56 protein-coding genes and 1 pseudogene (2 of these 57 running past the window's edge) are annotated in these 57,671 nt (G+C 37.6%); 44 read left to right on the top strand and 13 right to left on the bottom strand.

Annotated elements, in window-relative coordinates; translation table 11 throughout:
- Together ACQV2Q_RS02800 and recU are read right to left on the bottom strand one after the other, a co-directional pair.
- A protein-coding gene (locus ACQV2Q_RS02800) for a transglycosylase domain-containing protein (RefSeq protein ID WP_428881853.1) crosses the window boundary here: on the bottom strand, positions 1-514 show its start. It extends 1,958 nt beyond the left edge of the window; only the first 514 of its 2,472 coding nucleotides appear in the window; it begins with the start codon at positions 512-514; its stop codon lies off the left edge, out of view.
- A 29-nt stretch (positions 515-543) separates the two neighbouring features.
- Positions 544-1,146, bottom strand: coding sequence for a Holliday junction resolvase RecU (recU, locus tag ACQV2Q_RS02795; protein ID WP_428875887.1), 603 nt, complete (start codon positions 1,144-1,146; stop codon positions 544-546).
- A gap of 210 nt (positions 1,147-1,356) precedes the next feature.
- On the opposite strand from recU, the gene tig reads away from it, so the two are divergent.
- The 28 genes and pseudogenes from tig to galU (ACQV2Q_RS02655) all read left to right on the top strand — a co-directional run bounded on the left by tig (position 1,357) and on the right by galU (ACQV2Q_RS02655) (position 35,783).
- Entirely contained in the window at positions 1,357-2,637 is a 1,281-nt protein-coding gene (gene tig, locus ACQV2Q_RS02790) for a trigger factor (protein WP_428881851.1), read from the top strand.
- A 113-nt stretch (positions 2,638-2,750) separates the two neighbouring features.
- Complete coding sequence (gene clpX / locus ACQV2Q_RS02785) at positions 2,751-3,995, top strand: ATP-dependent Clp protease ATP-binding subunit ClpX (RefSeq protein WP_428881850.1); 1,245 nt, start codon at positions 2,751-2,753, stop codon at positions 3,993-3,995.
- 16 nt (positions 3,996-4,011) lie between these two features.
- On the top strand, positions 4,012-4,605 hold the full coding sequence (gene yihA, locus ACQV2Q_RS02780; protein WP_428873631.1) for a ribosome biogenesis GTP-binding protein YihA/YsxC: 594 nt from the start codon (positions 4,012-4,014) through the stop codon (positions 4,603-4,605).
- Between the two features lie 11 nt (positions 4,606-4,616).
- Positions 4,617-5,873: an MFS transporter gene (locus ACQV2Q_RS02775; RefSeq protein WP_428873632.1), complete on the top strand. Its 1,257-nt coding sequence runs from the start codon at positions 4,617-4,619 to the stop codon at positions 5,871-5,873.
- A 34-nt stretch (positions 5,874-5,907) separates the two neighbouring features.
- On the top strand, positions 5,908-7,749 hold the full coding sequence (dnaG, locus tag ACQV2Q_RS02770; protein WP_428874778.1) for a DNA primase: 1,842 nt from the start codon (positions 5,908-5,910) through the stop codon (positions 7,747-7,749).
- 12 nt (positions 7,750-7,761) lie between these two features.
- Positions 7,762-8,904 (top strand): RNA polymerase sigma factor RpoD, encoded by a 1,143-nt coding sequence (gene rpoD, locus ACQV2Q_RS02765; protein WP_428873634.1) that lies wholly within the window; start codon positions 7,762-7,764, stop codon positions 8,902-8,904.
- Positions 8,905-9,028: 124 nt separating this feature from the next.
- Entirely contained in the window at positions 9,029-9,871 is an 843-nt protein-coding gene (locus ACQV2Q_RS02760; protein ID WP_428874777.1) for an aldo/keto reductase, read from the top strand.
- 183 nt (positions 9,872-10,054) lie between these two features.
- Positions 10,055-10,750, top strand: coding sequence for a YjjG family noncanonical pyrimidine nucleotidase (locus ACQV2Q_RS02755; protein WP_428874776.1), 696 nt, complete (start codon positions 10,055-10,057; stop codon positions 10,748-10,750).
- A gap of 62 nt (positions 10,751-10,812) precedes the next feature.
- The gene (locus ACQV2Q_RS02750; RefSeq protein WP_428873637.1) at positions 10,813-11,556 is read left to right on the top strand and encodes a tRNA (adenine(22)-N(1))-methyltransferase; all 744 of its coding nucleotides are present in this window, start codon (positions 10,813-10,815) and stop codon (positions 11,554-11,556) included.
- The gene (locus ACQV2Q_RS02745; protein WP_428873638.1) at positions 11,537-12,340 is read left to right on the top strand and encodes a Nif3-like dinuclear metal center hexameric protein; all 804 of its coding nucleotides are present in this window, start codon (positions 11,537-11,539) and stop codon (positions 12,338-12,340) included. Before ACQV2Q_RS02750 ends, ACQV2Q_RS02745 begins: the two co-directional genes overlap by 20 nt.
- A 14-nt stretch (positions 12,341-12,354) precedes the next feature.
- Positions 12,355-13,581, top strand: a complete 1,227-nt coding sequence (pepT, locus tag ACQV2Q_RS02740; RefSeq protein ID WP_428873639.1) for a peptidase T — start codon at positions 12,355-12,357, stop codon at positions 13,579-13,581.
- A 72-nt stretch (positions 13,582-13,653) separates the two neighbouring features.
- Entirely contained in the window at positions 13,654-17,256 is a 3,603-nt protein-coding gene (locus ACQV2Q_RS02735; protein ID WP_428881849.1) for a PD-(D/E)XK nuclease family protein, read from the top strand.
- On the top strand, positions 17,210-21,166 hold the full coding sequence (gene addA, locus ACQV2Q_RS02730; RefSeq protein ID WP_428881847.1) for a helicase-exonuclease AddAB subunit AddA: 3,957 nt from the start codon (positions 17,210-17,212) through the stop codon (positions 21,164-21,166). Before ACQV2Q_RS02735 ends, addA begins: the two co-directional genes overlap by 47 nt.
- A gap of 276 nt (positions 21,167-21,442) precedes the next feature.
- A complete protein-coding gene (locus ACQV2Q_RS02725; protein ID WP_428873641.1) occupies positions 21,443-22,105 on the top strand; it encodes a SatD family protein in 663 nt (220 codons plus the stop codon).
- 73 nt (positions 22,106-22,178) lie between these two features.
- Positions 22,179-22,478 (top strand): annotated as a pseudogene (locus tag ACQV2Q_RS02720) (DUF3307 domain-containing protein); the annotation flags it as partial.
- A gap of 8 nt (positions 22,479-22,486) precedes the next feature.
- Positions 22,487-22,819, top strand: coding sequence for a hypothetical protein (locus ACQV2Q_RS02715; protein WP_428881846.1), 333 nt, complete (start codon positions 22,487-22,489; stop codon positions 22,817-22,819).
- Between the two features lie 32 nt (positions 22,820-22,851).
- A complete protein-coding gene (locus ACQV2Q_RS02710) occupies positions 22,852-23,433 on the top strand; it encodes a YdcF family protein (protein WP_428874771.1) in 582 nt (193 codons plus the stop codon).
- Between the two features lie 28 nt (positions 23,434-23,461).
- Positions 23,462-24,439 carry an acyltransferase gene (locus ACQV2Q_RS02705; protein ID WP_428881844.1) on the top strand — a complete coding sequence of 326 codons (978 nt, stop codon included), beginning with the start codon at positions 23,462-23,464 and terminating at the stop codon, positions 24,437-24,439.
- A 122-nt stretch (positions 24,440-24,561) separates the two neighbouring features.
- Positions 24,562-25,755: a DegT/DnrJ/EryC1/StrS family aminotransferase gene (locus ACQV2Q_RS02700; RefSeq protein ID WP_428881842.1), complete on the top strand. Its 1,194-nt coding sequence runs from the start codon at positions 24,562-24,564 to the stop codon at positions 25,753-25,755.
- Between the two features lie 2 nt (positions 25,756-25,757).
- Positions 25,758-26,990, top strand: a complete 1,233-nt coding sequence (locus ACQV2Q_RS02695) for an ATP-grasp domain-containing protein (protein ID WP_428881841.1) — start codon at positions 25,758-25,760, stop codon at positions 26,988-26,990.
- A gap of 5 nt (positions 26,991-26,995) precedes the next feature.
- Complete coding sequence (locus ACQV2Q_RS02690) at positions 26,996-27,586, top strand: sugar transferase (protein ID WP_428881839.1); 591 nt, start codon at positions 26,996-26,998, stop codon at positions 27,584-27,586.
- Positions 27,587-27,606: 20 nt separating this feature from the next.
- Positions 27,607-28,848 carry an ATP-grasp domain-containing protein gene (locus ACQV2Q_RS02685; RefSeq protein ID WP_428881838.1) on the top strand — a complete coding sequence of 414 codons (1,242 nt, stop codon included), beginning with the start codon at positions 27,607-27,609 and terminating at the stop codon, positions 28,846-28,848.
- A gap of 14 nt (positions 28,849-28,862) precedes the next feature.
- Entirely contained in the window at positions 28,863-29,870 is a 1,008-nt protein-coding gene (locus ACQV2Q_RS02680; RefSeq protein WP_428881837.1) for an ornithine cyclodeaminase family protein, read from the top strand.
- A 13-nt stretch (positions 29,871-29,883) separates the two neighbouring features.
- Positions 29,884-30,909, top strand: a complete 1,026-nt coding sequence (locus ACQV2Q_RS02675; protein WP_428881836.1) for a sugar-transfer associated ATP-grasp domain-containing protein — start codon at positions 29,884-29,886, stop codon at positions 30,907-30,909.
- A 24-nt stretch (positions 30,910-30,933) separates the two neighbouring features.
- Complete coding sequence (locus tag ACQV2Q_RS02670; RefSeq protein WP_428881835.1) at positions 30,934-31,947, top strand: glycosyltransferase family 2 protein; 1,014 nt, start codon at positions 30,934-30,936, stop codon at positions 31,945-31,947.
- Positions 31,947-33,398 (top strand): O-antigen polysaccharide polymerase Wzy family protein, encoded by a 1,452-nt coding sequence (locus ACQV2Q_RS02665; protein WP_428881833.1) that lies wholly within the window; start codon positions 31,947-31,949, stop codon positions 33,396-33,398. The genes ACQV2Q_RS02670 and ACQV2Q_RS02665 overlap by 1 nt, the downstream gene beginning before the upstream one ends.
- Positions 33,382-34,884: an oligosaccharide flippase family protein gene (locus ACQV2Q_RS02660; protein WP_428881832.1), complete on the top strand. Its 1,503-nt coding sequence runs from the start codon at positions 33,382-33,384 to the stop codon at positions 34,882-34,884. Before ACQV2Q_RS02665 ends, ACQV2Q_RS02660 begins: the two co-directional genes overlap by 17 nt.
- 26 nt (positions 34,885-34,910) lie before the next feature.
- Positions 34,911-35,783, top strand: a complete 873-nt coding sequence (gene galU, locus ACQV2Q_RS02655) for a UTP--glucose-1-phosphate uridylyltransferase GalU (protein ID WP_428881922.1) — start codon at positions 34,911-34,913, stop codon at positions 35,781-35,783.
- Positions 35,784-35,847: 64 nt separating this feature from the next.
- On the opposite strand, the gene ACQV2Q_RS02650 is transcribed toward galU (ACQV2Q_RS02655), so the two are convergent.
- A complete protein-coding gene (locus ACQV2Q_RS02650; protein WP_428881831.1) occupies positions 35,848-36,771 on the bottom strand; it encodes a LysR family transcriptional regulator in 924 nt (307 codons plus the stop codon).
- Between the two features lie 191 nt (positions 36,772-36,962).
- On the opposite strand from ACQV2Q_RS02650, the gene ACQV2Q_RS02645 reads away from it, so the two are divergent.
- The 15 genes from ACQV2Q_RS02645 (at position 36,963) to ACQV2Q_RS02575 (ending at position 48,859) form a co-directional block, all read left to right on the top strand.
- A complete protein-coding gene (locus tag ACQV2Q_RS02645; protein WP_428881830.1) occupies positions 36,963-37,664 on the top strand; it encodes a DUF5058 family protein in 702 nt (233 codons plus the stop codon).
- Between the two features lie 20 nt (positions 37,665-37,684).
- On the top strand, positions 37,685-38,350 hold the full coding sequence (locus tag ACQV2Q_RS02640) for a hypothetical protein (protein WP_428881829.1): 666 nt from the start codon (positions 37,685-37,687) through the stop codon (positions 38,348-38,350).
- Positions 38,351-38,363: 13 nt separating this feature from the next.
- Complete coding sequence (locus ACQV2Q_RS02635) at positions 38,364-39,473, top strand: M20/M25/M40 family metallo-hydrolase (protein WP_428881828.1); 1,110 nt, start codon at positions 38,364-38,366, stop codon at positions 39,471-39,473.
- Between the two features lie 12 nt (positions 39,474-39,485).
- A complete protein-coding gene (locus tag ACQV2Q_RS02630) occupies positions 39,486-40,688 on the top strand; it encodes a M20 metallopeptidase family protein (protein ID WP_428881826.1) in 1,203 nt (400 codons plus the stop codon).
- A 210-nt stretch (positions 40,689-40,898) separates the two neighbouring features.
- Positions 40,899-41,840 (top strand): excalibur calcium-binding domain-containing protein, encoded by a 942-nt coding sequence (locus tag ACQV2Q_RS02625; protein ID WP_428881824.1) that lies wholly within the window; start codon positions 40,899-40,901, stop codon positions 41,838-41,840.
- Positions 41,841-42,354: 514 nt separating this feature from the next.
- Entirely contained in the window at positions 42,355-42,531 is a 177-nt protein-coding gene (locus ACQV2Q_RS02620; protein ID WP_428881823.1) for a hypothetical protein, read from the top strand.
- A gap of 87 nt (positions 42,532-42,618) precedes the next feature.
- A complete protein-coding gene (locus ACQV2Q_RS02615; RefSeq protein ID WP_428881822.1) occupies positions 42,619-43,176 on the top strand; it encodes a sigma-70 family RNA polymerase sigma factor in 558 nt (185 codons plus the stop codon).
- Between the two features lie 66 nt (positions 43,177-43,242).
- Entirely contained in the window at positions 43,243-43,446 is a 204-nt protein-coding gene (locus ACQV2Q_RS02610; protein ID WP_428873671.1) for a hypothetical protein, read from the top strand.
- A gap of 21 nt (positions 43,447-43,467) precedes the next feature.
- Positions 43,468-43,707 carry a DUF2922 domain-containing protein gene (locus tag ACQV2Q_RS02605; RefSeq protein WP_428881821.1) on the top strand — a complete coding sequence of 80 codons (240 nt, stop codon included), beginning with the start codon at positions 43,468-43,470 and terminating at the stop codon, positions 43,705-43,707.
- A gap of 64 nt (positions 43,708-43,771) precedes the next feature.
- Positions 43,772-43,996, top strand: a complete 225-nt coding sequence (locus ACQV2Q_RS02600) for a hypothetical protein (protein ID WP_428873673.1) — start codon at positions 43,772-43,774, stop codon at positions 43,994-43,996.
- 22 nt (positions 43,997-44,018) lie between these two features.
- A complete protein-coding gene (locus tag ACQV2Q_RS02595; RefSeq protein ID WP_428873674.1) occupies positions 44,019-44,249 on the top strand; it encodes a phage holin in 231 nt (76 codons plus the stop codon).
- Entirely contained in the window at positions 44,246-45,286 is a 1,041-nt protein-coding gene (locus tag ACQV2Q_RS02590; RefSeq protein ID WP_428881819.1) for a glucosaminidase domain-containing protein, read from the top strand. The genes ACQV2Q_RS02595 and ACQV2Q_RS02590 overlap by 4 nt, the downstream gene beginning before the upstream one ends.
- A 198-nt stretch (positions 45,287-45,484) precedes the next feature.
- On the top strand, positions 45,485-46,042 hold the full coding sequence (locus ACQV2Q_RS02585) for a DUF4230 domain-containing protein (protein ID WP_428881818.1): 558 nt from the start codon (positions 45,485-45,487) through the stop codon (positions 46,040-46,042).
- A 119-nt stretch (positions 46,043-46,161) separates the two neighbouring features.
- A complete protein-coding gene (locus tag ACQV2Q_RS02580) occupies positions 46,162-47,634 on the top strand; it encodes an FAD/NAD(P)-binding protein (protein WP_428881817.1) in 1,473 nt (490 codons plus the stop codon).
- A 61-nt stretch (positions 47,635-47,695) separates the two neighbouring features.
- A complete protein-coding gene (locus ACQV2Q_RS02575) occupies positions 47,696-48,859 on the top strand; it encodes a nucleotide sugar dehydrogenase (protein ID WP_428881815.1) in 1,164 nt (387 codons plus the stop codon).
- A 46-nt stretch (positions 48,860-48,905) separates the two neighbouring features.
- Here the strand turns inward: ACQV2Q_RS02575 and atpC are convergent, their stop codons facing one another.
- The 10 genes from atpC to galU (ACQV2Q_RS02525) all read right to left on the bottom strand — a co-directional run bounded on the left by atpC (position 48,906) and on the right by galU (ACQV2Q_RS02525) (position 57,324).
- Positions 48,906-49,346 (bottom strand): ATP synthase F1 subunit epsilon, encoded by a 441-nt coding sequence (atpC, locus tag ACQV2Q_RS02570; RefSeq protein ID WP_428873679.1) that lies wholly within the window; start codon positions 49,344-49,346, stop codon positions 48,906-48,908.
- A complete protein-coding gene (gene atpD / locus ACQV2Q_RS02565; protein WP_428873680.1) occupies positions 49,330-50,790 on the bottom strand; it encodes a F0F1 ATP synthase subunit beta in 1,461 nt (486 codons plus the stop codon). The genes atpC and atpD overlap by 17 nt, the downstream gene beginning before the upstream one ends.
- 2 nt (positions 50,791-50,792) lie before the next feature.
- Positions 50,793-51,731, bottom strand: a complete 939-nt coding sequence (gene atpG / locus ACQV2Q_RS02560) for an ATP synthase F1 subunit gamma (RefSeq protein WP_428873681.1) — start codon at positions 51,729-51,731, stop codon at positions 50,793-50,795.
- Positions 51,731-53,266: a F0F1 ATP synthase subunit alpha gene (gene atpA / locus ACQV2Q_RS02555; RefSeq protein WP_428873682.1), complete on the bottom strand. Its 1,536-nt coding sequence runs from the start codon at positions 53,264-53,266 to the stop codon at positions 51,731-51,733. Before atpA ends, atpG begins: the two co-directional genes overlap by 1 nt.
- On the bottom strand, positions 53,263-53,667 hold the full coding sequence (locus ACQV2Q_RS02550; protein ID WP_258435920.1) for a hypothetical protein: 405 nt from the start codon (positions 53,665-53,667) through the stop codon (positions 53,263-53,265). The genes atpA and ACQV2Q_RS02550 overlap by 4 nt, the downstream gene beginning before the upstream one ends.
- A complete protein-coding gene (gene atpF / locus ACQV2Q_RS02545) occupies positions 53,654-54,154 on the bottom strand; it encodes a F0F1 ATP synthase subunit B (protein ID WP_428874747.1) in 501 nt (166 codons plus the stop codon). Before atpF ends, ACQV2Q_RS02550 begins: the two co-directional genes overlap by 14 nt.
- A gap of 27 nt (positions 54,155-54,181) precedes the next feature.
- The gene (atpE, locus tag ACQV2Q_RS02540; protein ID WP_258435918.1) at positions 54,182-54,394 is read right to left on the bottom strand and encodes a F0F1 ATP synthase subunit C; all 213 of its coding nucleotides are present in this window, start codon (positions 54,392-54,394) and stop codon (positions 54,182-54,184) included.
- Between the two features lie 24 nt (positions 54,395-54,418).
- Complete coding sequence (gene atpB, locus ACQV2Q_RS02535) at positions 54,419-55,126, bottom strand: F0F1 ATP synthase subunit A (RefSeq protein WP_428873684.1); 708 nt, start codon at positions 55,124-55,126, stop codon at positions 54,419-54,421.
- A gap of 434 nt (positions 55,127-55,560) precedes the next feature.
- Positions 55,561-56,442, bottom strand: coding sequence for a UTP--glucose-1-phosphate uridylyltransferase (locus tag ACQV2Q_RS02530; protein WP_428881814.1), 882 nt, complete (start codon positions 56,440-56,442; stop codon positions 55,561-55,563).
- Between the two features lie 9 nt (positions 56,443-56,451).
- The gene (galU, locus tag ACQV2Q_RS02525) at positions 56,452-57,324 is read right to left on the bottom strand and encodes a UTP--glucose-1-phosphate uridylyltransferase GalU (RefSeq protein ID WP_428873686.1); all 873 of its coding nucleotides are present in this window, start codon (positions 57,322-57,324) and stop codon (positions 56,452-56,454) included.
- A gap of 193 nt (positions 57,325-57,517) precedes the next feature.
- On the opposite strand from galU (ACQV2Q_RS02525), the gene ACQV2Q_RS02520 reads away from it, so the two are divergent.
- Positions 57,518-57,671: the 5' portion of an LCP family protein gene (locus ACQV2Q_RS02520; RefSeq protein ID WP_428873687.1), read on the top strand. It continues 740 nt past the right edge of the window; the window shows 154 of its 894 coding nt (coding positions 1-154); it begins with the start codon at positions 57,518-57,520; its stop codon lies off the right edge, out of view.

Here is a 57,671-nt window from a genome sequence, read left to right as displayed (position 1 = left end):
AAGCTTCTTGGGCCTTTCTTTCTAAGGTTTGATCTTCAAATTTAGTGGAAAAAACCGATAATTTGACCAACTGTTGAGTAATGGTAGAACCACCTTGGCGAATGTCACCCGCTCTAAGGTTGGCTATGGCCGCCCCTACAATTCGGATAGGGTCAACTCCTTTGTGTTCCATAAAGCGCGCATCTTCAATGGCTAAGACCGCTTGTTTTAAGACTTCAGGGACTTGATCGGCTGTCATTAGATCGCGGTTCTTACCACCCAGGGTCTTGACCAAATTACCTCTATTATCAAAGACTTTAGAAGAGACTTGACCAGTTAAATCGTCTTGGTCAATCTCAGGGGCTGACATGGCATAATAAGTAAAGAGACCAGCACCAGCTATTAAAGTAAGTAGACCTAAAGACAGGCCTATTATGACAATGCGCTTGAACCAGGTCATGAAATTTGTTTTTGATCTCTTAGGGGGATGTTGTTGATGATATTTTTTTCTTTCTACGCGACTTCCTGTCACCATATTTATTCCTCGTTTCTATTAGAGACTTTTTATTTGGCTTCTTCTAAGTAGGCATCCAAGGCACTTAAATAATCGACTGAAATAGGAAATTTGCCTTGGGGACAAGCATAAGCATGGGCTTGAATAAAACTATAAGGGATGCTTTGCTTTTGGTTTTTTTGCAAGAAATTTTCAAGCAGGGGATAGGGAATCAGATAGATTGCATCGTGTACCCTAAAGTAGATCAACAAAAAGACGATGCCTCCTTGCTGGAAGCAAAGCTTCATATGTTCGATTTGATGGTCATGTAAATTGGATAAAGGGAAAGAGGTCTTGTTACGCGTTTCCTTAGTCTCAAAGTCAATATACCTGCCCAGATAGACACCGTTATAGTCAGTGGTAGAGGCCTGACGAAAATAGGCTTCAGTAATACGGGCGGCTGATCGTTTGGGGTAATCGACTTTGACAATCTGCACTGGTGTTGGCTTTTTATGAATGACCGCCAGTTGCCGGTTTAAATAATAAGCATTACTCTGATTGATCATTTCTTCAAAGGACATCCCTCGACTACCGTATTGTGTTTTTTGTTTTGATGTTATTTCTTTCCTTTTAAATTTAAAACGCGGACCTTGTCCTGCAGGATAATTAAACATGGACTCACTCCTCAATAAGTCTTATTATAGCGAATTTTTAGTCAGATACCTAGTTTAAATTCAGACTTATTCTAAGACCTAGTCTAACAACAAAAAATGAATTTTATTAGACTTTATTGGTAATATTGATTTGGTGTTTACAAAAGCAGGGAATTTCGTTAAAATGTATGGGTATGTAAATTATATACTAGTCTTGGAGGAAGAATAATTATGACAACTAAATTTGAAAAAAGCTCTATCAATGAAGGAGTTTTAACATTTGAAATTCCAGTAGAAGATATCAACAAAGGCTTAGATAAAGCTTACAATAAAGTACGTAAAAATATCTCTGTACCTGGATTTCGTAAAGGGAAAGTACCACGTCAAATCTTCAACAATGTTTATGGTGAAGCTTCATTATATGAAGAAGTATTAAACCAATTAATCCCAGGCGCCTATCAACAAGCTGTGGAAGAAGCAGAGATTGAAGCGGTTACTCAACCTGAAATTGATATTGAATCAATGGAAAAAGGGAAGCCATGGGTTATAACTGCCAAAGTTACCTTAAAACCAGAAGTTAAATTAGGTGAATACAAGGGCTTAACAGTAGAAAAACAAGACCGCCAGGTAAGCGATGAAGATGTAGAAAAGCGCTTAGAAGAAAAGCGTCAACAATTAGCAGAATTAGTTGTTAAAGAAGATGCAGCGGTTGAAGGCGATACTGTCGTAATCGACTATGAAGGTTTCCGCGACGGGGAACCATTCGAAGGGGGTAAAGGTGAAAACCACTCCTTAGAATTAGGTTCCAATTCATTCATTCCTGGCTTTGAAGATCAACTAGTAGGTGCTAAACCTGGTGATGATGTAGAAGTTAAAGTTACTTTTCCTGAAGAATACCATGCGGAGGAACTGGCTGGTCAAGACGCTATGTTCAAAGTGCGTGTTCACGAAGTAAAAGCAAAAGAATTACCAGAATTCGATGATGAATTTGCTAAAGATGCAGATGACGAAGTAGAAAGCTTGGACGAATTGCGTAATAAAGTACGTGTTCAATTAGAAGAAGAAAAAGAAAAGCAAGCTAAAGAGGTCATTGAAGATTTAGCATTACGTCAAGCGGTTGAAAATGCTGAAATCGTCGAAATGCCTGAAGCAATGGTTCACGAAGAAATCCACCGTCAAATGGATCACTTCTTAAACAACTTGAAGCGTCAAGGAATTAACGAAGATCTCTATTACCAAATTTCTGGTAGCTCTCGTGAAGATCTCCATGAACAGTTTGCAGAAGAAGCAGACCTAAGAACTAAAACGAACTTAGTCTTAGAAGCAATCGTTGCAAAAGAAAAGATTGATGTCAATGAAGAAGAAGTTAATAAGGAAATTGAATTATTAGCCAGTCAATACGGAATGCCAACTGATCAAGTGAAACAATATGTGACTGAAGATATGTTGAAGTCTGATATTCGCTTGAAGAAAGCCATGAGCTTAATTGTTGACTCTGTTGAAGAAAAATAGGATACTAAAATAGAAGAAATAACAAAAGAGGGATCGCAACAGTCTGATTTTAAAGTGACTTTTGCGTCCCTTTTTAGTCTTATTTAAGTAAGTAAGACCAAAAAGGAGGAAACATGGGAAAGACTACAAATATCAATGATTATTACTGCTCGTTTTGTGGTAAATCACAAGATGAAGTCGATAAGATTATTGCTGGACCAGATGTTTTCATCTGTAACGAATGTGTTGATTTATGCCAATCAATCATTCAAGAAGAGATGCGCTTTGAAAAAGAGCAAGAACCAGTTAAAGTGTTAAAACCGCAAGAGATTGTTGATCAACTAAACCAATATGTGATTGGCCAAGATCAAGCTAAGAAATCTTTAGCCGTGGCAGTTTATAATCATTATAAGCGCATCAACTTTAAAGCCCTTGATGACGATGATGTCGAATTGCAAAAGTCTAATATCTGTATTATCGGTCCGACCGGTTCGGGTAAAACCTACTTAGTCCAGAGCTTGGCTCGCATTATAAATGTTCCTTTTGCCATAGCGGACGCTACCACCCTAACCGAAGCAGGCTATGTGGGGGAAGACGTTGAAAATATCTTACTGAAATTAGTACAAGCTGCTGATTATGATATTGAACGTGCTCAAAAAGGGATTATTTATGTGGATGAAATCGATAAGATTGCACGAAAATCTGAAAACACCTCGATTACCCGTGATGTTTCAGGTGAAGGTGTCCAACAAGCTCTACTTAAAATTTTAGAAGGAACGGTAGCCAATATCCCACCTAAAGGAGGGCGTAAGCACCCTAACCAAGATTATATTCAAATCGACACCTCGCAAATTCTCTTTATTGTAGGTGGAGCCTTTGCTGGCATTGAAACTACGATTAAAGAACGTTTAGGCTCTAAAGTAATTGGTTTTGGTACGGATACTCACCGACAACATAGTGATGAGAATATCATGCAATTAGCCAGTTCAGAAGACTTGCTTAAATTCGGCTTAATTCCCGAATTCATTGGACGATTGCCCATCTTAACGGTCTTGGATCAATTATCACAAGAAGATTTAGTCAGTATCTTAACCCAACCTAAGAACGCTTTGGTTAAACAATACCAACGTCTTTTAGAAATGGAAGATGTCAAACTAGAGTTTGAAGAAGCGGCCTTGGAAGAAATTGCTCACCAGGCTATTATTCGCGACACTGGAGCGCGTGGTTTAAGGTCAATCTTAGAAAACACTATGTTAGATATTATGTTTGAAGTACCACAAAGAGAAGATATTTCACGCATCAAGGTCACAAAAGACACGGTATTGGGCAAAAGTCGCGCCACTTATTATAATAAGAGTAATCGCAAGATAAGCAAATAAAAAATGGGGTAGACGAATGCACATTAAAGAAGCAAAATTTGTAATTTCAGCTGTTCAAGAGTCCCAAGCGCCACAAGATGAAGTGCCTGAGATTGCCCTTGCCGGGCGGTCAAATGTTGGCAAATCCAGTTTTATTAACAAGGTCCTCCAACGTAATAAGTTGGCCCGGACCTCTGGACAGCCTGGTAAGACCCAAACTTTAAACTTTTATTCGGTAAACGACGCTGCTTTTCGTGTCGTGGATGTGCCAGGTTATGGATACGCTCGGGTCTCCAAGCTAAATCGTAAAAATTGGGCCAAGATGAATTTGAATTTTCTACGGCAAAGAAGAAATCTTCGTTTATTAATCCTCTTGATGGATATTCGTCACGAGCCCACTCAATTAGACAAAGCAATGTATCAATTTGCCGAAGAATTAGACATTCCTTTTGCCATTTGTTTGACCAAGGCGGATAAAATCAAAAAAAGCCAATGGAATAAACATTTATCCCTCTATAAGAAAAGTTTAAATTTACCAACAACCGATGCGCTTTTCACTTTTTCATCGGTAACCGGAGAAGGTCGCGAAGATATTTTAGACTTGTTTGAAAGTTTATTAATGGATGAATAGGAGTCAATAAAGTGAAAAAGCTATGTTCTACTTATACCAAGAAGGAATTTTCATGGATTCTACAAGACTGGGCCAATTCTGCCTATTCTTTAATGATCACCACCGCTTTATTCCCTATATTTTATAAGAGTATTGCCACCAATGCGGGGGTCTCTGATGCTAATTCAACAGCTTATCTTGGTTATACCAATGCTATCGGGACGATCGCTGTCGCTATGATGGCTCCTTTTTTAGGGACTTTAGCAGATTTTCCTGGTTACCGTAAAAAATTATTTACCACTGCTACGCTCTTAGGTGTTTTCTCAGTGCTATCGATGATTTTGATTGGTCAAGTTTCTTGGCAGTGGCTATTGGTACTTTATGGCTTTTCAGCTGTCGGTTTTTCGACTGCTAATATTTTTTATGATGCTTCCTTGATGGATGTCACCAGTCGCGACCGTTTGGACTTAGTGTCCTCAGCCGGTTTTGGTTTTGGTTATATCGGAAGTGTGATTCCTTTCTTAATTTTTATGCTTTTACAATTTTCAGGTGGGTTAAAAGAGGGTGTAGTGGTTAATATCGGTTTTCTTTTAACGGCTGTTTGGTGGTTTGTTTTTACCATTCCTTATTGGAAAAATGTCGACCAGGTCTATATGGACCAACCAAAGCAGCCCCATATTATCGCTTCAACTTTAGCTTCTCTCAAAGAAACTCTAACGGAACTAACCAAAGACAAGGTGATTGTTTATTTCTTAATCGGCTATTTCTTCTACATAGACGGGGTAGGAACGATTATCAAAATGGCTACCTCCATCGGAAGTGACCAGGGCTTAACAGCTACTCAGTTAATATTGATGTTGTTAGTGGTTCAAATCGTTGCCTTTCCGTGCTCGATTATTTATGGCATCTTAGCCAAACGCTGGGGAAGGCGCACTATGCTTTTTACAGGTATTGGGACCTACATTCTAATTTGTTTAATGGCCCTATCCTTATCCTCTTTTGTGGATTTTATGATCATCGCTATCTTAGTAGGTTCAGCTCAAGGTGGGATTCAATCTCTTAGTCGTTCTTATTTTGGTTCTATTATTCCACTGGAGAAAAATAACCAGCTTTTTGGTATTTATAATATTTTCGGTAAATTTTCATCAGTTTTAGGTACCACCATTCTGGGAATTATTACCCAACTAACGGGCGATTCGCTCAAAGGCTTGTTTGTAATTGTGATTCAATTTATGATGGGTGCCTTCCTACTGTGGAAAGCTAAAAAGCCAATTACTAAAGCTGTTTAAAACAAGCTTGAAATTTTATTAGAGGAGGCAGGCCATGGCCTATATACCGAATGAGGTGATTGATGCTATCAGGCAGTCGGTTAAAATCGAAGACGTTGTCAGTCAATATGTGCAACTGACTAAAAGGGGTCCAGGCTACTCTGCCTCTTGCCCTTTTCATGAAGACAATAACCCATCCTTTTCCATTCATACCGAAAAGCAAATCTTCAAATGCTTCTCTTGTGGTAGAGCGGGCAATGTCTTTGGTTTTATCCAGGAAATTGAATCGCTACCCTTTAAACAAGCGGTTATTAAGGTGGCAGAGTTTGCAGACTACCCTTTGGATTCAAGTTTATTAGCTGAAGATGATTATAGTCCAATTCCTCATCAAGATAAACAATTGTATGCGATCTATGAAAAAGCTAGTCAATTCTATCATTACTTTTTAACTGCTACAGAAAATGGTAATCAAGCTTATGCTTATTTAAGCGATCGTGGCTTAAAGAAGGAAACGATTGACGCCTTTGCTTTAGGGTTAGCGCCTGATAATTCTGAGCTCTTATGGACTTATTTAAAGGATCAGTCTTTCACTGAAGAAGAATTACTGACTTCGGGTATTTTTTACCAAGCTGAAAATAGTCTAGCCATTATCGACCGCTTTCGTGGACGGATTATCTTCCCTTTGAGATCGAATCAAGGAAAGGTTTTAGCCTTTTCTGGACGCCTCTATCAAGCAGGGGACTCTCGCAAGAGTAAGTATGTTAACTCGCCTGAAACCACTATTTTTCATAAGAGTCAGCTGGTTTATAATCTTGATTTGGCACGACCAGCCATTCGCAAGTTAAAACAAATTATAGTTTGTGAAGGTTTTATGGATGTGATTGCACTTTACGAAGCAGGATTCGAACAGGCGGTAGCTACCATGGGGACTAGCTTGACCCATGATCACTTGTCTTATTTGACCAAATTAGCCAATGAAATTCTCTTTGTATTTGATGGCGATGAAGCAGGGCAAAAAGCTACAGCTAAAGCCTTTGAATTGGGAAAAGATTTTCCCAAAGCCCAATTTAAATCAATCCTTTTACCTAGAGGGATGGACCCTGATGAGTGGTTGAAAGCCAGGGGAAAAGAATCCTTCCAAACACTTTTAAACCAAGCACAAACTTCCTTTAATTTTTTCAAAAATTATCACAAGCAATTCTTTCAAATGGATGATAAAGCTGCTGTGGCGGAATATATCGACCGTTTATTAGTTGATTTAAACAAAATCCAATCACCCGTCGAGAAACAATTGTATCTGGTGGAACTTGCTGAAGAATTTCAAATAGCAGAAAGCTTCTTGCAAGAGCGAATGTTGCGCTTGAGTGGAGGTCAAAGAAAGACTGGTAAAAAGCAACCAGCTATCAACCATCATCAACCACCTCCGCAATTACAAAGTGATCAGCAGGCCTTAAAAGTAGATTCTTTTAAAGCCTTTCAAAGTGAAAAATTATGGTTAGGCTTTTTAATGTACTATCAAGAGGCTTGGAATTATTTAGAAAAATTAAATGAGCTGCCATTTCTCTACCATGACTTTTCACAAAAGGCCTTTCTAGCCTTGACGGATTACTATTATCAAGGCAACAAATTGCCTTTAACAGGAATAGTTGGTAATATTGAAGAGGTTCAAGTCAATAGTCTTTTAACGAATGTAATGTGGGATTTTGAACCGATTGGTTATCAAGATCAAGCGATGACCGACTGTTTAAATACTATCCAAATCGCCTTTTTAGAACAAGAAATAGAAGAATTAAAGACCCAATTTAAACAATATCACCAACAGCAAGAAGCCAATAAGGCAACTGAGGTGATTAATCGCTTAATGGTGTTGCAAAGAAAATTAAAGACAAAAGAATAGGGGGCTTACTTTATGGCAAAAGAAAAGAAAGACAATAAAGCAAGTAAAAATGAATTAAAGCTGACTTTAGACCAGGCCACTGAAAAGCTGATAAAAGAAAAGAAAATTCTCGGTCAAGTTCACTATGATGACTTGAGCAATCAATTAGCCATTCCATATAAATTAGATGCCAATGGTATTGATAAGCTCATTCAAAAGGTGGAAGACCAAGGGATTGCGGTAGTAGGTGATGATGGTGGACCAACCAAGCAACAAATGGTTAGAGCAGAAGACGTTAAACCAGAAGAAGTCCTAACAGCCGCCCAAAAAGCAGCCGCTTCAAAAATAAAGGTAGCAGATCCTGTTCGTATGTATTTAAAAGAAATTGGTCGTGTCGATCTATTAAATGCAGATGAAGAGGTCGAATTGGCCAAGCGTATCTTAGAAGGCGATGAATTAGCTAAGCAAGAATTGGCTGAAGCCAACCTTCGTTTAGTAGTATCGATTGCTAAGCGTTATGTGGGTCGTGGTATGTCCTTCTTAGACCTCATTCAAGAAGGGAATATGGGCTTGATGAAGGCGGTTGAAAAGTTTGACCATACTAAAGGGTTCAAATTCTCAACTTACGCTACTTGGTGGATTCGTCAAGCCATCACACGAGCCATTGCCGACCAGGCGCGAACCATTCGTATCCCGGTTCATATGGTGGAAACCATCAACAAATTAGTAAGAGTCCAAAGACAATTGTTACAAGACCTGGGTAGAGAACCGACGCCTGAAGAAATCGGAGCAGAAATGGATTTACCGACTGAAAAAGTACGTGATATCTTAAAAATTGCTCAAGAACCGGTCTCCTTGGAAACCCCCATTGGTGAAGAGGACGATTCGCACTTAGGTGATTTTATTGAAGACGAAGGCGCCTTAAGTCCAGAAGATCATACGGCTTCAGCCCTCTTAAGGGAACAGTTAGAGGATGTGTTGGATACCTTAACTGACCGTGAAGAAAATGTTCTACGCTTACGCTTCGGCTTGGATGATGGCAATATTCGCACCCTTGAACAAGTCGGTAAGGTTTTTGGTGTAACGCGTGAGCGTATTCGTCAAATCGAAGCTAAAGCTTTGAGAAAATTACGCCATCCTAGTCGGTCTAAACAATTAAAAGACTTTATCGAATAGAATAAGACAAGAAAAACTCCTTCATACGCTTAAATGAGCGGAAGGAGTTTTTCGTGTTTAAGCCTTTACTTGCGAAAGCGCTTTAATCGTTTTATACTTAAGGTAGGCAAAAGGGGGAAGATTAATGGAAAGTTATTTATTAAAGAACGGTGTCAAGATTCCTAAAATTGGTTTTGGTACTTGGAAGTTAAAAGAAGGTGAAGAAGCCTATCAAAGTGTCCTTCATGCCTTAAAGGTAGGCTATCGTCACATTGATACTGCTCAAGTCTATGGCAATGAAGCCAGTGTCGGTCGAGCCATTAAAGATTCAGGTATTCCACGTGAAGAGATCTTTCTAACTACTAAAATTTGGAATGACAAGCATTCCTACAGTCTAGCCAAGCAAGCGGTGGAAGAATCCATGCAAAAGTTGCAAGTAGATTATTTAGACCTTTTGTTAATTCACTGGCCTAATCCCGTTCACTTACGCAAGGACAAGGCATGGATGCAAGCTAATCAAGAAGTTTGGCAGTTGATGGAAGAATTATATCAAGATGGAAAACTAAAAGCCATTGGGGTGTCCAATTTCATGGTTCATCACTTAGCTGCTTTACTAGCCTCTGTCAAGATAAAGCCCATGGTTAACCAAGTCTTACTCGCTCCGGGAACTACGCAAGAGAATTTAGTTAATTTTTGCCAACAACATGATATGGTTCTAGAAGCCTATAGTCCGCTAGGAAGTGGTAGTCTTTTTGAGCAAGTGCCAGTCGAAGAAATAGCAAAAAAACATAAGAAAAGTGTTGCGCAAGTTGCCCTAAGATGGTCGCTTGATAAAGGCTTTCTGCCCTTACCCAAATCAAAAACACCGGCTAATATTGAATCGAACCTAGACATTTTTGATTTTGAGCTAGAAGCAGAAGACCGCAAAAAGTTGGATCAATTAGAGGGGGTGAAAACACAAAGCGACCCTGATCAAGTTGACTTTTAAAAAAGGAACTTTAAACAGATGACCCGGAAGCTTTAATAGCTTTCCGGCTTTTTTTATGATTGAGTGCGTCTAGCTGAATAATAAAAATTTATTAAATATTTACTTAAGTAAGCTATATATTATCGACAAATTGGTTTATAATAAGCGCATAATAGTGACTTTAAGAATGGAAGGAAGGATCAATTGACTTATCAATTATTATTATTTGATTTAGATAACACCTTATTTAATTTTAATCAAGCCCAAGACCAAGCCTTACTTGAATTCTTAAGCCAAGAAGGGGTTCCCCAGCACGATATTCCTCGTTTTATTGACTACTATGTTTTGCTCAATCATTCTTTATGGGACAAGTTAGAGTTAGGGTTAATTGATCGGCAAACATTAATTTCTAGTCGTTTTGCCTTATTATTTGATCACTTTGGTCATCAGCGGGATGGGGTAGAATTGGCTCAAGCCTATCAAAAGTGTATAGGCAGACAAGCCCAGCTAATTGAAGGTGCAAGAAGCTTCCTCGAAGCTTGTCTTAAGGAGGGGAAGCGTCTGTTTGCCATTTCCAACGGTATTTCTGCTATTCAAAGGGCGCGCTTAGAACATGCAAAGTTGAATCCTTATTTTGAAGCAATTTTTATTTCAGAAGAGATTGGTCATGTGAAGCCTTCTAAAGGCTTTTTCGATTATGTCGCTGAAAATATAAGAGAATTCAATTCTAAAAGGACACTCGTTATTGGCGACTCCTTGAGTGCTGATATTCAAGGCGCCTTAAACGCAGGGCTTGATTGTGTTTGGTTTAATCATTTGAATGAAAACAAACAGTCCCACTTACCGGCCAATTATGTGGTCGATAACTATAATGATTTAGCCAAAATCATCTACAGATAAAAAATAGGTAGTCTCAAAAATGCTTTTCTAGTATATAATAGACTTATGAAAGGGAGTATCGGATGAATATCGAAAGACTATCTCAACGACTGGAAAAAGTTGCGCAATATATCGTTCAATATGGTCAAGCGCCGATTCGGTTGGCAGATATCGGTAGTGATCACGCTTATTTACCATGTAATTTACTTAAAAACAAACAGATAGAATTTGCAGTGGCAGGTGAGGTAGTGGAAGGACCTTATTTATCGGCTGTGAAACAAGTCAATGAAAGTCAATTGCAAGATAAAATCATCGTCCGTCTTGGCGATGGCTTTGCGGCAGTTGAAGCCAGTGATGCCATTAATACAGCAGCTATCTGTGGTATGGGAGGTGGTTTGATTGTCTCCATCTTAGAAGCAGGTTATCATGCGGGAAAATTACCAAAACTCTTAGTCTTACAAGCTAACACAGCAGTTGCCAAAGTCAGAGCCTGGTTACAAGATCATTATTACCATATTCTTAACGAATGCTTTATTGATGAAAAGGGGCAATTTTATGAAGTAATGGTTGCTCAAAAGCAAGCAGAAAAAGCAATTTACACTGATAAAGAAATCATGTTTGGTCCCATACATTTGACTCAAAGGGGGCCAATCTTTGAAGATTACTGGCATAATGAATTAAACCACCACCATTTTATTCTTAATCAGTTGTTTCATGGAGTAGAATATGAGCAAATGGCCCAAGACCGCAAAAATAAGGTAGACATTATTCAAGCCGAAATAGATAAAATAGAGGAGGTGGTAGACTATGACAAAGCTCTTTTTTAAAGAGTTAATGGCTTATCTCGATCAAAAATATCCTGCGGCTTATGCTGAAGAGTGGGATAAGGTCGGCTTACACTTTGGCCATCCTGAACAAGCGATTAAAAAGGTGATGGTCGCTTTGGATATGCGACCACAAGTGGTTGAAGAGGCTATTGAAGAAGATGTAGATAGCTTGATTTTACACCATCCGCCCCTCTTCAAAGCAATCGAGCGTTTCGACCAGTCTAAGCCCCAGATAAAAATGTATCAAAGAGCCATTCAAGCAGGTATCAATGTCTTTGCCATGCACACCAATTATGACGCCGCCCCTGGTGGCATGAATGATATTTTGGCTCAAGCTATGAAGTTAACTGATATTAAACCCTTAATCGATCTAGAAGAAGGACAGGTAGCGATTGGCCGGATAGGCAACTTGCCTCGAGCTCTAACGCGCCATGAACTCTTTGCCTATGTCAAGCAAGTCTTCAAACGACCTGCTTTAACAGTGATTGAAAAAGTCCCGCAAGCCACTTATCAACGAGTTGCTATTGTAGGCGGAGCCGGAGCCAGCTTTATGGACCAGGTCGAAAAGGTCCAAGCCGATGTCTTTATTACCGGAGATATCAGCTTCCACACAGGGCATGATCTATATGAAAAGCCCTTTATGACTATTGATGCCAGTCATTATATTGAGCATTTATTTATTGAGGTCGAAGTGGCCAGAATAAAAGAAGCTATCGAACAAAAGGGTTGGGATCTTGAAGTGATTGCTTCCACAGTTTCCACTGATCCCTTTACTTATGAATAAAAAGGAGAATGATTATGGACTTATTTGAAAAAACTAAAGAACGTTTAATTCGTTACGCTAAGATTAATACTCGCTCGGATGAGAATTCAACCACCATTCCATCGACTGACATTCAATTTGACCTCTTAAATCTTTTGGTCGATGAATTAAAAGCAATCGGTATGGAAGAAGTGGTGTTAAATCCTGAAAATGCCTTTGTCACAGCTACTTTACCGGCTAATACTGATAAAGAAGTAGCCAGCATTGGTTTTATTGCTCACGTAGATACAGCCGACTTTAATTCTGAAAATGTGCAGCCACAAGTCTTTGAAAACTACGACGGTAAAGATCTGCACTTGAGTGAAGATTGGGTAATGAGGGTCAGTGAATTTCCTAACCTACCACCTTATAAAGGTCAAACCCTCATTACCACTGATGGAACTACTCTGTTAGGGGCTGATGATAAGTCCGGTATTGCTGAGATTGTGACCGCTATGGAGTACTTAATCCAACATCCAGAAATCAAACACGGTAAAATCCGTGTAGCCTTTGGTCCGGATGAAGAAATTGGACGTGGAGCAGATCACTTTGATGCAGAAGGTTTTGCGACAGACTTTGCTTATACCATGGATGGCGGACCGGTTGGCGAGTTAGAATATGAATCCTTTAACGCGGCTCAAGCAGTATTGAAAATTCGTGGTAAAAATATACACCCAGGAACTGCTAAAGGCAAAATGATTAATGCCACAACCATTATGAATCTCTTCATGTCTGATCTTCCACAAGCAGAAGTACCAGAGCAAACTTCTGGCCGCGAAGGTTTCTATCATGTCTTAAGTGTAGAAGGGACGGTCGATGAAGCAGAATTAGTGCTAATTATTCGTGACTTCAACCGTGATCTTTTTGAAAAGCGTAAAGCCAAGGTGGAAGAAATCGTTGCTAACATCAACAAAGAATATGCTGAACCACCTATCACATTGGAAATGAAAGACCAATATTACAACATGGCTGAAATCATTGAAAAGGATATGACACCGGTTGACCTAGCCCAAGCAGCCATGGAAGCTTTAGATATTCCTGTTAACATTGTGCCTATCCGTGGTGGAACCGACGGTTCGAAGATTTCCTTCATGGGGATTCCAACCCCAAATATCTTTGCCGGTGGCGAAAACATGCACGGACGCTTTGAATTCGTGGCAGTTGAATCCATGGTTAAGGCGACAGAAGTAATTATCAAAATTGCGGAATTAAATGCCCAATAAGCAAAAGTTAAATAATAATTACAGGCTGGAGCAGGGATCCAGCCTGTTCTTCTACCTAAAGGAGGAGATAGCGTGACGATTCAATTTGTTACCGGCGACTTGAGTCAAAATAAAAAAAGCCTTCTTATTCAAGCCATCATGGACCAATTGAAAGAAACACCTGACTTAAAAGTCTATTATATCGTGCCAGAACACTTGAAATTTGAAATGGAAAAGTTTGTCTTAGAAGAAATCCGTGACCATCAAGTGGACCAAGCCAGCTCTATTTTTAATTTGCAGGTGGCTTCTTTTTCACGCTTAAACTGGTTCTTGATGAAAGATCAAAAGCCCAGTCATGAGATTAGTGACTTAGGTCTGTCGATGATTGTACGGCAAGTCTTAAGCCAATACCGGAAAAACTTAGTGGTTTACCAAAAGCAGGCTCACTATCAAGGTTTTATCGAAGACTTAGTCGTTCTTTTTAAAGAATTTATCGAAGGCAATATTCAAGTGGAAGATTTACAAGTTGAGCCAGCGCAAGATTTTACTTGGATGGATTTGGAAATAGAAAAGCAAAAAGAATTACAAATGCTTTATCAAGCCTTTCTAAAGGCACTGAGTGATTTTCGGATTGATAATTTTGCCAAGCAGGAAGACTTGATGGACTATATCAACCATCAAAATTTAAATAAGTATCTCTTTGTAATGGACCACTACTATTACTTTAATAGCCAGGAAATGCAATTACTTTTAAGTTTGGCTAAGCATGCTTGTAAAGTTAAGATTGTCTTGCCCATCAAGAGCGCTGAATTAAGGGCTAATCAAGCCTTGATGACTACCGCCTTACCTTATGCAACCTACTACCGCATTCGCAGTTTAGCTCAGCAGATGGGACTAGCGATTGAACCCGATTGGGAAATTAAAGACCAGGCTTTTAACTACCAAGATTCGATTTTGAGCTTAGCGCAAGCCTTTAAAGCCCAACAAGACTTACTGCCATCAGCTACCCACCAAAGAGCTGATAGGGACTTTAACAGCCACCGCTTTTTACAATTTGATTCCATCCAGAGTGAATTACGGTATGTCTCCAACCGCATTCATTATCTGGTTACAAAAAAAGGCTACCGTTATAAAGACATTCAAGTCTACACCCGAGATTTAGAAGCCTATCAATCCATGATTGCTCCGATTCTAGCGGCCAATCAAATTCCTTATTTCTTTGACCATGCTAAGGCTATGACTGACCATCCACTTTTTACCCTTATCCAACACCTCATTCGCCTGGACCGCTATAACTGGCGACTGATTGATATTCTAGAAGTATTAAAATCTCCTTTGGTAAGGCTGGGGCAGTTTCATTCGGCTTTTGCTGAATTAGCTGACCAAGACTTAGAGCGCTTGGTCTATTCCTTTGAGAATTATTTAATAGCCTATCAGTATGAGGGTTATCGCTTTGCTAACCTATCCTATGACTGGCTCTTTATGACGGAAGATGTTTTTTTTCATTCAGCTGAAGGACAGGTCTATGATTTTACACTGGCTGAGGCCTTTAGCTGGATTAGGACCTATCTGGTTGAACACTTTGGATTTAATAAAAAAGCCCTAAAAAGCAGCAAAGGCCAGAATGGATTAGCCGCTAGCTTCTATCAAAAATTAGAAGCAATCGGCATCAGGCAAGCTCTTATGGATTTAAGGGACCGAGCACTTCAAAAGGGTCAGATTGAACAATCGCGCCAAGATGAACAAGTTTGGCAGGTATTGGTCAATAGTCTCGATGAATACCACCAAATCTATGGGCAAGCAGATTTAGACCTAGCCACCTTCTTTGAAATCCTAGAAGCTGGTCTTTCAGCAGCGACCTATCATATCATTCCACCTACTTTGGACCAAGTGATGATTTCAAATATTGTGTCCCCTCAAGTTCAACCTTGTAAAATTGCCTTTGTGATTGGTATGGATCAAAAAGCCTTGCCAGCTAAACAGGCTAGGGATAGTTTGTTGACCCCCAGTCATCGCCAAGCTATCAATCAAGAACTTTTAGCCCATCAATATTTATCCGATCAGGAACATCAAGGGTATCAAATGGAATACTTATTAGCTTATCAAGTCTTACTGTTAGCGACGGATCAATTGATTATTTCCTATGCCATTCATCAAGGCGACCAAGTCCGTAACTTTTCACCATGGTTGCAACAAGCGGCAGACATCGCCAATCTTAAACTGATTCACCAAGCTGACTATAGTAGGGATCTAACTTTAGAAACGCCTTTAAGACTAGCCGATTTTGGACGGTATGCCAGTAACAAGGCCCCTATTTTATATCAAATTCATCAAGACTTTGTGCAGGGTAAAAGCCCTCAGCCCGCTTTCTTAGAATTATTGAAGTTGATGGTAGATTATGAAAGGCAAAACAAAGCAAGCCTTAAAGCAAGTGGCATCGTCGACTTAATTATTCAAACCTTTTATTTTAATGACCTACCGGATAAGATTGATAGCGATTTAGCCTTAGCACTCTTCGGTCGCAACTTATCACTATCGGTGTCTCGGATTGAACAATTTTTTGCTGACCCTTATTCCCACTTTTTACGCTATGGATTACGATTGAAGGAAAGAGAACGTTTTGAACTGGATGCTGCGCTTTCAGGTGACTACTTCCACCAGGCCTTAGACCAGTTCAATCAATTGGTACAAGCCCAAGGGAAATCTTTAGCTGACTTGTCAGAAGAAGAAGTTAAGGACTTATTAGGTGGAGTGATTGACGCTTTAAACCAAGATCCTAATTACCAAGTGCTCAGCAAACATCCGCGGATGCAGGCGATTCATCATCTATTAAATCAACGCCTGCTTTATTTTGTTCAATTAATGCAAGAACAAAACAATTTGACTCATTACCAACCCTTAGCCTCAGAATTAGTCTTTGGCACAGGGGGCAATAGTCAAGTGGCTGGCTTTGAATACCCATTGGCTGCGGGAGGATTGCTAAGCATAAGAGGGAAGATCGACCGTTTAGATCGTATTCAAAAAGGTCAGCAGAAACTGTTACAAGTGGTCGATTATAAGTCAGGTAAAAAAGACTTTGACTTAGTGGATGCTTATTATGGCTTAGACTTACAATTATTAACTTATTTAGCAGTAGCTTTGAAAAATTATCCTGATTACCAGCCTCTGGGTGCTTTTTACCAGCATCTTTTACCAAGTTTTTATAAAGCGGACAAACATTATGCCCAAGGAGAAGTTGATCAACAGACTAAGACGCTTTTAAGTCAACGAACATTGAGAGGGTTTGTAACCATTGAGGCGGATGACTTACAAATAGTTGAATCCTTTGATCACCAAGCTAGTAAAAGTCGCATTTATCCGGTGACTTATACCAAGACGGGCTATCATGCTAGAAGTCCTTTCTTTACTAAAGAAGAAGTCGATTTACTCTTAGATTATACGCATTATCAATTCCAACAAGCAGCTGAGGCTATTCAAAGTGGTGATATTGCCTTAGCTCCTTTTTACGAAAATCCTTATACCCTCTCCTTAAATGCTCAATACCGAGTGATTACAGGCTTTGATGGAACACAATCCTTCCACCGTTACCGCCATAAACAAGTCAATAAAAAAGAAGTTTTGGCTCATATGAAGGAAAAATTACTTAACAATGCAGCAAGCGAAGGAGGCGATCATCATAGAAACCCTACCGATTAAACCGGATAATAGTAAATTTAACAACGAACAATGGCAGGCTATTCATCAAAGGGGAAATAATATCTTAGTCGCTGCGTCAGCGGGTTCAGGTAAGACCACGGTCTTAATCGAACGGATTATGAATCATCTACTGACACGTTATGCCGAATTGAAAGAAGTCTTAGTCGTGACCTTTACTGAGTCTGCGGCCAATGAGATGAAAGAACGAATGGAGAAACGGTTAAAATCAGCGGTGAACCAATCGCTAGACGGGGAAGAAAAGCGATACTTGCTTAGTCAAATTAATCAGCTGCCTAGTGCCCACATCCAAACACTTCATTCATTTTGTTTATTTGTGATTCAAAACTTCTTCTATCTGGAAGCTATTAATCCAGCCTTCAACCTCTTAAGTGATGAAAGTCAAAAGCAAGTCATGGTGGAAGAAGTCTGGGACAAGCTTATTGATCAAATTAGTCAAGCCGATTCTCAACTGGCAGTCACACAAGCCGATTATCAAGACCTATTAATTCGTTTAACCAGTGGTCGTGATGATCAAGCCTTGCGTTCAATTGTTTTAGATATTTATGAGTTTGCCCGCGCCAATCCGGAACCCTTAATCTGGTTGGACCAAATGGTGGCTGAGACCGATGGTTTGGAAAGCTTTTGGAAGAGTGAACTCTATCAAGAAAGTCTAAAAATCCAACTTCAAGCACAGTTAAAGCTTGCTGATCGTTCTTATCAAGATGGCTTGAGTCTCTTAGCTTCTTGTTCAAGGCCGACGCTAGATAAGTTTGAACCAGTATTATCTGCAGAAGGGCAGCGCGTGGTCGAACTAACAGAAGCTTTCTTACAAAACGATATGGCCCACTTTAGTCAACTTTTAGATAACCTAAGCTTTAGCCGCTGGCCGAGTTCAAGAGGAAAAGCCCATGAAGAAGACTTAGAAACACTGCAAATAATTAAGCAATACCGTCAGGCTAGTAAGGATACTTTAGTTAAGATTCAGTCTTACTTTCCTTATCCTTACCAAACTATGCAGGAAGTCGAAGCGGCGATTCAACCCTACTTAAGAAAATTAAGCGATCTAAGTAAATTATTTTACCAAGCCATGCAAGACTATAAATTTCAAGAAGGGTGGATTGATTATTCAGATCTTGAGCACTTAACCTTGCAGATTTTAGCGCCTTATAATGCTCAATTAGGAAAACGTAAGCCATCGGCGGCAGCTGAATATTTCCAAGCCCTCTTTGAAGAAGTCTTAGTGGATGAGTATCAAGACATTAACGAAATCCAAGCAGCCATCTTATCCTACTTATCACGTGAAAGGGTGGAAGCGACCAAAGGCAATCTCTTTATGGTAGGAGATGTCAAACAGTCTATCTATGGCTTTCGGATGGCAGAACCATCCCTATTCCTCCAAAAATACCGTACTTACCAAACCAGTGACCAAGGTCACTTGATTATCTTGGATAAGAATTACCGCTCAAGGGACCAAGTCCTTAACTTTACCAATTATCTGTTTGAACGCTTGATGGATGAATCCTTTGGAGAAATGAGCTATGGTAAAAATGAGCGTTTGATGACCGGCAACCAGGACTTCACAGTTGCAAAGGAAATAGACCACTATGCCATTGAATTGCTCTTACATAGCAAGGAACGCTCAGACGAAGAAGATCAAATGCAAGCAGATCGTCCTGATTTATTAATAGACAAGGGAATTGATTACCAAGCCCATCTAATTGCTCAAGATATCCAAGCCAAGTTGCGCGCAGGCTATCAAATCTATGATAAAGAATTGGGTAAGGATCGTTTGATGACCTTTAAGGATATTGTGGTGCTAAGTTCTACCAAATCCAGCTTTGCCAATTTGCAGGCAGCCTTCAGCCATTACCAGCTACCTTTTACTTCACAAGCCATTGAGACCTATTTCCAGCGACAAGAGATTCAGTTAATTTTAGCCCTCTTAAAATTAATCGATAATCCCATGCAGGATATTCCTCTGGTCGCTATTCTCAAGTCTTTCTTTGTAGGCTTGAGTGACAATGACTTAGCCTTGATTCGGGTTAATCATCCACAAGCTTCCTTCTATCAAGCGGTAGAAGGCTTATTGAGTCAAGCATTTGAAAAGGATCAGCCATTATTAGCCATACAAAAGAAAGTGCAAAACTTTTTTACCCAACTTGCAAAATGGCGTGACTTTGCTGGCCACCAGGCTATTGATGAAGTCATCTGGCAAATCTATCTAGACACTTCCTTCTTAGACTATGTGGTGGGCTTAGAGATGGGGCGCCAACGTCAGCTTAATCTTCATGCCTTTTATCAAAAAGCTCAAACCATTAATCAAGGTTTAGGAGGCAGTTTAGCAAGTTTTATCCACTATATTGAGACTCTTTTAGAACAAGACAAAGACTTGGCAGAACCCCTACAATTAGACAAGGATCAAAATATGGTGCGGGCTATGACCATTCATGCTTCTAAGGGGAGTGAGTTCCCGATTGTCTATTTAATTAACAGTAATCACCGCTTTAATTTAATGGATAGCCAAAAAGCTATTGTGGCGACCAAGCATTATGGAGTGGGTATGAACCACTACCAAACGGATGACTTTGTCTATTATCAATCCATCAGTAAAACCTCGCGACAAATGCTTCTAGATCAAGCAGCAAAAGCCGAAGAATTAAGGGTACTCTATGTAGCTTTGACGCGAACCGAGCAGAAATTAATGATAGTGGGTTCGATTGAGAGTAGGGAAAAATGGCAAGAAAAGGGCGACCATTATCAAATGATGACTGACCCTGACAGCTTGCAAGTGGCCCTAGAACTCAGATCACAAGCTAATAGTTTCTTGGATTGGATTCATCAGGCGACTTCCCTCGCTCAAAGAAACCATCAATCACTCGCCACAATTACTGCTCAAGACTTTATCACACGTATCTATACTGAAGACCAAATTCAAGCCAATGTACCTAGCGTGACGGCTAGCCATCCAATAGCCAGCCCGCCGGCCTGGTTGAAGGCGCTACAAAAGGGCGAAGCTTTCGATCAACCCAAGCACAAGCATGAGAGGATCAACCAGCTTGAAGAATTGCTAACTGCCCAATACCCTTATCAATTAGCCAGTCAGACAGCTGCCTATCAATCTGTTTCAGAATTAAAACGTTTGTTCGAAGAACCACCGCATCCAGCTCTTTCTTTTTATGCAGACCGGCGGAAGGAATCTATGCATGAGCTAGATGCATCCATTGATACAGATCAAGGGAATCAAGGGATTCAAGGGATTCGCTATACGCAAGATACCTTTGAAGCCCCAAGCTTTATGCAGTCCAAAACGCTTGATGCGGCTCGGATAGGAACTTTGAACCACTATCTGATGGAGCAGGTGGACTTTGGTCCCTTTAAATTAGCTGACCCAGCCGATTATAACCAGATCTTACAAGACCAGATCCAATCGATGATCGAGCGAGGTTTGATGGAAGCAGAAGATCGGCCACATCTGTATCTTGAAACAATTCTTAACTTCCTCCGAAGTCCGATCGGCCAACAAATGATAGAAAACAGCGATCAACTTAAACGGGAACAAGCTTTTTCTTACCTGGTACCGGCTAAGGACTTGTTCGCCAATCTGACTGAGAGCAAGCAAAGTATGCAGATGGAGCAAGATTCGATTCTGGTTCACGGGGTAATTGATAGCTATTATGTGATACCTAATCAAGGTTTTGTCTTGATTGACTTCAAGACGGACCGCTACCGTCCGCATCTGAATCAATCCAAACAAGAACAATTGGAAGGGTTAAAAGACAAGTATCGCTACCAGTTGAATCTTTACAAGGACGCCTTAGCTAGCCACCTTAAACTACCTAATATCGGTACTTATATCGTGGCCTTAGGCTTCGACCAGGTGGTTGCGATGGATGAACAGATGAATCAGTAATCGTTTTATTAAGCATTCGCAAAAGAAGCATGGGTCTTTTGACTTAAGCCTAAAGCGGATGCTTTTTTTCAGATGAATGCTCGCAAGGGATCGCTTGCTTTTAAAGGTTGTTTAGGGTAAACTTTCCCTAAACAAGGCAAGTTTATTAAATTTCCTTGAATGAGGAAAGAAATATCAATTACTTTCCTCAAGGAAAGGGGAAGCTAACCAGTTATGATCGTAAGTTTCTTCTAACAATGGAAAAAATGAAGTAAGTAGGCAGGAAGGGGGAGTTCGATGGCTAGTGATGTGGTTATTATCGGGGATTTTATTAAGTCTAAGCAAATCAAAGAACGCAAGGTATTCCAAAAGCAAGTGCAAGATATATTCAAGCGCCTTAATCAGAAGTATCAAAAGCAGTTGCTTTCTCAATTGACCTTAACAGTTGGCGATGAGTTTCAAGTGATTATGAAGTTGGATTCAAACTGGCTGAACTTTTTAGATGACTTATATGTCACATTGCCCCATCCTTTTCGGCTGGGAATCGGTATCGGTGAGATCACGACGGCCATCGATCCTGAACGAAGTATTGGAGCCGATGGTCCAGCCTTTTGGCGAGCGCGCGAGGCGATTGAAGCTGTCCACCGTAATCATTATGGTAACAAGTGTCATCTGGCGCTCAGGACCCAAGACGATTCGATTAATCAGATGGTCAATAGCCTGTTTCTCTTGAGTGAAACCTTGAAAAGTCAATGGACCGACCTGCAACGGGAGACTTTCAAGTTGATGCTTGAAGAGGGGATCTACCAAGCGGAATTTGATCAGGCCCATTTTGCCCAAACGATTCAAATCAGTCAGAGCAGTTTGAGCAAGCGCTTATCACTGGGTAATATTAAGATCTACTTGAGGGGTCGAGAAACGATTGCAGAATTTTTGGAGGGGAATCATGAGTCCCTTTAATCAATGGACAATCATGATTTTAATCCTGCACTTTTCAGGTGATTTTCAATTATAAAGTCCTCAATTAGCTGTAGACAAGCAGCCTAACAGGCAGGCCTTGGCAACTCATTTAGCGATTCATGGCCTCTTTTTCTTCTATCCCTTAATCCGGAGCTTATACTATCAAGTCTTTTGGCCGGCCTTTTATGCTTATCTGATGCTTTGGATTAGTTACAGTCTGATCGACTGTATAAAGAGTGGCTTTGACAAGCTTCAGCCTTCTTATCGCTTATATACTTTCTTAATTGATCAAATCCTACATATTGTCCTCATCATTCTGTTAGGCCAAGTGTTTTTTACTAACTCCTTAGAGTCTGTTTTCCCTGCGTTTTGAACCGTCAAATGCTGACGGGGTTATTAGCGATCCTTTTGGTCGGCAAGCCGGCTAATGTTTTATTTAAACTAGCCTTCAGTCCTTATCCTCAAAGTCAGGCCATTCAGCAAGAAGGTCTACAAGGGATGGGCGCTTTAATCGGCCATTTGGAGCGGGTTTTTTCCTTGATCTATTTAGACATGGGCCAGGTGAATGCGATTGGTTTAATTTATACGGCCAAATCCATTGCGTGTTTCAAACGTTTAGAAGAAGACAAGGAGGTTGCGGAGTTTTATTTGATTGGAAGCTTATACAGTATTCTGTATGCCCTGTGTGTCTATTTCTTAGTCTTAGCTAGTTAGCAGCTATTAAATGAAAAAAGGAGGCCCCAAACATGAAAGTAAAGATTCTATTTATCCTTCTTGTAGCGCTAGTGACCTATCTAGTCTGGTTGGCTAGTCATTTAGACATTGGTCAAGAAGCGGTTGAAGCTGAGGTGGTGATTGTACCAGGTGGGGAAATAGTTCGTCCCTTGAAGGCAGCTGAATTAATCCAAGAAGGCTATGTCACATCACACTCAATGATTGTTTCTCCCTTAAATGAGTTTATCGGCACCAAACCCTTAATTGACTTTATAATTGACACCGGTTTATCGGAAGACCAAGTGATTGGAGAATTAGAAGCAACTTCTACTTGGACCAATGCGACCAATTCTATCGCCATCATGGAAGAAAGGGGATGGCAAACGGCCTTAGTAGTTACGACCGACTATCATAGCCGGCGCACTCGATTGGCTTTTGAGCGTGCGAGTCGGGGAAAGGATATGCACTTTTATTATGTCAGTGCTTATTTAAAGAATGCTCAGGGTGAGGAAGTCCTTTATCAAGACAGTCGCCAGGCCTTAAGGATAATGGCTTCTGAAGTCTATAAATACATCGGCTATTATCTAGAACTCTATTATTGGATTGACCAATAAATAATTGAATTAGAAAAGGTAGACAAAAATGACAAAACGTTTTATTCCATTTGATTTATTACGAGGGCTTGCAACGATAGCGGTCCTCTTGATTCATCTTACAGCCCCTTTATTAGGAGAAAATAAATTATGGATCCTAGCCCTTAATCAAGCGACACGCTTTGCGGTAGCTGTCTTTTTAATGCTTTCAGGTTGGGGTTTGGATCGGACCGATGCTTTGGATTCACAACTTGATTACCCCGCCTTCTTAAAAGACCGCCTCATAAAAATTATCCCGGCCTATTTGTGCTGGTCTTTAATCTATGCTTGGGCTAATTTCTGGTTGGTAGGTGAAGAATTGAGTCTTTTGACCTTCTTGCAGTTTCTCTTGCTAGGGAAGACTTCCTATCACTTGTATTTTGTTCCATTAATTGTGGGACTTTATATCTTTTACCCACTTTTATCTAAAATTGCCAATAACAAGTACTTAGCCATAGCCTTCGTGGGTCTTTTCATCTTCCAAGATGTCAGTGATCACCTACTAGGCTATATTCCTTATGATAAGGTTCAAGACTATTATAGCTATGCTTTTTGCTTCTTCTTTGGCATTTGGTTAAGCCGAGACTTTCAAGCTAAGCTTAAAAGCTTTCAAGTTTATCGTTATGGTATCTTGATTTATACGGTAATAATGCTAGGCTTGTTGATTGAAGAATCTTATCTAAGTGGGGGAGCAGTGATTGCCAATACAAGACCTTTGGTTACTTTCTATTCGATCGGTTTGGTCTTGACTTTCATGTTATATAGGTTGCCTTTTGAGAAGCTTTTCCTATGGTTTAGCCGGTATTCTTTCTTAATTTATCTTTCTCATGTTCTTTTCTTGAAATTACTTGAAGGGACGGTTGAAAAAATGGCTTTATCGATGCCCCCTCTTATCTATGTTAGTGTGGTTGGAAGTGGGTTATTAATATGCCTTTATCTCTTAATAAAAGTTGTCGACCGTGAGCCTTTTAAACGCTGGCTTAGCTAGGTTATGTAATAAATGTAATCTTTGAAAGAAAAACGAAGAATGCCTTCAAAATGAGATTTCTTGTGTTATACTTTTAACGGTGAATATAAAGCATCATATACTTATAGAAAGAGAGCGATATTATGAAAATCCCATTTTCTCCTCCGGATATTACAGAACTTGAAATTAAAGAAGTTATTGATACATTACGATCTGGATGGATAACAACAGGCCCTAAAACAAAATTATTAGAATCTCAATTAGCAGAATACTGTAATACTGATCGAGCGGTTGTTATGAATTCGGCAACAGCGTGCATGGAAATGACTTTAAGGTTGTTAGGTGTGGGACCAGGCGATGAAGTTATAACTTCAGCATATACTTATACAGCATCAGCAAGTGTAATTGATCATGTTGGTGCTAAAATAGTGCTAGTAGATACTGCTCCAGACTCATTTGAAATGGATTATGATCAATTAGAAGCTGCTATTACCGAGAAAACGAAAGTTATCATTCCGGTAGATTTAGGTGGAGTAATGTGTGATTATGATCGGATTTATGAAATTGTTGAAAATCAAAAACATAAATTTAGTCCTTCTAAAGGAACTAAGCAAGAGGTTTTTGATCGTGTGGTTATACTAGCAGATTCAGCACATGCACTTGGATCAACCTATAAAGGAAAGAATGCTGGAGAAGTTGCTGACTTTACTTCCTTTTCTTTCCACGCTGTTAAGAATTTCACAACTGGTGAAGGCGGAGCGCTTACTTGGAGAAAGGATATCCCAATAAATCAAAACGAAATTTATAAAGAATTTATGTTATTAATTCTTCACGGACAAAATAAAGATGCTTTGGCTAAAACTAAATTAGGTTCATGGGAATACGATATAGTAGCGCCTTATTTTAAATGTAATATGACAGATATTAGTGCTTCTCTTGGGCTAGCTCAATTAAAAAGATATCCTGAACTTCTAAACCGTCGTAAGAAAATCGTTGAAATATATGATAAGGGTTTAGCCAATTTACCAGTTAAAATTCTGTCACACGAAAATAGAGAAAGTGAATCATGTCGCCATTTGTATTTAGTTAGAGTAAATGGATATAAAGAATCAGAGCGAAATAATTTAATTGTAAAAATGGCAGAAGCAGGAATTGCTACTAACGTTCATTATAAGCCGCTAGCTATGATGACTGCCTATAAAAATTTAGGATTTAAAATTGATGATTATCCTAATGCATTTAGACAATATCAGAATCAAATAACCTTGCCACTTCATACTTTATTAAAGAATCGTGAAGTCAAATATATCATTGATACATTTAAGGAATATTTATAATTATGACATTTAGTATAATAAAAAAGAAAAAAGTTATGATTTTAGGTGCTAGTATTTTACAGTTACCTGCTATTTTAAAAGCAATGAAAATGGGTTTAGATGTTGTTGTCGTTGATATGAACCCAAATGCAGTAGGTTTTAAAATTAAGGGTATAACAAAGGAATTTATAAGTACAATCGATAAAGAGCTTGTTTATGAAGCAGCTATTAGAAACAATATCGATGGAATTATGACACTAGCGAGTGATATGCCCATGAGAACAGTATCTTATGTAGCTAAGAAACTGAATTTGAACGGAATTAGCGAAGATACTGCATTAAAAACTACAAGTAAAAAACATATGAGAACTACCTTGAAGGATCATCATGTGGCTATACCATTTTTTGCTATTGCTAATTCAGCCAAAGAATCCATCAAAATTGTACATCAAAATACTAATTTAATTGAAAATTTTATATTTAAACCGGTAGATAGTTCGGGTAGTAGGGGTGTATTCTTATTAGAAGACACCTCAGATGAAAATTGTCGAAAAGCATTTGAATATAGTTCATCTTTTTCAAGGACTGGAGAAGTAATTATTGAAGAATTTATGGTGGGTAAAGAAGTTAGTGTAGAAACTTTTTCTATTGATGGAGACTGTCATATTATTCAAATTACTGATAAAATAACAACTGGAGCACCCAACTTTGTTGAAATGGGTCATTCTCAGCCTTCAGAATTGCCGATAAATACAAAAGAAAAGATTATTACTTTAGCAAAAGAAGCCAATAAAGCTTTAGGGATTAAATTTGGTCCCTCACATACAGAAATTATGGTGACAAATCAAGGGCCTAAAATAGTTGAGATTGGAGCTCGATTGGGTGGGGATAATATTGGTACTCATTTAGTTCCTTTATCTACAGGTGTAGATATGGTTGAAGCCACTATTAGACTTGCAATTGGGGAGCAAGTAGATATTAATGTAAGCTTTAAAAAAGCTTCTGCCATTAAGTATATAGAGGTACCGAGTGGTATTGTTAAAAATATAAGTGGTTTAGAACTTGCAAAAAACATAAAAGGTGTTATACAGATTAATATTCTAAGGGGTATTGGTGAAGAAGTAAAAAAAGTTTCTAACAGCGTTGACAGAATTGGTTTTGTAATAGCTCAAGCTCAGACTAGTCAAGAAGCAAATGATATTTGTGATAAAGCTTTGAACTATCTAAAAATAGATATTGATAAACAAAGGAAATGATATAAATGTATAAAAAATATTTTAAAAATATTTTAGACTTTTTGTTGGCATTTTTGTTATTACCCCTTGTCTTTATTTTAATTATTATTATTGGGACAATTATTTACTTGGATGATCCGGGTCCGATCTTTTACAACGCTTTTAGAAGGGGAAAGAACGGCAAAGTGTTTTCTATGTACAAATTTCGATCAATGTATGTTGACTCTCCTGATATTAGAAATCCAGATGGGTCTACTTTTAATAGTTCTAATGATAATCGATTGACTAAATTTGGAAAACTGCTAAGAAAAAGTTCTATTGATGAAATTCCACAAATTCTTAATGTTTTGAAGGGGGATATGAGTTTTATAGGGCCTAGACCATCTATAGTCTCAAAAGATTATAGAGAAATGGATGAAATTAGAAAAAAAAGATTAAAAGTTAGACCAGGAATTACAGGGTATAGTCAAGCTTTTTATAGAAACTCGATATCTCAAGAAGAGAAATATTTATTAGATGGTAAATATGTTGAGGAATTAAGCCTTATGCTTGACTTAAAAATTTTTATACAAACAATAAAGAGCGTTTTTAAAAAATCGAATATTTTTGTGGATTAGAAAAAGATAGGATGTTTTAAATGGCAAAAAACAAATTAATGATTCTTGGTGCATCGCCTTTCTTCAAAGATGCATATGAGTATGCAAACTTTAACAATATTTATACAGTAGCAATTGATCAAAAGAATAAAGACTATGCAATATGCAAAAATATAGCAAATAAATCCTTTGAAATTAGTACACAAGACTATAAAGCTTTAAGTGAAATTATATTGAATGAGAGTATTAACGGTATATATGTTGGAGCGAGTGAAACTAATATGCCAATAGCTATACAACTAAGTGAAGAATTTAATATTCCTTTTTATTGCAGTGAAAGACTTTGGAATATTGCTACAAATAAACGAGTATTTAAAGAAATGTGTATGAAATATGAAATAAATGTTACTCCTTTTTTTAATATTAATATAGAAAACTATCTCAGCGAAGCTGATACAATACCTTATCCAGTTGTGACTAAACCAGTAGATAATAATGGATCGACTGGAATAACTATTTGTAATAACTCATTAGAATTTATTTCGGGTTTTATGAAGGCTTATAATAATTCTATTTCGAATGATGTGCTTGTTGAAAAATATATAAATATGGATAGTACTATTATCCACTATACCATGATTAATGGTAAGGCATATTTTAGTGGAATGTCTGATAAAATTTCAAGAAAAATCAGTTCTGAGGGAGCCCCAGTTATGGCACTCCAATATTTCCCATCCAACAATCAAAAATTATTCTTTAATGAATATGAAAAGAAAGTTTCATATATGTTGGAATCTGAAGGCTTTAAAAATGGACCGATATGGATAGAAGCTTTTTCAGATGGAAAAGATTTAATTTTTAATGAGATGGGTTATCGGTTTGGAGGTTCAATGACCTACCATCCAGTAGAATATTTTACTGGTTTAAATCAAATAAGTTTACTAATAAATCATACACTTAATAATTCAGAAAAATCTTTTCAATATGATTTGAAAAATACGAATAAGATTTATTGTATAGCTCCCATTCATATATATCCCGGTACAATTATGAAGGTAAGTGGACTAGATGATTTAAATCAAATAGATGGCTTTCACGCACTTGCCCAATGTCATGTCGAGGGAGACTTGATTGAATCTTCAGGAAATGTCCACCAAGTTTTTTGTTATTTACATTTGTTAGCTGATAGTAAAGGTGAAATTAATGCAATTATTGATGATATTCTCAATCATATTAGTGTAAAAAATACAGAAAATGACGATATGTTATTTAGAATTATCTAAATAGGAGATAATATATGAAAAAGAAAGATACAATTTTAATAACAAATAATCAAGTTACTAAGGTATTAAATGATATAGAGATTTTAATTTCGTTAGTTGAAAAATCTTTTTTGAGATATACTGAAGGAAAGACCATTCTTCCAGAAAAGAATTCACAAATTTTCGATGAGATGATCCAAAACAGAATTAATTGTATGCCTGCTACACTTATTGAAGAGAAGGTCGCTGGTGTCAAATGGGTTTCTGTATTTCCTAATAATCCTATGTATGGATTAGACAATGTTAATGGATTAATGATTTTATCCGAGATTGAATCTGGACAACCAATCGCAGTTATGGATTGTGCAGCTTTAACCAGTATAAGAACAGCATCAGTTGGAGCTTGCGCTTTGAAATATTTATCAAAGAAAAACCCTGACTCCATTGGCTTTATAGGGTCAGGCGCTGAAGCAAGAGCACATTTTAAAATTATTAAAGATTTATTTCCAACTATTGCTAGCTGTTTTGTATCCTCAAATTCTTTCGAATCAAATGAAAACTTTATTAAAGATGTTAGAAAGCGATATTCAAATGTAAATTATATTAATTGCGAAGATAATTTCGAAAAAGCAGTTTTTGATTCTGATATTATTGTCACTGCTACAAGCGCTCAAAAACCGTTACTTAAAGAGAGTTGGATAAAATCAGGCGCTACCTATGTTCATGTAGGTGGTTACGAAGATGAATATAATGTTGCGTTATCGGCATCAAAAATTGTGTGCGATAAATGGGAAAATGTGAAGCACAGAGGAAGTCAGACAATAAGCAAAATGTACAAGAGTGGCTTGCTTACTGATGAAAATATATACGCTGATTTATCAGAAATTATAGCTGGTAAAAAAATTGGAAGAGAGAATGAAGATGAGTTTATCTATTTCAATTCTGTTGGTTTAGCATACATAGATGTTATGATAGCCAACTATGTTTACGAGTGCTATAGGGATAAAAAAGATGCATTTAAATTCCAATTTAAAGATAGCTAGGGAGGGAGAGTAGTTGAGTAACGAAGATCATATTAGAATTACAGGATATAATGATGATAAAGGCATCTCATATTTAAGAAGTCGTTTTAAAAAATATAATTTATTGATTGATCGATTTATAGATAGTGAAATGAGCTTTTTAAAGAGACTGCATATTTCAGTTGATTTTATTTTTTCTGTAATTTTCCTAGGCGCTGGGATAAATGATTATTTTCAATATAATTTCTATTATCGAAAATATAATGATCGTAAACGTTTTATTGTTGGAAGGAAATGGCTTTATATGGTGAAGAAGTTTAACGGAAGTCTGACCAATGAATTAATAGATGATAAAAGTCATTTTAATTCATTATACGATAATTTTCTTGGACGTGATTGGTTAGATACTAGTATTGCAAGTGAAGAAGAATTTTTAGATTTTGTAAAAAAACATCCTACTTTTATTTATAAGATCAAAGTAGGAAGTGGTGGCAACGGTATAGGTATATATAAAAGTCAAGAGAGTAAAAGTCTAATTAATGATTTTTTGGATTTCAAAAAAAATAATTTAATAATTGAGGAAATCATCCATCAACATTCCGAAATGAAAAAATTCAATCCTTCATCAGTTAACACAATAAGACTCGTTACGGTGGTTAATAACGAAGAAGTGGAAATAGTACATGCTGTGTTTAGGGCTGGATCTGGTAAAGGCTTTACAGATAATTTTCATCATCTAGGAATAGCAGCTTTAATAGATATCGAGCTTGGTATTGTTTATACTCAAGGTATTAATAAATTGAATGAAAAATTTATTGTACATCCCTATTCACATAAAGAAATTATAGGATTTCATATACCTTATTGGACGAAAGTAAAAGCTACTGTAAAAAATGCAGCCTTAATTAATCCTGAGATTAGATATATAGGTTGGGATGTCTCTATTAAAGAGGATGGAACAATTTGTATCATTGAGGGGAACTGTGCTTCTGATCCTGATATCACTCAAATGCCGGATCAGATTGGAAAGTGGGAAGACTATAAAAAATATATTAATTAAAAGATTTAGTTAGGAGCAGTTTTAATGAATAGTCCTTTAATTAGCATCATAATACCAATGTATAATAGCGAAAAATATATTCAGGAAACTGTCTATAGTATTACGAAACAAAATTTCTCAAATTATGAAATAATTTTGATCGATAATAATTCTGTGGATAATACTTTAATAATTGCTGAAGAATTAGCTAATAATAACGATAGAATTGAAGTTTATAAATGTAAAAAGCAAGGACCTAGTGCAGCAAGAAATATGGGAATTAAATATTCAAAAGGAGAATATATATATTTTATAGATTCGGATGATTATTTACTGGACTATTCTTTGAAGACTTTAGAGGAAATTATCTATGATTATTTGCCTGAAATGATAATTTTCGGGTTTAGTATAGATGGAAAAAACAATAAAATTAATACGACTTTTAAAATAAAAGAGGGGCACTATAATTCTAAAGACTCAAGAAAGTTCTTGGAAAAAATGGTTAGATCCAATACTAAATTTAATGTACCATCTTATCTTTTCATTCGATTGATTAAAAGAAGTATCATCATAGATAATGATTTGTTTTTTGATGAGAATGTTTATAGATCAGAGGACTTTCAGTTTTTAGTTAAAGTTCATTACTATATCAATGATATGTATGTTATGTATAGTAAAAAGTTTTCTGTTTACAGACAAGTTCATTCCTCGATTACACATACATATACAGAGAATTATTGGGATGTCGTTAAAGAAATCTTTAAAGATTTGATAAGATTTTCAGTAGATAAGAAAGATATATTACTTAAAGAAGATTTGTCTTATAAATTTTATGTTTATGCATATTTAGCATGTGAAAACATCATATTCAGTGTCAAAGAATTTAAACAAAAAAAGAAATTATTAAAAAATATTATAGTAGATTCTTTTATGAAAGAAATGAATGAGCTAACTAATATTTCAAAAGGTTTTAGAACTATAGGTATATCTTATCTGATACTGAGAAGTAATTTTTATTTGATTATATATTTGTATATTAAGTTGAAGGAGAAGTTATAATGAACTTCGATAGAAAAAATTTATATTTTAATATTTTATGCACTAGTGTCTTTCTCGCTGGAATATCATCCTATCTTTTAAGAAATTCTTTATATGTTTTTCTTTTTTCTTTTGTAATGTGGTTAATGGTCTCTTATTATTCAATTTTTATAAAAAATATAAAACCTAGCTTATTATGTTATCAAATAACTTCGTTTGTATTTTTATATGGAGGGAGCATACTTAGTTACATTATTAAAAAAGAACCTTTATACAATTTTAATGAAGATATTCTATTACACACTTATATACTACTACTCATTTCGCAATTTACTGTTTATTTAAGTTATGCTATTTTCAACTTTCAAAGAAAGAATAATGCTCCAAATAAAAATATCAACTCTTTAAATCTCATTCGATTAATATCTATTATTTTCTTTACAATTGGTTTAATACCTATGATCTTACTAATAAGAGAAAATGTAGAATTTGTTTCTCAAAACTCATATGAGTCGCTTTACTTGAGAGGTGGAAGTTCGTTTAACAGTATATTGGTTAGATTATCTCAATTTTTTATAATGAGTTTCTATTTATATCTATCAACATTTCCTAAAAAGAAAAATGTATTGATTATTTCAACTGTCTTCCTATTAGTAAGAAGTGTATCTTTATTATCTGGAAGGAGAACAGATTTTATGTTATCTGTTATGATAGTGTTCTTCTATATATTAATAAGAAATATTATAGATGACAATCAAAAATGGATTACTAAAAAGTTTGTTATAACAGCTGTTTTATCTTTTCCTTTACTTATATTGCTTTTATATAATATAAGTAACTTTAGAAATGGAGAGCCACTTTCTTTTGATCTGAGTGAATCGTTCTTGTCTTTCTTTAAAGATCAGGGGGTTAGCATTACTGTTATTCAATATGGGAAATACTTTCAAGATGTTTTACCTGATCAACCTTATTTATTCGGACCGATAATTGATTTTTTAAAATACAATGAAATAACCAAGATGTTTTTTGACTTTACTTATTATAAACCTCAAACAATTGAATCAGCTTTTTGGGGAAATTCATTTGGAGACTCTATATCATATTTAGTATTACCTTATACTTACAAATTAGGACGAGGTTTAGGTTCTAATTATATTGCAGAGGCCTATCACACATTAGGATTATTTGGGGTATATTTTATAAATATTATTTATGGTCTAGTACTAAGATATAATGATATGAACTTTGGTCGTAATATTGTTTTGTCATATTTCTCTTTTTTCATGTTATCTAGAATTTTTTATGCACCAAGATCTACCGCCTTATCCTTTATATCAAGTACATTTAGCTTTACCAATGTGATATACATATTGTTCATATATTTGTTTGTAAAATATTTAGGGCAAATATTAAGTAAGAATAATTACAGATCAATAATTTTAAAAGGAAATTCCTATGAAAGAAAGAATTAAAGGGGTTACATTGTCATATATATATATGGCAACTCATATATTTGTTAGCTTTATTAGTGTGCCTATAATTTTAAAATTTGTTGGTGAAGAAGAATACGGTGTCTATCAAATTGTAGGAGCTTTAATTTCATACGTTGCTATTTTTGAAACAAGTATTTCAGGAGGAACACTGAAATATTTTTCGCAAGCTGTAGCCAAAAAAAGTCAACAAGATATGAAGATTGTTTTATCAATTTCGCGAAAAATAAATAGATATTTATCTTTTGCTTTAGTGCTAATTTGTGTTCTTTTTTTAACGTTATTTAAATTCTTTTATGAGGAATCATTATTACATAGTCAAATGAATGAAAGTTTAATAATGATAATACTCCTTTTTTTAAACTTAATATTCTCTTTATCAAATTCAATTTATTTAGCTGCTATTACCTCTTATGAAAAGTTTACCTTTCTGAGATTAATTTTAATCGTCTCAAAACTTATTCAACCTCTGATGTATTCATTTTTTTTAAAAATCTTTCCATATGCAGTTACAATAGTGGTTATTCAGTTATGCATAAATTTAATTTTATGTCTTTTTAGATATTTATATTTCAAAAAACATATAAGGATTACTATTCCTAGAAAGATCTCTAATCCTACTTTATTAAGGAGTATGTTGTTTTTTTCAACTAGCATATTGTTATCTAGTATAGCTGATCAGATTTTTTGGAAAACTGATCAGTTAATATTAGGTAGTATGTTTTCACCTACTATCGTCGCTGTATATTCAATTGGTTCTCAAATTTACTATAATTACATGCTAATAGGGATACAAGCATCTACAGTTTTTTACCCTGAACTATCAAGATTGAATCAGAAGAGTGATGGAATACAATTAATGTCTAATCTTTTTATAAAAGTTGGAAGGATTTCTTATTATTTATTGTTTTCGATTGTTATTGGGTTTATGTTATTTGGAAAAGAATTTATTCATATTTGGGTTGGATCTAATTTTGAAGAATCTTACTATATTGCACTCATAGTTATGATTCCTTTTACTATAGATATTGTTCAACATATAGGTTTAAATATTTTACAAGTAATTAATAAGTATAGTTTTCGAGCTAAAATATATTTGTTCTCAGCAATTCTTAATATATTATCCACTTTAGTTTTATCTAAATATATGGGAGCGCTCGGTGCTGCGCTTTCAACGGGAATTACAATGCTAATAACAAGTGGATTTATTTTAAATTGGTATTATTATTCCATTGTTAAATTAGATATTATCTGTTTTTGGAAGGAAATTATATTTATTACGATACGTTTAATACCTTCGGTGCTTGTTGGGTTTTTGATAAATTTAATAATTGATGAATTTTCTTTATTTAATTTTATTCTAAAGCTTGTATTATTTCTTTCGTTTTATTTAATCAATTGTTATTTAACTATGAATGATTATGAGAAAAAGCTAATTATAAATCTTGTTGGCTTCGTAAAAAGATAAATAAATATTTTGGATGATTATTATGAATAATAGTTCGTAAAGCCATTATTCCAGCAGCTGGTTATGGAACGCGTTTTCTACCAGCTACTAAAGCCATGCCGAAAGAAATGTTACCGATTATTGATAAACCGACCATTCAGTATATCGTAGAGGAAGCAGTAGCAGCAGGTATTGAGGTTATTATTATCATTACAGGGAAGTCTAAACGAGCCATTGAAGACCATTTTGACAAGAATACCGAGTTAGAATTAGACCTGATGAACAAGGGGAAGATTGCTATGTTAGAGTCGGTTCAAAAGGCCTCCAACCTAGCGAACGTCTACTTTATCCGCCAAAAAGAAATGAAAGGTTTGGGCGATGCCATTTATACCGCCAGAAGCTTTATTGGTAATGAGCCCTTTGCCGTTCTTCTGGGTGATGATATTGTGGTATCAGAAGAGGGTGATCAACCAGCCATTCAACAATTAATGGACGAATACGATTTAACCGGCTCCTCCGTTATCGGTGTCCAGACGGTCTCTCAAGACCAAACCCATCGCTATGGTATTATTGATCCCTTGGAACAAGATGGGCGCTTATACAAGGTCAAAACCTTTGTTGAAAAGCCTAAGCAAGGAACAGCCCCTTCCAATCAAGCCATTATGGGAAGATACGTTTTAACGCCTAAGATCTTTGATTTTCTAGCCAAGAAACAAGTCGGCGCCGGCGGAGAGATCCAACTGACTGATGCCATTCAAATGTTAAACCAAGTCGAACCGGTCTATGCCTATGACTTCAAAGGCATTCGTTATGACGTCGGGGAGAAAATCGGTTTTATTAAGACCACCATTGACTTCGCCCTCCACCGCGAATTCGCTGAGGAAATCCGTCAGTATATGCGAGAGAAGTTGGAAGAATAAGATGAATAGATTAACCCCCTAGAGTTGAAGTTAGCTCTAGGGATTTTTATTTTCGCCCTACTTATTAATTAAATAATTGGATCGTTTCATCGATTTTCTCTTCGACTAGTTTAAGGATGACTGATTTTTCAAGCTTCGCCTTATAAATAATATAATCTAAACATTCCGAATGACTCGGTAAGACGCTTTTTTCAATTAGCTTGTATTTATCCAGAATGGTAGGGTAGGTAGCTGTGGTCCAAGTGTAACTGCCTTGAATGGTGGCGATAAAGTCAAGCAGTGAACCTCGCTCATAAACTTGGATTAATTTCTTTGAGGAATTAATTTTTTTCTGCCATAAATAGGCCTCAGTATAATCATCCCATTCAAAATCACCGTGGATAATTTCTGTAAAGGGTTCTAAGTCTTTAAGTGCTAAATGCTCTTTTTTAGCCAGTGGGTGCTGCTGAGAAATCAGAACGACTCGAGGAAAGGAGGAAAGCTGCTTCCACTCAATATAACGCGCTTTTAATTGATTTTCAAAATGCTCCTTGTTCTCCGTATAAAAACGAATAATACCAATATCTGCATTGCCACTATTAACATCCTCGATGACTTGTAAGTTGGTTGTTTCAGAAAATTTGATCGATAAGTTATGATGTTCCTCTTGCAGGCGGTTGATCATTTTGGCGATTGCAAAAGCAATATAAGAAGACCTCCTGGCAGAAATAGAAAGCGAAGAGAAGTAATTAGTCGGTGTTAGATATTTGGTTTCAATTGACTGATAAAGGGCATCGAGTTTTTCCAAATCATTAAGAACTTGCTGGCCATCATTCGTTAGTTGAACCCCTTTGTGAGTACGATCGAAAATAGTAAAACCAATCGATTCTTCAAACCTTTTTAATATTGAACTCAAATAGGGTTGTGAAACGAAAAGATTTTGAGAAGCTTTGCTGATTGAACCCGTCTTAGCGATTTCCAAAATGTATTGAATATGATGAATGTCCATGGTCTAGGCTCCTAATAGTTTGATTATAAGTAAATGAGGATAGGTGGTATTGTTATCATCTATTTTTAATTGCTAGAGGATGATGGTAAAATTTAATTAAAGATGTAAGCGCTATCTTTAAAAGAGAACGGTTCTCAATAAGTTTATCATAGTTGAAGTCTTTTTTTAAAATTTAATAGGGAGGAATCTGTATGTCAGACCATCTAAAATTTGCCAACCATCCTTTGATGTATCTGGTTAGTGGAATTGGTATTGCTTTAGTGTTGATTCAAGGGACCTACATCCTAAAGAAAGCGATGAAGGCAACCAAAGAATTAAATATGGATCAACAGCGCGTTAAAAAAGGCCTACGAGTCGCAGCCATGGCCAGTATTGGACCGGCTTTAGGGATTGTAGGGAGTATTTTATCCTTGATTGTCTCATTAGGTGCGCCAGTTTCAGCCTTGCGGATGTCAATTATTGGAGGTACCAACTATGAAACCATGGCCGCCACCTTTGGTGCGCAAGCAGCAGGCGGAGAACTCTCTCCAATGATGGATCCAACGGTGTATGCCAATGCCTTATGGACGCCGGCTTTAGGGGTTATCCCTTGGCTAATTGTGACCTTCTTCTTTGGCCATCGCATGAACATGATCAATGATTTTATGACCGGTGGTAAAAAAGCCTTACTACCAGCAGTCAGTGTCGGTGCCATGTTAGGGTCTTTTGCCTACTTTGTCATGAATAATGTCGTAAAAATTAATGTCAATCCATCCTACGCCGTCGCTTCTTTATCGGCTTTAGTGATTATGATTATCTGCCAAAAACTAAGCGACCAATACGAATGGTTAAAGTCTTGGTCACTAACGATTGCCATGTTTGCCGGTGCCTTATGTGGCATGTTCTTTGTTTAGATCTATAAGGAGGAAAAAGAATGGGAGCCTATGAAAAATTCACCAAAAGTATAACTAATTTTGGTCGCTTAACCATGGTCTTGGGAGTGATTGCCGTATTACTACCCCCTCTAACCATGACCTTTGTCTTTGGTTATAATCCAGGTTTTGCCGCCATCATCGCCGGAGCTATTTCACAAATGTCTGTTTCTGGAGCTTTCTATCTGAGTGAACCTTTAACTTACTTCCCAATTGTTGGTACATCAGGCTTATATTTAACCATGTTATCAGGTAATGGGGTCAATATGAAGATTCCTGCCGCAGCCATTTCATCGGAAGCCTCAGGCTACAAGCAAGGGACAGATGAAGGGGCTTTGATGGGGACAATCGGTTTAGCTGTATCCATCTATGTGGCTGTTTTCTTTGTGATTTTTGCGACCATTTTAGGACAAACGGTGATTACTACCTTACCTGCCGACTTAGCGAAGTATTTTGAGCTAATCATTCCAGGCATTTATGGGGCAATCTTTGGCCAATTTATGGTCAAGTCATACAAGACCGGTCTTTTTGCACTGTTGATTTCAACCGTTATGATCTACATTGTTCAGTTCATTCCAGGAAATCCATCTTTTGTTATTACTTTAACATCTATCTTTACTACTATTTTATTTGCGCGTAAACAATTAGAAAAAGGTCTATTAAAATAATAGGAGGTATCTTATGATTAGCCAACGTAATTTAGAAATTTTTGAAGAAATGTTGATGATTCATTCGCCCTCTAAAGAGGAAAAAGAAATGGCAGATTATGTCATTAAATTTCTTGAAAATCTTGGAGCCGAGATTCATCTTGACGAAAGCCAGCATACCTACGGTGGCAATTCGCCAGTTATCTTTGCGAAAATTAAAGGAGACATAGAAGGCGAGGGCGTGTCACTAAATGCTCATACCGATGTGATTCAGCCCAATAAAAACTTAAAAATCGTTAAAAAAGATAATATTTGGTCCTCAGATGGGACGACGACCTTAGGTGGGGACGATAAGGCCGGTCTGGCCGCTATTTTAACCGCTGTGGAATACATTGTTAAGCATCAGATTAGTCACCAAGATATTTATGTAATCGTCACTCCCGGTGAAGAGCAGGGGATGTTAGGCGCGCGGAATATTAATTGGGAAAGTGTCTACCAGCATATCAATCCTGCTAAAAACTTAATTGTAGCTGACAATGCCGGCAAGGCCAATAAGGTCGCCTACCAAGCACCGACTTGTTACCGCTTTGAGATCACCATTGGAGGACGTAAGGCCCATGCGGGGATCGAACCAGAAAAGGGCATCAATGCCATCCAAGTAGCGAGCAAAGTCATTAGCCAAATGCCGCTCTTAAGGATTGATGACGAAACAACCGCCAATGTGTCGCAAATTACTTCTGATTTCCCTAATAATGTGGTGCCAGATTCTTGTATCTTTACCGGTGAAATCCGCTCGCATCAAGAAGAAAAGGTCGACCAATTATTACAAGCCTACGAAGGCATTATCCAGCAGTATACAAACGACTATACCATCGAAACGCGTCGTGACTACCCAGCCCTTGCCAGTCAAGATGACCTCAAATTCGTCAAAGAAATTGTCGCAGCCTACGAAACAGTCGGTGTCAAAGCAGAGCCTCAAATTATCGGTGGAGGATCGGATGCCAACTTTTTTGCCGAAGAAGGTTTTAACTCAGCCATTGTCGGTGTGGGGATGGAGCTGGTTCATACGACGGAAGAATACCTAGATACGGATGAAATGATCCTAACGACTAAAGCGTTGATCAATTATTTAAGTAAAGATTAAGTAGGTGGTTTAATGCCAAGCAAAGAACTATTTGAAAGAAATGATCAATACGAAAAAAAAATCATTCAATGGAGACGTGATTTGCATCAGATTCCTGAGTTAGGCTTAGATTTGCCGAAGACAGTGGATTATGTTCGCAGTCAACTCATAGGAATGGGTCTTTCGGTTGAAGACCATTATGTCAACGGAAATGGCTTGGCTGTCGTCATAGAAGGAAGCAAAGAAGGGAGTCCAAATGATCGAGTAATGGGACTTCGAGCCGATATGGATGGGTTACCCATCCAAGAGGAAACGGGCTTGTCTTTTGCTTCGAGAAACGGTAATATGCATGCTTGTGGCCATGATGGACATACGGCTACGCTTCTAGCCGTCGCTGACTTTTTATCCCATCACCGTCATTTATTTGGAGGTAAGGTTAAACTAATCTTCCAACCCGGTGAAGAATACCCCGGAGGGGCAGAGCCAATGATTCAAGAAGGTGTCCTTAAAAATCCGGATGTAACACGGGTATTAGGTTTTCATATCGGTCATTTAGATAAAGCAATTGCTCCGGGTCATATTTCTTATCGTGTTGGTCCTATGATGGCCTCGATGGATCGTTTTCAGATTATAATCAAAGGCTTTGGCTTTCATGCCGGTTATCCAGAATCTTCCAAAGATCCGATTACAGTGGCTGCCGAATTGATAATGGCCTTTCAAACCATTAAGAGTCGGAATATTAAAGCCAGTGATCCAGTAGTCGTTTCTGTGACCCATATTGAAGGGGGCTTTAATCAAAATATTATCCCTGATCAAGTCTTCATTGAAGGCACCGTAAGGACTTTAAATGATGATTTGAGAGCATTTGTTCATCAGCGAATGAATAAGATTACCAAAGGTTTGGAAGTCGCTTATGATGTAAAAATTGACCTGTCTTATGAGTATAAATACCCCGTCTTAGTAAACGATCAAGCCTCTACTTTAGATACTGTTAAAGCTTTACAAGCAGGACTAGGCGATGATTACCTTATTCCATCAGCAGAGGCCTTAATGGGGGCTGAGGACTTTGCCTATTATGGTAAAGAGCTTCCAGCAACTTTCTTATTTTTAGCCAACCCAAGAGAGATTGAAGGCCAGTTCCATGGTCACCATTCTTCTAAATTCGATATCGATGAAAGCAAGCTCATCTTAGCCTTTAAGGCCTTTATTTTAGCAACCCTTGATTATTTACAATAGAATGATTAAAAGAGGACCTCCAATGTTCTTGGGATTTAGTTGTCGTAACTTAATCTTACAAGACATGGTCCTCTTTTTCTATACAAGGAGCATTTTTGAGTTTACACAAGATGTTTTACACCATGATTCTTCGCTTTTGATATAGAAAATAGCTCTTTTTTTATGTTATAATTATTAACATTAACTATCAATTATAAGGGAGAGCATACAATGAAAAAATGGTTACTAGCAGCCACTGTCGGCTTATTGACTTCAGGTCTTTTCTTTAATACGTGGGTAAGTGCAGAAGTCAATGAGGAAGAGTTAGGCTATGTGGTCTTTGCTGAAAGAGAAGACCAATCAAACTTTGAAGAAGTGGACAAATATAAGGTTCTTTCGGCCAATACCATGAAAGCCAGCTTAAAGAGTGATAAGGATAAGCTTATGACGTTTAACTTACTGCATATCCTCTCACCAGAAGAAGAAAAAGATGAAGCCTATGCCCAAGAAGCTAAAGAGCGCTTGGAAGAATTGATGAAAGATGCTGACAAGGTCGAATTAGAATTATTTGAAGTTGAAAAAGAAAATCACTCAGACGAATCTGTTAAACAAGAAGACTATGCGGCAAACCTATGGTTAGATGGCATATTAGTGCAAGAAATTCTCTTAACGGAAGGCTACTCAGTGATCCAACTCGACCAAACAAAAGAAGCAGAAAAGGCTAATGAATACTTAGATGTTCTTGTTCAATCCCAAGACTATGCTGCCAAAAATCGTTATTATGTTTGGGAGGATAACTCCAATCAGTTTCTAGCCAATGCCGAATTCCCTGAAGTGATTAAAAATACACAAACGGGTCAAGTCGTTGTTTCTCAAGCCGATAATACTCAAAAAGCAAATGCTTTATTTGAATTACCGAGCAAAAATAACCCATCCCATCCAACGCAAGAATCTAATAATTCATACATTAATCAAACGGAAGAAGTTTCAGCGCCAGTAGTGTCAAAAGAACCTGTTGACACTAATACAGAACCAGAACCAGCCCCAGAGCAAAATGTTTATTATGCGAACTGTACCATTGCCCGTCAAGCAGGAGCCGCTCCCGTCTATCGTGGACAACCTGGATATGGTCCACACTTAGATCGAGATAATGATGGTATTGGTTGCGAGTAAAGCTGAACGCTAAATCTTGACTCTTGCCCCTCAGAGCTGATAGCGATCCGAGCTATTGGCTCTTTTATTTTCTAGTCAGCAACTTTTTATAATTTTTTAAAATTTTGTCAACTTTCAACCGATTGTCAAAGCTACTATCTTTTCTTCACACTTCTGCTTATATCATCTTAAATATATGTTTTTATTTTAATAAGAGTATGATATCGGCTTAGAGTGAGGAAAAGAGGCCCTTTTTTAAATAAAAATTTCAATTATTAAAAATTTTAAACTTAAGAGTATTGCAAAGGCTTTAAAAATATGTATAATTCAAATTGTTGATCAACATTTAACAATAAATCTGAGGAAGGGGGAGCCTGCTACCTATAGCTATAAGAAAAAGAATCGCTTAGTTGTCTTTTAATTTGCTATTTTGTTTTGTTATAAGCCATTTATCATATAAGTTGTGTTTTGAATAAAGTGATGAGAAACTATGAGTCATCACATGGACTCAATTGAATATAGTAGGAGGATTCGGATGCTCGAAATAAGGAATTCGAGGAACAAGAAAGTCTGTGAGCTCGATTTGAAACAGAAAACGGTTGTTATTGTTAGCAAAGGAATTGAAACCAAGATTCAGTTTCTTCCATCCGATAGTGTAACCATTCAAGAAGCGCAGGTAACTCAGAAAAATAAAAATAAAAATAAGAATTAAGCAGAACCGCTAGACGGGCTAGATTGTAAGGATATTCCTTAGCTTTCGGCCCGTTTTTTTCATGTCAAAATTCAAGGAGGAAGACTAATGAAAAAATCATCTGAAGAATTAACTAATGTCATTATTATGTTTGACCCCCTCATCCATCACTGGCTCCATCATTACCAATTGTCTACCCACCATAACGATTATCAAGACCATCTTCAGGAGATGCGGTTAGAGTTGATAAGGCTTTATCAAAAGTTTGAAGGCGATCCCTTAAATTGTATCGATCATCGCTATCAATTTATCGCTTATGCGGGTAAGGGTTTAAAATGGTTTCTACTCAATCGTTTGCGCCAATCCACTTATCAAGTGACCCCGACAGATCCTGTTATTTTATCAGATCTTATCGAAGAGCTGAGAGAAGAATGCTCAAAAGAATCAATCTTTTTATTGGAACAAACTGTTAAAGACTATCTAAAAGAACGAGAGCGTAAGATTTTCAATTTAATTTTACAAGGAAAATGGCGTAATCGTGAAATCTGCCAGCTCTGCAACATCTCTGAGCGCACCCTTCGCAATGATAAAAAGCGTATTGCAGCTAAGCTCGGTCCTCTCTTTAAAGAAAAATCTAAAAACTTGTCTTTTTCTTGCCGTTTTTGATGATCTGATTGTGTGTATAAGGTGTAAGATCGTACGGCTTACATAAATACCTAGGAGGAATGAAAAATGGAAAGTAAAGAATACAAATCAGGGCGTTTAGCGCTTAAAGGTATGAATCCGACAACAGAGAAGACTTTTAATGTCTCTATTCAAGGCTTGATTGAGGGGGTTACTCCCAATCAAGTGCAGTTGGTTAAAGATCAAATCGATCAATTAACCATTAATCCAACCGATACCGCTCAAGCTGTTTATGCTTATAATTTTATTTAATGATGGAAAGGGGAAAGCAAGATGAAAGATAGTATGGTATTAGAATTGATTTTCTTAGATGCGGCGGGTAAAACGCGTAAGATTACGATTAATCAACCAGCTGATTCAGTTAATAAAGAAACTGCCGAAGCTGTGATGCAGGCTCTAGTTGACTGTGATTTATTCAAAGATGATCAGGGCTTAGATATGTATGTGACTCCGGTTGCCGCTCGCTATGTTGAGCGTAACGTTACCGATGTTTATGCCTATGAAGAAGCTTAGTTAAGCATGATTTTAGAGGGGCTGAGTGTTTGCTCAGCTCCTTATTACTAAAAGGAGGTTGTGCATGCATTTGATTGATTTGGGTTCTTATGCTGGAGCGATTATTGCAGTGATTACCTTGATTTCTAAGTTAATTGGCCTGATTACTGCCTTGCATGATCTAATTGAACGCATTGATTGGATGCAGGCCAAACTAGAAGCGTTTAACCAAGAGCTACAAACGATTAAACAAAAGGTCGATCAAAACGATTATTTTATGTGGCCGGCAGAAAGTCGTCAATGGATATAAAAATAATAGAAAGGGTGATAGAATGTTATCTAATCGTTTTTATGATTTAGGCAAATGGCTCGTATTAATTTTTCTACCAGCCTTGGCTGTTTTTGTACAAGGAATGGCCGACTTGTACCACTTGAATCAAGGAGGTCAATGGGTAGGGCTGATTAATTTGTTAACTATCTTTTTAGGATCTATCTTACAAATATCCTCTTATCACTATCATCATAATGATAACTCGCCTAAGGGTTGGGGGGCCTTAATATGATAAGAGAGGCTTGGATGAGTCAAAGAATGGCTAGCTTAGCACCACTTTTTCAGAAATATCAAAGTCCGATATCGGTTGCGACCCGGATGGCGCAATTTGTTTTAGAATCCAATGGGGGACGGTCACCGCTATATCTTAAATCCAATAATGGTTTTGGTATTAAAGCATCTGCTCCCTGGCAGGGTAAGGTAGTCGACCATCCTTCACTAGAAGCAAATGGCCAGATGGTCGTTTCACAGTTTCGTGCTTATAAGAGTCTGGAAGAAGGCATTGAAGACCATGCTAATTTCTTCACTTCAACCAACTACCGTAAGCAGGTTGCCTATAAGGCCGCTATTGCAGCAGCGGATTCCTTTGAAGAAGCCAAGGCTTTAACAGGCATTTATGCCAGTGACCCCTATTATGGTGAAAAGTTAATTGAAATTATCAACTGCTATGATCTTACGAGCTATAACCTAGCTGTTAATAGCCTCAAGCAATTGGATGAGCCTCTTATTATTGACCGGCGGTCAAAAGCCCTAGGAGGGCAAGCTCACGATCGCTCCTTAGATGCTATCACAACCATTGTCTGGCACTATACAGGTGTGAAACGGTCTTTAAATCGTCACATTTCAGACCACGAGGTCTTTTGGCATAAGCAACGTGGATGGGATCGTGGAGGCTATCACTTTTATATCGATAGTCAAGGACAAATTTACCAAAATTATGACCTAGAACGCATGACTTGGGGGGTAGCCAATTGTAATCATTTCTGTGTCCATCTATCAGTAGAAGCTAATGCCAAAGAAGACTATTCGCCTCAACAAATCAAAGCTAGAGACTGGCTCACGCGTAAACTCATGAAAGATTTAAACATACCCGCTTCTGCTGTTAAAGGACATTGGGAAGTTAATAACAATACCCTGTGTCCCGGTTATAATCGAGCAGAAATGGAGCAATTTCGTCAGCAATTAGCGATACCACTTAAAAAAGAAAAGCAAAAATTACAAGCCACTTTTGAATTAGCCGGCAAGCGCTATCAAATCACCGAAATCTGATAAGCGAAAGTTAAGTTTATCAGTAAATATCCTAATAAATTCAATTAAAATACCTATTGAAAGGCTGAATTTACTGGGCTATAATTTAAGCATAAAAAAGAAAGAGGGCTTGATTTCTCTAAATTAAAAAAGATTAATTTTAAAAAGAGAGACCTAAAGTTTGTTATTGGAGCCCTTGTAGCAGTTGTTTTAGTAGGAGTGGCTGGTAGCTTAGGATTTGGCCCCTTTTCTAGTATTTTTCCGCAGGATGTAACCAGTAAAGACATGGAGTTACTCAAAACGCGCTTAGAAGAGTCACAAGAATTAACGACTATGAAATACCACTATACTAATATGGCGCATTTTGAAAAACAAAAAGCCATTGAAAACTGGAAGATACCTTTTACCGAATCCGAATTTATCTATTCCTATACCGGTGTCATTCATGCCGGTATAGATCTAAAAGAGATTAAGTTAGATTCTAAAGACAAGCAAGTCATTGTTACTATTCCTAAAGCTAAAATATTAGCCCACCAAGTCAATGATGACTCCTTAAAAATCATCGATGAAGACCGTTCCTTTATTAACCCATTCAAACTAAGTGACATCACAGATTTCCAGGCAGAATTAAATGCTCAAATGGAAGCGGATGCCTTGGGTAATGGCTTGTTAACTGAAGCCCAAGAATACTCTAAAGTTCAAGTTAAAAACCTCTTCTTTGATATGATTCGTTCAATCAATCCAGATATTGAACTAAAAATTGAAGTTGCTAAATAATTCATTCACTGAAAGTTCTTACCGCTTGGTAAGGGCTTTTTATTTGTTATGATTCTATACTGTAAAGCGAATTCAAATTCGTTATAATGGAAGTTGAGAAAAAGATAATGGAGGTCATTATGAAAGTAGCAATTATTGGAGCAGGGGTTGCTGGAGCGGCTGCCGTTAAAACAATCCTTGAAGAAAATCACCAAGGTCTGATAAATCATGTGGATGTTTTCGAAGACCGTAAACAATTGGGAGTAGGCTCCCCTTATGAGCCTGATTCTAACCAATTATTAATGAACTCCTATGTCGGTGATTTAGGCTTTGAATGGCAAGACGCTGACCACTATCTAAGGTGGTTACAAGATCATTATCCAGAATATGCTCGCAGGGATATTTTTTCACCCAGACCTATTTTTGGTGAGTATATCCAAGATTATTTTAGTCCATACTTTGAAGAAGATATCATTCATGTGGTGAATCAGCGTATTCATCAACTGAAAATTAAATCCCCCAAGTCTTATTATCTATATGACGCGCAAGGTAAGCAATACGGACCTTATGATTCTGTCTTAATGACAGTAGGTCATCCACCTTATGCCGATTATTATAATCTTTTGGGACAAGAAGGCTATATTCACCATCCTTATCCAGTTGAACAGCTTCTAAGTGATTTGGACTATCAAAAAGGAATTGGAATCATTGGATCCGGATTAACTGGGATTGATATTATGCGTTATTTACAAGATCACTATCCAATTACCATTGATCATCCGGTGACTTTTTATATTTTAGACCAGCCCTTTTCGACACCGAAGTTTGAACGCTATGCCGAAGACTTGGTTTTTAACTTAAATGCAGATTGGATTGATAAGCAGTTGGCCCAATCTGATGGTCAAACAATCCCTTTAGAAGCTATATTTCATCAATTTGAAGAGGATATGGAAGCCAATGGGGTAGATTGGAAATCTTTAGTCGAAAGATACAGTCAAGGATCCATTGGAGAAGGTTTAATGGCTATCCACCAACAAAACCGTCGATTAAGTATCTTACAATTATATGGTCGCAAGTTGACTGCCTTTCTACCAGCCTTGAATATGGCCTTATCATCCCAAGATCGCATACGCTTCTTTAAAGATTTTATGGGACTTTTCGAACATTTTAGAAGTCAAACACCGGCTGAAAGTATTGCGTTTATTTTACAAGGTTTGAAAGATGGACGTATTCGGATTGTTTCTGGTATGAAAGCTGTGGAAGTGAATGCCCAAGGATTTACCGTTATCACTCAAAAAGGCTTACGCTATCAAAGCGGCTATTTAATCAATGCAACCGGCTTTGATCAAAACTTAGAGACAGCCGCTCAACATGATCCTTTAATTAATCAAATGTATCAAGAAGGAATTATCCAAGCAAATCCATTGGGTGGTATTCTTGTTGATTGGCCGCATACTCAAGTTCTTAGTCAAAGATTTGGCCGATTGGAGCATTTATATCTAACAGGTCATTGGATTTTCTCTACTCAATTTGGTAACAATAATACCAAGCTGACCTATAAGCAAGCAGAAGCTTGTGTGAAACACTTGCTTGAATCTGCACGGGATATTTAGTTTTAACTTAGAGTGAACTTTTGTATAATAGAATTAAAATAACGAAAGATAAGGTGGCGTCATGAAAATAACAGTTGCAGGAATGGGTTATGTCGGGCTTTCAAATGCGATTCTTTTGGCTCAATATAATGAAGTGAAAGCGATGGAAATTGTTAAAGAAAGGGTCGATTTAATCAATCAAAAAATTGCACCTATTGTGGACGCTGAAATGGAAGATTACCTAGCCAATCATTCTTTAAATTTAGAAGCCACCGATGATCCTAGCTATGCTTATAGTGGGGCAGAATTAGTGATTATTGCTACGCCAACTAATTATGATGACGCTAATAATCACTTTGACACTTCAGCTGTCGAAGAGGCGCTCGATAAAGTTAAAGAATATGCCCCTCAGGCAGTAGTTGTGATTAAATCAACCATTCCGGTTGGATATACCCAAGAGATCCGTCAACAATATGGTATGGATATTATCTTCTCACCAGAATTTTTGAGAGAAGGTAAGGCGCTTTACGACAACTTGCATCCTTCTCGTATTATTGTCGGCAATGAATCTGTTCATAGTCAGACAGTAGCTGAATTATTTGCTGAGGCTTGCTTGGATGAAGAAGTGGCTATCTTAACCATGCCTTCAACTGAAGCAGAAGCAGTAAAACTCTTCTCCAATACTTATTTGGCTTTAAGGATTTCATATTTTAATGAATTGGACACCTATGCTGAAGTACGTGGCTTAAACAGTCAGCACATTATCCAAGGAGTAGGGCTTGACCCTAGAATTGGTGATCACTACAATAATCCGTCATTTGGGTATGGTGGCTACTGCCTGCCTAAGGATACCAAGCAATTGCTGGCTAATTATCAAGACGTTCCAAACAACTTAATTCAAGCGATTGTGGATTCGAATGCAACCCGTAAAGAACATATTGCTTCACAAGTTTTAAAACATCAAGCGCAAGTAATCGGCATTTACCGCTTGACCATGAAATCCAATTCGGATAATTTCCGTCAATCTGCTATTCTTGATATTATTAAACAGCTGCGAGCAGAAGGCAAAGAGATAATTATCTATGAACCGACACTTGAAGAAAAGCAATTTGATGGCGAAGAAGTTGTAGCTGATTTTGAAGTCTTTTGTCAAAAGGCTGATATTATTCTTGCTAATCGCCTTGCAGATCAATTAGCAGCTGTAAAAGAAAAAGTCTATAGTCGCGACGTTTTTGGCAATAATTAAGATAAATATAAAACCTTCCGTTAATTTGAAAACGGAAGGTTTCTTTTTATTGATTATGTTGATGTTTGAAAGCATCCAATTGGTTGAGTGCTTTTCGTAATTCAATTTCAGCTGAATGATAAGCGCGAATATCTTGATTGATTTCTGCTTGTTTCAGCTTATCTTCAGCCATGGACAACTCCATTTTAGTCTGGGCGTCATCAATATCTAGGGCTCGAACGGCCATGTTGGCAATAATATTAAGTTCGTTGTCCCGAATTTCCAATAGTCCACCGTTAATAGCGATATAGTCATCCGGTTTGCCTTCGACTAGAGGTGCTACGATAACAGTTGAGATGTCTAAGACGGTCATCATGGCAATATGATTGGGTAGAATGGTGATACCACCATCAATGGTTTGCACATGACATTTGCGGGCACGTTTGGTATAGACTACGCCATTAGGAGAGATAATCTGAACTTGTAGATTTTTAAGCGTTTGCGTCATCCAAATCCACTCCCATTTTCTTAGCTTTTTCAATGGCTTGATCGATATTTCCTACGTTACGGAAAGCTTCTTCAGGCAGATTATCGTAATCACCATTTAGAATACCTTCGAAGCCGTCAATTGTTTCTTGTACGGTTACGTATGAACCTGGAATACCAGTAAAGGCTTCTGCTACGTGGAAGTTTTGTGATAGGAAGAGCTGAATACGTCGGGCTCTTTTAACGGTTAGTTTTTCAACTTCACTCAACTCATCTACACCCAAGATGGCGATGATATCTTTGAGGTCTTGATAGCCTTGCAAAGTTTGTTGAACGCCACGGGCTACCCGATAGTGTCGTTCGCCAACAACATCTTCAGATAAGGCTGAAGAAGAGGAGGCGAGTGGATCAACTGCTGGGTAGATACCCTGCTCGGTTAATTTACGCTCTAAGTTAGTGGTTGCATCTAAGTGAGAGAAGGTAGTCGCTGGCGCTGGATCTGTATAGTCATCGGCTGGTACATATACTGCTTGAATGGATGTAATCGATCCTGCCTTGGTGGAAGTGATTCTCTCTTGCATGGCTCCCATTTCAGAAGCTAAGGTAGGTTGATAACCTACTGCTGAAGGCATCCTTCCAAGTAGAGCCGAAACTTCAGAACCTGCTTGAGTAAAACGGTAGATGTTATCAATAAAGAGCAAGACATCTTGATGCTTTACATCACGAAAATACTCTGCCATGGTTAAACCAGACAAAGCTACCCGCATTCTAGCTCCAGGGGGTTCATTCATTTGGCCAAAGACCATGGCTGTATTTTTAGAAACGCCAGAGTCGCGCATTTCATGGACGAGGTCGTTTCCTTCACGCGTTCTTTCACCAACTCCAGTGAAGACCGAAAGGCCACCGTGTTCTTGGGTAATGTTATGAATTAATTCTTGAATTAATACCGTCTTACCGACACCGGCTCCTCCAAAAAGACCAATTTTTCCACCCTTGAGGTAGGGAGCTAATAAGTCAATGACCTTTATTCCTGTTTCTAAGATTTCGAAGTTTGAAGCCAGCTCGCTATATTCAGGCGCATCGGCATGAATGGAATGTTTGACTACATCTGGGAAGAGTTCAGGTCCATTATCGACTGTATCTCCTAAAACATTGAATACGCGTCCCAATGTAGCTTCACCTACGGGTACTTTAATGGCTTCACCTAAATCGACAACAGCCATGCCCCGTGATAAACCTTCGGTTGCTTCCATGGCAATGGTACGTACGGTGTCATGCCCAATATCAATAGCGACTTCGAGTACCACTTTTCGGTGTTGGAGAATCGTCTTTAAGTCGGATGTTTCATTTACTTCCTCAAGGTCGGTTACAACCAGGGCATGATGGATTTCTGGTGTTCCGTATTCTAAAGGAAAGGAAACATCCACGACCGGTCCGATTACTTGTTTGATATGTCCGATTCGCATACTTATTTCCTTCTTTCTTTATGTTGGGCTTGAGCACCTGCAACAATTTCGATAATTTCATTGGTTACTTTAACTTGTCGGGCGCGATTATAGCGCAACTGCAAGTCTTCAATGATTTCTTTAGCATTTTCAGTGGCCGATTGCATGGCAATCATACGTGAGAAATGTTCAGCTGTTTTGGCCTGTAAGAGGGCACCGTAGACAAAAGATTCGATATATTGAGGAACTAAGCCTTCTAATACTGCTTCCATTGAGGGCTCGATTAAAAAGACTTCCGAAATTAATTCTTTTTTATCAAAAGATGGATCAAGTTCCATACGGCGGTTTAAAGAAACTACCGGTAATAAGTTATCGACTCCAAATTTTGAATTCGTACCGGAACCTACTCCATAGTGATTGTAAGCTAAATAAAGCTCATCACATTCTTTCTCCACATAGGCTGAACGTAGTTGTCTGATGAAGTAGTGAGCTTCTTGAAAGCCCGGCTGGTCAGACAGCGGATAGTAAGAGCGAGCAATTTTGTAGCCCCGTTCGCGGCAATATCTTTCACCTGTCCGTCCTAGGGTATAAAAAACTAATTCTTGTTCTTCATCAAAGTTTTGTTCTTCAATCCACTCATCCAGCCCCTTAATTAAGTTAACATTATAGGAACCTGCTAAGCCCTTATCAGTTGAGATAAGAAAAATACCAATTTTGTTCACTTTCCGGGGAGTGATTAAAGAGCGAATTTCTGGTTTGGAAAAGTTAGGAGGGGTGACTTTTAAGGTATAGTGCAGTTGCACTATGGTTTCTCTTAAATGATCAATATAGACTTGATAAGATTGAGTCATATCCAATAAATGGTTGACTTTATTTCTTGAGACCATCTGCATAGCATTAGTTATTTTTTTTGTTTTTTCAGTAGAAGCAATATGTCGTTTGATTTCGTTTAAAGACGGCATTACTTATCACTTCCTGTTTTAGATCCTTCAGAATGAACTAGGATAAAATTATCAACAACTTTGTCTAAAATACCATTTAATTCGATTTCAGTTGGTAGGGGTTGGTTATCTTCTAATTGTCGTAAAAGCCCGGCATGATAGGTAGTAAATTCATTAGCAATTACTTCTTCTAATTGGTGAATTAAATTAACGGATACCTTATCAAAGTAACCATTACCTAAAGCGTAGAAGACGATGATTTGAACGCCAGAGCGCATAGGTTTGTGAAGGCCTTGCTTTAAAACTTCAACGATGCGCTCGCCACGTCTTAATTGGCGGGCAGTCATTTCATCGATGTCTGATCCAAAGGAAGTAAAGGCTTCTAATTCGCGATAGGAAGCTAGGTCTAAACGTAAGGTTCCTGATACTTGTTTCATGGCTTTTAATTGCGCAGATCCCCCAACCCGTGAAACCGATAGTCCGGCATTAATGGCTGGTCGAACGCCAGAGAAGAAGAGATCACTTTGTAAGAAGATCTGTCCGTCTGTAATGGAAATAACGTTGGTTGGGATATAAGCTGAGATATCACCTGCTTGCGTTTCAACAATCGGTAAAGAAGTGATCGAACCACCGCCTAATTCATCCGATAATTTAGCTGAACGTTCTAAAAGACGTGAGTGTAGATAAAAAATATCCCCAGGATAGGCTTCACGCCCAGGTGGTCGTTTGAGCAAGAGGGACATTTCACGATAAGCTGCTGCTTGTTTGGATAAATCGTCATATATAATTAAGACGTGCTTTCCTTCGTACATAAACTCCTCAGCCATAGCAGTTGCCGCATAGGGAGCGATGTATAAAAGAGGAGCAGGCTTGGAAGCAGAAGCAGTCATTACTATAGTGTAATCCATTGCACCACGGTTGGTCAGAGTATTGACAATGTTTTTTACCGTTGATTCCTTTTGTCCAATCGCTACATAGATACAAATAACATCTTTGCCTTTTTGATTTAAGACGGCATCGATGGCGAGTGAAGTTTTACCAGTTTTACGGTCTCCAATAATTAATTCCCTTTGACCTCTTCCGATGGGAACTAGGGAGTCAATGGCCTTAATACCTGTTTCCAAAGGTTTTTTAACCGACTGTCTTTCCATGATGCCCGGAGCTTCTTGTTCGACGGGTCGTGTTTTGTTGGTTAAAATAGGTCCTTTATCATCTATGGGACGTCCCAAGGCGTCTACCACTCGTCCAAGCAGGGCCTTACCAACGGGAACTTCCATGGTGTGGTTCATTCGACGAATAATATCGCCTTCATGGATTTGATGGTAGGAGCCAAAAATAATTACTCCGACTTGGTCGTTTTCAAGGTTTTGTACCATGCCGATGGTTCCATCATTGAACTCAACCATCTCACCATACATGGCGTTGTCTAATCCTTCAGAAAAGGCGATACCGTCGCCGACATAAGAAACGGTTCCGATTTCTTCTAACTTCTTATCAATTTCAAAGTCGTGGATTTGTTTTAAAACATCTTTTGTAAACTTTTCGTTTGTGCTCATGAAGAAATCACCTCTTCACTTTCCGGAATATTAATTTCATTTTGCATAGTTTGCAAGATCTGTCCGCCAGAAAGCTCATAATAGAACCGTTCGCTTTGTAAGCGGACACCAATAATTAAGTCTGGGTTAATAATAGTGGTAAAAGAACGAATAGAAAAGCCAGTAATGCGCATGAATTCACGGGCAATTTTAAGCTTTTCTGCTTTGGTTAAGGGGATCGCTGAAGATAAAAAGAGTCGCTCTCCAGTTAACTCTTTTAAGATTTCTTGACCTTCTTCTTCATCATTAATTTCAATGTCTAGCAGTTCGAAGAGCAGGTCATCTTCATAGGTGACCTGTCGTCCTGATTTTAGGGCGAGCTCTGCTAAGTCTTCTTGTTTGTGAAGTCTACCGTTGTTCATCGAGCTCCTCCAATCGAGTGATAAATTCTTGAATCATTTGACGGTGGTCATCTTCTGAAATTTCACGACGAATGACCTTGCCTGCCATGGCAACTGCCATATGGACTAATGATTCTTGCATATTTTCGGCAAAGTTTTGTCTTTGTAGTTTTAAATCTTCTTGCGTCATTTGCAGCATTTTGCTTTGTTCTTGACGTGTTTCTTCAATCATCTTGTCGCGCAGATGATTGGCATCAATTTGTGCTTGACGAATAATTTTTTCAGCTTCTAAGTGAGCTGATTTTAGTTGTGCATCAATTTGTGATAGGGCTTCCTTGTTCTTATTCTTAGCTTCTTCAGCCGCTTGCCAATCGTCAGTAATTTTCTTCTGACGCGTTTCTAGCATTTGGTTGAAGGGTTTCCATGCGAATTTATGGATGACAAAGAGTAAAATCAAAAAGGATGCAAGCGTTAAAAGGGCTTCGCCCAGAATAATAGTAAAGTCCAATATTGACACTCCTTAAATAGTTGATGGTTAGCTAAAGATTAAGATAAAGGAAATAACAACAGCGATAATCGGAACAGCCTCAATCAGACCAACACCTAGGAACATTAAAGCTCTTAATTGTGAGTCTAATTCGGGTTGACGTGAAATGGATTCGATGGTTTTAGAAATAACCATTCCGTTACCAATTGACGCACCTAGGGCAGCGATTCCGACAGCAAGTGCAGCAGCTAATTCAGTCATATTTAAATCTCCTTTGTATTTGGATTAGTGATTAATTTTGTGTGATAAATAAACCATAGTTAAAGTGGTAAAAATATAAGCTTGGATAGCACCAATAAAGACAGAGAAGCCTTGCCAGACAAATTGTAAGGGAATGGCAATTACCCAAGTAAATGGAATGAAGACCATAGCGAATTTAGCAATCAGTCCGACTAAAACTTCCCCGGCAAAAATATTACCAAACAAACGTAAGGCTAAGGTGGTTGTATTGATTGTTTCCTCAACCAATTGTAAAGGTAATTTTAAAATATTTGGGCGAGCGTAAAAGTTTTTAAAGTGACCTCCTAAACCATTCTTTTTAATCCCTAAAATGTGACCTGATAAAATAGCAATAATTGCTAGGGAAATGGTTACGATAGGATCAGCCGTTGGGCTTCGCCAAAATGATTCATGCTCTGTCACAATTAAAAAGGGGAGTCCAATTAAGTTTGACACAAAAACGAACAAGAAAAAGGTCAACCCTAGATTGACATAAACACTTTGGTGCTGGCCGAGGGTTGAGTCACAGATGCCTTCAACAAATTCAATGATGATTTCCATCAAAACTTGGAATTTGGAAGGATGATTGGCTGATAATCTGCGGCTAACTAATAAGCACAACACCGTGATGATGGCTACCACGACCAGGGTGGCTATCAAGGTGTTGAAGTTAAAAGATAGGCCGAGAAAACGAACAATCGGTGTATCTTCCATTCAGATTCCTTCTTTCATAAGTTTTAATGCTGATTTTACACTTATTAAACAGTTAAACTATTTTTCTAAGAAAAAAAGTAAAATTTTAGCACTTATATCCACTATAGCATAATTTTTATGACTTTCAAAAGAAATCGTAGTGCTTTGGCTTTTATAGCTGTTTAACCTTTAAGTTAACTTGTTAAAGTTTTTTAATAATTATGGAGTTATTTATTGATAGCATAGGGGATACAATCGTTTTTTATTCGCTTACATAAAACGGCATAAATTATTATTTAAGTGGTGCAATATTATACAATATAAAAACACGAATATTAGAAAAAAATTTTATTTTTATTTGTGTTTTCTGAAATTTCTTATTTATTATCGACCTCCATAGCCTTTATAATTTCTAAAATAAAAAGCAGAGTCATAAATTGACACTGCTTTTATAACTATTCATTCTCAAACTTTTCAGCTAAATTTTTAAGATAAGGGATAAATTCCTCTTTAACTTCAGGATGATCGATGGCGAATATAATAGAAGCTTTGAGCATCCCTTTAGCATCTCCTACTTCAAACCATTCGCCTTGATATTCGTAAGCTAATAGGGGATGCGTTTTTTGTAATTCAATTAAGGCGTCAGTCAATTCCACTTCACCTGTTGCTCCAACTTCAAGTTGGTCTAGGATGGAAAAGATTGTCGGTTCTAGGATATAACGCCCCGCTGCAGCCATATTTGAAGACGGTTGATCTTGTGGTTTTTCTATCATATCGAGGACTTGAAAGACGTGAGGGGTAGCTGTTTTTTCAATAGCTAAGATACCATAATTTTTGGTCTTATCAGGATCGACACGAACGCCGGCAATTACTGTTTGTCTTTTTTTCGCATAGAGATCAATAATCTGTTTGGAAAGATTTTCTCCCCTTATAATATCATCTCCTAAGAGTAGTAAGAAGGGATCATTGCCGATAAAGGCCTTGGCGTGACGAACTGCATCACCCAGTCCTCTTGGATGGTGTTGTCTGGTATAATGAATATTTAAGTTAGATGTTTCAGTGGCTAGTTTAAGGAGTTTCTCCTTCCCTTTGGCTTTTAAATTTTGTTCGAGGGTAAAGTTGGCATCAAAATGATCTTCTATTTCTTGTTTTCCTTTACCAGTAATAATTAAAATATCTTCAATCCCAGCCGCAATAGCCTCTTCAACAATGAATTGAATGGCCGGCTTATCGATAATAGGTAAGATTTCTTTAGCAATTGCCTTGGTGGCTGGCAAAAAGCGCGTGCCTAGACCAGCGGCTGGAATAACAGCTTTTTTAACTTGAACCTTAGTCATAATAACCTCCTATAAGCGCTCGTCAACAGTGGACTTGATAAATTTAATTAAGTCATCGCGTAAATCCGGAAGACTGAGACCATATTCTATTACTGTCTTCATATAACCGAATTTATTTCCTACATCATAACGATGTCCATTAAACTCCAGGGCGAAGACGCGTTGGATTTTATTCAAGCGATCGATGGCATCAGTTAATTGAATCTCGTTACCAGCCCCAGCTGTTTGTGTTTCTAATAGTGAAAAGATTTCTGGTGTTAATAGGTAGCGGCCGATGATAGCTAAATTGGACGGTGCGACTTCGGGTGCTGGCTTTTCGACAAACCGTCTCACATTATAAATACCTTTTTTGTATTGGCGCTCCGGATCAATGACACCGTATTTGGAGGTATCTTGAGGTGGGATTGACATGACTGCTAGAGTAGAGGCATGGGTATCTTTATAATTATCGATTAATTGTTTGGTCAAAGGAACCGTATCGGTCATTAAGTCATCGCCTAACATGACGACAAAAGGTTCATCTCCTACAAAATTCTTGGCTTGTAAAACAGCGTGGCCCAGTCCCTTTGGATAAGATTGACGTTTAAAGAAGAGGTTAATCTTATTAAGATCTTTGACAGTGGTTAGTAATTCTTCTTTACCTTTAGCTTCTAAGACGGCTTCTAACTCCTCATTGGCATCAAAATGGTCTTCAATGGGCCGCTTAGACCGTCCGGTCACAATTAAGATATCCTCGATACCTGATTGAAGGGCTTCTTCCACAATAAACTGAATAGTCGGTTTATTAATGATAGGAAGCATTTCTTTAGGCATGGCCTTTGTTGCAGGAAGAAACCTAGTTCCAAGCCCTGCTGCGGGGATGACGGCTTTTCTAACTTTCATAGACAATCTCCTTTGTTTGTAATCCATTTTATCATACGGCTTTTATCTGATATTCTCAAGCCATGTCAATTCTTAAATAGCCTCAAAGTTTTTAAAGTGATTAGTGATAAGTTAGTATTTTTTGTGAATTTCTAGAAATCGCCTCGTAAATAACTTATAATAACTATGCTATTATAGAAAGGAAGATGGAACAATGTCCAAAAAACTAATTAAATATATTACTGTCTTTGCTTTATTCATGACATCATTATTCACAACTACTGTGACTACCCATGCTATGGATATTAATAAGCCATTCTCAGTCTTACTTTTAGGGATTGATACGGGCGATTTAGGTCGAACAGAAG

Source organism: Facklamia sp. P12950, assembly GCF_050409465.1.
In the GTDB taxonomy this organism is placed as follows: Bacteria; Bacillota; Bacilli; order Lactobacillales; family Aerococcaceae; genus Facklamia.
The sequence above is the reverse complement of the archived record's forward strand: the minus strand, read 5'-3'. Positions and strand labels throughout refer to the sequence as shown.

What these genes read in the sequence shown, in the direction of transcription:
- ACQV2Q_RS02575 (WP_428881815.1), top strand. Translation starts at nt 47,696, where the DNA reads ATGAAAATAACAGTTGCAGGAATGGGTTATGTCGGGCTTTCAAATGCG.
- ACQV2Q_RS02665 (WP_428881833.1), top strand. Translation starts at nt 31,947, where the DNA reads ATGAACTTCGATAGAAAAAATTTATATTTTAATATTTTATGCACTAGT.
- ACQV2Q_RS02635 (WP_428881828.1), top strand. Translation starts at nt 38,364, where the DNA reads ATGATTAGCCAACGTAATTTAGAAATTTTTGAAGAAATGTTGATGATT.
- ACQV2Q_RS02530 (WP_428881814.1), bottom strand. Translation starts at nt 56,442, where the DNA reads ATGACTAAGGTTCAAGTTAAAAAAGCTGTTATTCCAGCCGCTGGTCTA.
- ACQV2Q_RS02715 (WP_428881846.1), top strand. Translation starts at nt 22,487, where the DNA reads ATGCTGACGGGGTTATTAGCGATCCTTTTGGTCGGCAAGCCGGCTAAT.
- ACQV2Q_RS02725 (WP_428873641.1), top strand. Translation starts at nt 21,443, where the DNA reads ATGGCTAGTGATGTGGTTATTATCGGGGATTTTATTAAGTCTAAGCAA.
- ACQV2Q_RS02645 (WP_428881830.1), top strand. Translation starts at nt 36,963, where the DNA reads ATGTCAGACCATCTAAAATTTGCCAACCATCCTTTGATGTATCTGGTT.
- ACQV2Q_RS02660 (WP_428881832.1), top strand. Translation starts at nt 33,382, where the DNA reads ATGAAAGAAAGAATTAAAGGGGTTACATTGTCATATATATATATGGCA.
- ACQV2Q_RS02605 (WP_428881821.1), top strand. Translation starts at nt 43,468, where the DNA reads ATGAAAGATAGTATGGTATTAGAATTGATTTTCTTAGATGCGGCGGGT.
- atpG (WP_428873681.1), bottom strand. Translation starts at nt 51,731, where the DNA reads ATGCCGTCTTTAAACGAAATCAAACGACATATTGCTTCTACTGAAAAA.
- ACQV2Q_RS02550 (WP_258435920.1), bottom strand. Translation starts at nt 53,667, where the DNA reads ATGAACAACGGTAGACTTCACAAACAAGAAGACTTAGCAGAGCTCGCC.
- ACQV2Q_RS02745 (WP_428873638.1), top strand. Translation starts at nt 11,537, where the DNA reads ATGACAAAGCTCTTTTTTAAAGAGTTAATGGCTTATCTCGATCAAAAA.
- ACQV2Q_RS02690 (WP_428881839.1), top strand. Translation starts at nt 26,996, where the DNA reads ATGTATAAAAAATATTTTAAAAATATTTTAGACTTTTTGTTGGCATTT.
- dnaG (WP_428874778.1), top strand. Translation starts at nt 5,908, where the DNA reads ATGGCCTATATACCGAATGAGGTGATTGATGCTATCAGGCAGTCGGTT.
- ACQV2Q_RS02640 (WP_428881829.1), top strand. Translation starts at nt 37,685, where the DNA reads ATGGGAGCCTATGAAAAATTCACCAAAAGTATAACTAATTTTGGTCGC.
- ACQV2Q_RS02580 (WP_428881817.1), top strand. Translation starts at nt 46,162, where the DNA reads ATGAAAGTAGCAATTATTGGAGCAGGGGTTGCTGGAGCGGCTGCCGTT.
- recU (WP_428875887.1), bottom strand. Translation starts at nt 1,146, where the DNA reads ATGTTTAATTATCCTGCAGGACAAGGTCCGCGTTTTAAATTTAAAAGG.
- atpB (WP_428873684.1), bottom strand. Translation starts at nt 55,126, where the DNA reads ATGGAAGATACACCGATTGTTCGTTTTCTCGGCCTATCTTTTAACTTC.
- ACQV2Q_RS02705 (WP_428881844.1), top strand. Translation starts at nt 23,462, where the DNA reads ATGACAAAACGTTTTATTCCATTTGATTTATTACGAGGGCTTGCAACG.
- tig (WP_428881851.1), top strand. Translation starts at nt 1,357, where the DNA reads ATGACAACTAAATTTGAAAAAAGCTCTATCAATGAAGGAGTTTTAACA.
- atpE (WP_258435918.1), bottom strand. Translation starts at nt 54,394, where the DNA reads ATGACTGAATTAGCTGCTGCACTTGCTGTCGGAATCGCTGCCCTAGGT.
- galU (WP_428873686.1), bottom strand. Translation starts at nt 57,324, where the DNA reads ATGAAAGTTAGAAAAGCCGTCATCCCCGCAGCAGGGCTTGGAACTAGG.
- ACQV2Q_RS02750 (WP_428873637.1), top strand. Translation starts at nt 10,813, where the DNA reads ATGAATATCGAAAGACTATCTCAACGACTGGAAAAAGTTGCGCAATAT.
- ACQV2Q_RS02610 (WP_428873671.1), top strand. Translation starts at nt 43,243, where the DNA reads ATGGAAAGTAAAGAATACAAATCAGGGCGTTTAGCGCTTAAAGGTATG.
- ACQV2Q_RS02630 (WP_428881826.1), top strand. Translation starts at nt 39,486, where the DNA reads ATGCCAAGCAAAGAACTATTTGAAAGAAATGATCAATACGAAAAAAAA.
- pepT (WP_428873639.1), top strand. Translation starts at nt 12,355, where the DNA reads ATGGACTTATTTGAAAAAACTAAAGAACGTTTAATTCGTTACGCTAAG.
- ACQV2Q_RS02615 (WP_428881822.1), top strand. Translation starts at nt 42,619, where the DNA reads ATGAAAAAATCATCTGAAGAATTAACTAATGTCATTATTATGTTTGAC.
- addA (WP_428881847.1), top strand. Translation starts at nt 17,210, where the DNA reads ATGCAGCAAGCGAAGGAGGCGATCATCATAGAAACCCTACCGATTAAA.
- ACQV2Q_RS02685 (WP_428881838.1), top strand. Translation starts at nt 27,607, where the DNA reads ATGGCAAAAAACAAATTAATGATTCTTGGTGCATCGCCTTTCTTCAAA.
- ACQV2Q_RS02695 (WP_428881841.1), top strand. Translation starts at nt 25,758, where the DNA reads ATGACATTTAGTATAATAAAAAAGAAAAAAGTTATGATTTTAGGTGCT.
- ACQV2Q_RS02590 (WP_428881819.1), top strand. Translation starts at nt 44,246, where the DNA reads ATGATAAGAGAGGCTTGGATGAGTCAAAGAATGGCTAGCTTAGCACCA.
- ACQV2Q_RS02700 (WP_428881842.1), top strand. Translation starts at nt 24,562, where the DNA reads ATGAAAATCCCATTTTCTCCTCCGGATATTACAGAACTTGAAATTAAA.
- ACQV2Q_RS02595 (WP_428873674.1), top strand. Translation starts at nt 44,019, where the DNA reads ATGTTATCTAATCGTTTTTATGATTTAGGCAAATGGCTCGTATTAATT.
- ACQV2Q_RS02670 (WP_428881835.1), top strand. Translation starts at nt 30,934, where the DNA reads ATGAATAGTCCTTTAATTAGCATCATAATACCAATGTATAATAGCGAA.
- atpD (WP_428873680.1), bottom strand. Translation starts at nt 50,790, where the DNA reads ATGCGAATCGGACATATCAAACAAGTAATCGGACCGGTCGTGGATGTT.
- ACQV2Q_RS02600 (WP_428873673.1), top strand. Translation starts at nt 43,772, where the DNA reads ATGCATTTGATTGATTTGGGTTCTTATGCTGGAGCGATTATTGCAGTG.
- ACQV2Q_RS02620 (WP_428881823.1), top strand. Translation starts at nt 42,355, where the DNA reads ATGCTCGAAATAAGGAATTCGAGGAACAAGAAAGTCTGTGAGCTCGAT.
- clpX (WP_428881850.1), top strand. Translation starts at nt 2,751, where the DNA reads ATGGGAAAGACTACAAATATCAATGATTATTACTGCTCGTTTTGTGGT.
- rpoD (WP_428873634.1), top strand. Translation starts at nt 7,762, where the DNA reads ATGGCAAAAGAAAAGAAAGACAATAAAGCAAGTAAAAATGAATTAAAG.
- ACQV2Q_RS02650 (WP_428881831.1), bottom strand. Translation starts at nt 36,771, where the DNA reads ATGGACATTCATCATATTCAATACATTTTGGAAATCGCTAAGACGGGT.
- ACQV2Q_RS02625 (WP_428881824.1), top strand. Translation starts at nt 40,899, where the DNA reads ATGAAAAAATGGTTACTAGCAGCCACTGTCGGCTTATTGACTTCAGGT.
- ACQV2Q_RS02760 (WP_428874777.1), top strand. Translation starts at nt 9,029, where the DNA reads ATGGAAAGTTATTTATTAAAGAACGGTGTCAAGATTCCTAAAATTGGT.
- yihA (WP_428873631.1), top strand. Translation starts at nt 4,012, where the DNA reads ATGCACATTAAAGAAGCAAAATTTGTAATTTCAGCTGTTCAAGAGTCC.
- ACQV2Q_RS02680 (WP_428881837.1), top strand. Translation starts at nt 28,863, where the DNA reads ATGAAAAAGAAAGATACAATTTTAATAACAAATAATCAAGTTACTAAG.
- atpC (WP_428873679.1), bottom strand. Translation starts at nt 49,346, where the DNA reads ATGACGCAAACGCTTAAAAATCTACAAGTTCAGATTATCTCTCCTAAT.
- atpA (WP_428873682.1), bottom strand. Translation starts at nt 53,266, where the DNA reads ATGAGCACAAACGAAAAGTTTACAAAAGATGTTTTAAAACAAATCCAC.
- ACQV2Q_RS02710 (WP_428874771.1), top strand. Translation starts at nt 22,852, where the DNA reads ATGAAAGTAAAGATTCTATTTATCCTTCTTGTAGCGCTAGTGACCTAT.